51 protein-coding genes, 3 pseudogenes and 4 riboswitches (2 of these 58 cut by a window edge) are annotated in these 57,671 nt (G+C 29.5%); of the genes and pseudogenes, 20 read left to right on the plus strand and 34 right to left on the minus strand.

Going from position 1 to position 57,671, the window contains the following annotated elements:
- Window positions 1–303 carry the 3' end of a VanZ family protein gene (locus tag ABDZ93_RS06115; protein ID WP_343824659.1) on the plus strand. 324 nt of this gene lie to the left of the window's left edge, so only the last 303 of its 627 coding nucleotides appear in the window; its start codon lies off the left edge, out of view; its stop codon occupies window positions 301–303.
- Window positions 304–387: 84 nt separating this feature from the next.
- On the opposite strand, the gene ABDZ93_RS06120 is transcribed toward ABDZ93_RS06115, so the two are convergent.
- A complete protein-coding gene (locus ABDZ93_RS06120; protein ID WP_343824661.1) occupies window positions 388–1,281 on the minus strand; it encodes an AraC family transcriptional regulator in 894 nt (297 codons plus the stop codon).
- Window positions 1,282–1,749: 468 nt separating this feature from the next.
- Between ABDZ93_RS06120 and ABDZ93_RS06125 the strand changes: the two genes are divergently transcribed.
- Both ABDZ93_RS06125 and ABDZ93_RS06130 read left to right on the plus strand, forming a co-directional pair.
- Window positions 1,750–2,619 (plus strand): AraC family transcriptional regulator, encoded by an 870-nt coding sequence (locus ABDZ93_RS06125; protein WP_343824663.1) that lies wholly within the window; start codon window positions 1,750–1,752, stop codon window positions 2,617–2,619.
- Window positions 2,620–2,730: 111 nt separating this feature from the next.
- Window positions 2,731–3,657 carry a MerR family transcriptional regulator gene (locus ABDZ93_RS06130; protein ID WP_343824665.1) on the plus strand — a complete coding sequence of 309 codons (927 nt, stop codon included), beginning with the start codon at window positions 2,731–2,733 and terminating at the stop codon, window positions 3,655–3,657.
- A gap of 121 nt (window positions 3,658–3,778) precedes the next feature.
- Here the strand turns inward: ABDZ93_RS06130 and ABDZ93_RS06135 are convergent, their stop codons facing one another.
- Complete coding sequence (locus ABDZ93_RS06135; protein WP_343824667.1) at window positions 3,779–3,994, minus strand: DUF3955 domain-containing protein; 216 nt, start codon at window positions 3,992–3,994, stop codon at window positions 3,779–3,781.
- A gap of 226 nt (window positions 3,995–4,220) precedes the next feature.
- On the opposite strand from ABDZ93_RS06135, the gene ABDZ93_RS06140 reads away from it, so the two are divergent.
- The 5 genes from ABDZ93_RS06140 to ABDZ93_RS06160 all read left to right on the plus strand — a co-directional run bounded on the left by ABDZ93_RS06140 (window position 4,221) and on the right by ABDZ93_RS06160 (window position 7,238).
- Window positions 4,221–4,547 (plus strand): hypothetical protein, encoded by a 327-nt coding sequence (locus ABDZ93_RS06140; protein WP_343824669.1) that lies wholly within the window; start codon window positions 4,221–4,223, stop codon window positions 4,545–4,547.
- Between the two features lie 146 nt (window positions 4,548–4,693).
- Window positions 4,694–5,020, plus strand: coding sequence for a hypothetical protein (locus tag ABDZ93_RS06145; RefSeq protein ID WP_343824671.1), 327 nt, complete (start codon window positions 4,694–4,696; stop codon window positions 5,018–5,020).
- A 198-nt stretch (window positions 5,021–5,218) separates the two neighbouring features.
- Window positions 5,219–5,683: a hypothetical protein gene (locus ABDZ93_RS06150; RefSeq protein WP_343824673.1), complete on the plus strand. Its 465-nt coding sequence runs from the start codon at window positions 5,219–5,221 to the stop codon at window positions 5,681–5,683.
- A 78-nt stretch (window positions 5,684–5,761) separates the two neighbouring features.
- Window positions 5,762–6,022, plus strand: a complete 261-nt coding sequence (locus ABDZ93_RS06155) for a hypothetical protein (RefSeq protein WP_343824675.1) — start codon at window positions 5,762–5,764, stop codon at window positions 6,020–6,022.
- 289 nt (window positions 6,023–6,311) lie between these two features.
- Window positions 6,312–7,238: a DUF2935 domain-containing protein gene (locus tag ABDZ93_RS06160; RefSeq protein WP_343824677.1), complete on the plus strand. Its 927-nt coding sequence runs from the start codon at window positions 6,312–6,314 to the stop codon at window positions 7,236–7,238.
- 312 nt (window positions 7,239–7,550) lie between these two features.
- Here ABDZ93_RS06160 and ABDZ93_RS06165 read toward each other — a convergent pair whose 3' ends face one another.
- From ABDZ93_RS06165 to ABDZ93_RS06200, 8 genes are all read right to left on the minus strand, one after another.
- A complete protein-coding gene (locus tag ABDZ93_RS06165; RefSeq protein WP_343824679.1) occupies window positions 7,551–7,697 on the minus strand; it encodes a hypothetical protein in 147 nt (48 codons plus the stop codon).
- Between the two features lie 7 nt (window positions 7,698–7,704).
- Window positions 7,705–8,274 (minus strand): hypothetical protein, encoded by a 570-nt coding sequence (locus ABDZ93_RS06170; protein ID WP_343824682.1) that lies wholly within the window; start codon window positions 8,272–8,274, stop codon window positions 7,705–7,707.
- A gap of 527 nt (window positions 8,275–8,801) precedes the next feature.
- Window positions 8,802–9,332, minus strand: a complete 531-nt coding sequence (locus ABDZ93_RS06175; RefSeq protein ID WP_343824684.1) for a signal peptidase II — start codon at window positions 9,330–9,332, stop codon at window positions 8,802–8,804.
- A 41-nt stretch (window positions 9,333–9,373) separates the two neighbouring features.
- Window positions 9,374–10,618, minus strand: coding sequence for an MFS transporter (locus ABDZ93_RS06180; protein WP_343824687.1), 1,245 nt, complete (start codon window positions 10,616–10,618; stop codon window positions 9,374–9,376).
- A gap of 323 nt (window positions 10,619–10,941) precedes the next feature.
- The gene (locus ABDZ93_RS06185; protein ID WP_343824688.1) at window positions 10,942–12,516 is read right to left on the minus strand and encodes an alanine/glycine:cation symporter family protein; all 1,575 of its coding nucleotides are present in this window, start codon (window positions 12,514–12,516) and stop codon (window positions 10,942–10,944) included.
- A 70-nt stretch (window positions 12,517–12,586) separates the two neighbouring features.
- Window positions 12,587–13,876, minus strand: coding sequence for a diaminopimelate decarboxylase (gene lysA / locus ABDZ93_RS06190; protein WP_343824689.1), 1,290 nt, complete (start codon window positions 13,874–13,876; stop codon window positions 12,587–12,589).
- A 262-nt stretch (window positions 13,877–14,138) separates the two neighbouring features.
- Window positions 14,139–15,989: a sigma 54-interacting transcriptional regulator gene (locus ABDZ93_RS06195; RefSeq protein WP_343824691.1), complete on the minus strand. Its 1,851-nt coding sequence runs from the start codon at window positions 15,987–15,989 to the stop codon at window positions 14,139–14,141.
- A 157-nt stretch (window positions 15,990–16,146) separates the two neighbouring features.
- Window positions 16,147–16,524: a CoA-binding protein gene (locus ABDZ93_RS06200; RefSeq protein ID WP_343824692.1), complete on the minus strand. Its 378-nt coding sequence runs from the start codon at window positions 16,522–16,524 to the stop codon at window positions 16,147–16,149.
- Between the two features lie 360 nt (window positions 16,525–16,884).
- Here ABDZ93_RS06200 and ABDZ93_RS06205 point away from each other — a divergent pair, with 360 nt between their 5' ends.
- On the plus strand, window positions 16,885–17,997 hold the full coding sequence (locus ABDZ93_RS06205; protein WP_343824693.1) for an ABC transporter ATP-binding protein: 1,113 nt from the start codon (window positions 16,885–16,887) through the stop codon (window positions 17,995–17,997).
- 115 nt (window positions 17,998–18,112) lie between these two features.
- Here the strand turns inward: ABDZ93_RS06205 and ABDZ93_RS06210 are convergent, their stop codons facing one another.
- Complete coding sequence (locus tag ABDZ93_RS06210) at window positions 18,113–18,304, minus strand: hypothetical protein (protein ID WP_343824694.1); 192 nt, start codon at window positions 18,302–18,304, stop codon at window positions 18,113–18,115.
- 376 nt (window positions 18,305–18,680) lie between these two features.
- Between ABDZ93_RS06210 and ABDZ93_RS06215 the strand changes: the two genes are divergently transcribed.
- Entirely contained in the window at window positions 18,681–20,669 is a 1,989-nt protein-coding gene (locus ABDZ93_RS06215; RefSeq protein WP_343824695.1) for a fructose-1,6-bisphosphatase, read from the plus strand.
- A 267-nt stretch (window positions 20,670–20,936) separates the two neighbouring features.
- Here ABDZ93_RS06215 and ABDZ93_RS06220 read toward each other — a convergent pair whose 3' ends face one another.
- The 3 genes from ABDZ93_RS06220 to ABDZ93_RS06230 all read right to left on the minus strand — a co-directional run bounded on the left by ABDZ93_RS06220 (window position 20,937) and on the right by ABDZ93_RS06230 (window position 22,502).
- The gene (locus tag ABDZ93_RS06220) at window positions 20,937–21,272 is read right to left on the minus strand and encodes a hypothetical protein (RefSeq protein WP_343824697.1); all 336 of its coding nucleotides are present in this window, start codon (window positions 21,270–21,272) and stop codon (window positions 20,937–20,939) included.
- Window positions 21,273–21,789: 517 nt separating this feature from the next.
- On the minus strand, window positions 21,790–22,194 hold the full coding sequence (locus ABDZ93_RS06225; RefSeq protein ID WP_343824700.1) for a GNAT family N-acetyltransferase: 405 nt from the start codon (window positions 22,192–22,194) through the stop codon (window positions 21,790–21,792).
- Between the two features lie 134 nt (window positions 22,195–22,328).
- A complete protein-coding gene (locus ABDZ93_RS06230) occupies window positions 22,329–22,502 on the minus strand; it encodes a hypothetical protein (protein WP_343824701.1) in 174 nt (57 codons plus the stop codon).
- Between the two features lie 702 nt (window positions 22,503–23,204).
- Here ABDZ93_RS06230 and ABDZ93_RS06235 point away from each other — a divergent pair.
- The 3 genes and pseudogenes from ABDZ93_RS06235 to ABDZ93_RS06245 all read left to right on the plus strand — a co-directional run.
- Entirely contained in the window at window positions 23,205–23,867 is a 663-nt protein-coding gene (locus ABDZ93_RS06235) for a hypothetical protein (RefSeq protein ID WP_343824703.1), read from the plus strand.
- A gap of 131 nt (window positions 23,868–23,998) precedes the next feature.
- A pseudogene (locus ABDZ93_RS20060) lies at window positions 23,999–24,364 on the plus strand (transposase); the annotation flags it as partial.
- Window positions 24,365–24,489: 125 nt separating this feature from the next.
- A pseudogene (locus ABDZ93_RS06245) lies at window positions 24,490–24,685 on the plus strand (IS3 family transposase); the annotation flags it as partial.
- A gap of 81 nt (window positions 24,686–24,766) precedes the next feature.
- Here the strand turns inward: ABDZ93_RS06245 and ABDZ93_RS06250 are convergent.
- From ABDZ93_RS06250 to vanR, 8 genes are all read right to left on the minus strand, one after another.
- A complete protein-coding gene (locus ABDZ93_RS06250) occupies window positions 24,767–25,363 on the minus strand; it encodes a hypothetical protein (RefSeq protein WP_343824704.1) in 597 nt (198 codons plus the stop codon).
- 87 nt (window positions 25,364–25,450) lie between these two features.
- Complete coding sequence (gene vanT / locus ABDZ93_RS06255) at window positions 25,451–26,563, minus strand: serine racemase VanT catalytic subunit (protein ID WP_343824707.1); 1,113 nt, start codon at window positions 26,561–26,563, stop codon at window positions 25,451–25,453.
- Window positions 26,560–27,594 carry an acyltransferase gene (locus tag ABDZ93_RS06260; RefSeq protein ID WP_343824709.1) on the minus strand — a complete coding sequence of 345 codons (1,035 nt, stop codon included), beginning with the start codon at window positions 27,592–27,594 and terminating at the stop codon, window positions 26,560–26,562. The genes vanT and ABDZ93_RS06260 overlap by 4 nt, the downstream gene beginning before the upstream one ends.
- Window positions 27,584–28,348 (minus strand): M15 family metallopeptidase, encoded by a 765-nt coding sequence (locus ABDZ93_RS06265; protein ID WP_343824711.1) that lies wholly within the window; start codon window positions 28,346–28,348, stop codon window positions 27,584–27,586. The genes ABDZ93_RS06260 and ABDZ93_RS06265 overlap by 11 nt, the downstream gene beginning before the upstream one ends.
- Window positions 28,341–29,393: a D-alanine--D-serine ligase VanG gene (vanG, locus tag ABDZ93_RS06270; protein ID WP_343824713.1), complete on the minus strand. Its 1,053-nt coding sequence runs from the start codon at window positions 29,391–29,393 to the stop codon at window positions 28,341–28,343. Before vanG ends, ABDZ93_RS06265 begins: the two co-directional genes overlap by 8 nt.
- 125 nt (window positions 29,394–29,518) lie before the next feature.
- A complete protein-coding gene (locus ABDZ93_RS06275) occupies window positions 29,519–30,502 on the minus strand; it encodes a D-alanyl-D-alanine carboxypeptidase family protein (RefSeq protein WP_343824715.1) in 984 nt (327 codons plus the stop codon).
- A 206-nt stretch (window positions 30,503–30,708) separates the two neighbouring features.
- Window positions 30,709–31,866: a sensor histidine kinase gene (locus ABDZ93_RS06280; protein WP_425544758.1), complete on the minus strand. Its 1,158-nt coding sequence runs from the start codon at window positions 31,864–31,866 to the stop codon at window positions 30,709–30,711.
- A complete protein-coding gene (vanR, locus tag ABDZ93_RS06285; protein WP_343824719.1) occupies window positions 31,844–32,542 on the minus strand; it encodes a VanR-ABDEGLN family response regulator transcription factor in 699 nt (232 codons plus the stop codon). The genes ABDZ93_RS06280 and vanR overlap by 23 nt, the downstream gene beginning before the upstream one ends.
- Before the next feature lie 950 nt (window positions 32,543–33,492).
- Between vanR and ABDZ93_RS06290 the strand changes: the two genes are divergently transcribed.
- Entirely contained in the window at window positions 33,493–33,651 is a 159-nt protein-coding gene (locus ABDZ93_RS06290; RefSeq protein ID WP_343824721.1) for a hypothetical protein, read from the plus strand.
- Window positions 33,652–33,817: 166 nt separating this feature from the next.
- Window positions 33,818–33,892 (plus strand): annotated as a pseudogene (locus ABDZ93_RS20065) (hypothetical protein); the annotation flags it as partial.
- A gap of 107 nt (window positions 33,893–33,999) precedes the next feature.
- Here the strand turns inward: ABDZ93_RS20065 and ABDZ93_RS06295 are convergent.
- The 4 genes from ABDZ93_RS06295 to pepT all read right to left on the minus strand — a co-directional run bounded on the left by ABDZ93_RS06295 (window position 34,000) and on the right by pepT (window position 43,470).
- Window positions 34,000–38,736 (minus strand): SpaA isopeptide-forming pilin-related protein, encoded by a 4,737-nt coding sequence (locus ABDZ93_RS06295; RefSeq protein ID WP_343824723.1) that lies wholly within the window; start codon window positions 38,734–38,736, stop codon window positions 34,000–34,002.
- A 71-nt stretch (window positions 38,737–38,807) separates the two neighbouring features.
- Window positions 38,808–38,889, minus strand: a riboswitch (cyclic di-GMP riboswitch).
- A gap of 173 nt (window positions 38,890–39,062) precedes the next feature.
- Window positions 39,063–39,144, minus strand: a riboswitch (cyclic di-GMP riboswitch).
- A gap of 172 nt (window positions 39,145–39,316) precedes the next feature.
- Window positions 39,317–39,398, minus strand: a riboswitch (cyclic di-GMP riboswitch).
- A 352-nt stretch (window positions 39,399–39,750) separates the two neighbouring features.
- Window positions 39,751–39,837: riboswitch (cyclic di-GMP riboswitch) on the minus strand.
- A gap of 273 nt (window positions 39,838–40,110) precedes the next feature.
- On the minus strand, window positions 40,111–41,460 hold the full coding sequence (locus ABDZ93_RS06300) for a S1C family serine protease (protein WP_343824725.1): 1,350 nt from the start codon (window positions 41,458–41,460) through the stop codon (window positions 40,111–40,113).
- Window positions 41,461–41,753: 293 nt separating this feature from the next.
- A complete protein-coding gene (locus ABDZ93_RS06305) occupies window positions 41,754–42,059 on the minus strand; it encodes a hypothetical protein (protein ID WP_343824726.1) in 306 nt (101 codons plus the stop codon).
- Window positions 42,060–42,252: 193 nt separating this feature from the next.
- On the minus strand, window positions 42,253–43,470 hold the full coding sequence (gene pepT, locus ABDZ93_RS06310) for a peptidase T (RefSeq protein WP_343824728.1): 1,218 nt from the start codon (window positions 43,468–43,470) through the stop codon (window positions 42,253–42,255).
- Between the two features lie 419 nt (window positions 43,471–43,889).
- Here pepT and ABDZ93_RS06315 point away from each other — a divergent pair, with 419 nt between their 5' ends.
- Complete coding sequence (locus tag ABDZ93_RS06315) at window positions 43,890–44,378, plus strand: thioredoxin family protein (RefSeq protein ID WP_343824730.1); 489 nt, start codon at window positions 43,890–43,892, stop codon at window positions 44,376–44,378.
- A 96-nt stretch (window positions 44,379–44,474) separates the two neighbouring features.
- Window positions 44,475–45,092 carry a HutD family protein gene (locus tag ABDZ93_RS06320; protein WP_343824732.1) on the plus strand — a complete coding sequence of 206 codons (618 nt, stop codon included), beginning with the start codon at window positions 44,475–44,477 and terminating at the stop codon, window positions 45,090–45,092.
- A gap of 111 nt (window positions 45,093–45,203) precedes the next feature.
- On the opposite strand, the gene ABDZ93_RS06325 is transcribed toward ABDZ93_RS06320, so the two are convergent.
- Window positions 45,204–46,376 (minus strand): NAD(P)-dependent malic enzyme, encoded by a 1,173-nt coding sequence (locus ABDZ93_RS06325; RefSeq protein WP_343824734.1) that lies wholly within the window; start codon window positions 46,374–46,376, stop codon window positions 45,204–45,206.
- 85 nt (window positions 46,377–46,461) lie between these two features.
- Window positions 46,462–47,106, minus strand: a complete 645-nt coding sequence (gene nth / locus ABDZ93_RS06330) for an endonuclease III (RefSeq protein ID WP_343824737.1) — start codon at window positions 47,104–47,106, stop codon at window positions 46,462–46,464.
- A 185-nt stretch (window positions 47,107–47,291) separates the two neighbouring features.
- Here nth and hcp point away from each other — a divergent pair, with 185 nt between their 5' ends.
- Window positions 47,292–48,947, plus strand: coding sequence for a hydroxylamine reductase (gene hcp, locus ABDZ93_RS06335; protein WP_343824739.1), 1,656 nt, complete (start codon window positions 47,292–47,294; stop codon window positions 48,945–48,947).
- A gap of 68 nt (window positions 48,948–49,015) precedes the next feature.
- Here hcp and ABDZ93_RS06340 read toward each other — a convergent pair whose 3' ends face one another.
- Complete coding sequence (locus ABDZ93_RS06340) at window positions 49,016–49,408, minus strand: bacteriohemerythrin (RefSeq protein ID WP_343824742.1); 393 nt, start codon at window positions 49,406–49,408, stop codon at window positions 49,016–49,018.
- A gap of 160 nt (window positions 49,409–49,568) precedes the next feature.
- Entirely contained in the window at window positions 49,569–50,075 is a 507-nt protein-coding gene (locus ABDZ93_RS06345; RefSeq protein WP_343824744.1) for a FliG C-terminal domain-containing protein, read from the minus strand.
- 222 nt (window positions 50,076–50,297) lie between these two features.
- On the opposite strand from ABDZ93_RS06345, the gene ABDZ93_RS06350 reads away from it, so the two are divergent.
- Window positions 50,298–52,112 (plus strand): thioredoxin domain-containing protein, encoded by a 1,815-nt coding sequence (locus tag ABDZ93_RS06350; RefSeq protein ID WP_343824747.1) that lies wholly within the window; start codon window positions 50,298–50,300, stop codon window positions 52,110–52,112.
- A 144-nt stretch (window positions 52,113–52,256) separates the two neighbouring features.
- Here the strand turns inward: ABDZ93_RS06350 and ABDZ93_RS06355 are convergent, their stop codons facing one another.
- Window positions 52,257–53,507, minus strand: coding sequence for a serpin family protein (locus ABDZ93_RS06355; RefSeq protein ID WP_343824750.1), 1,251 nt, complete (start codon window positions 53,505–53,507; stop codon window positions 52,257–52,259).
- A 250-nt stretch (window positions 53,508–53,757) separates the two neighbouring features.
- Here ABDZ93_RS06355 and ABDZ93_RS06360 point away from each other — a divergent pair, with 250 nt between their 5' ends.
- Window positions 53,758–55,086 carry an MATE family efflux transporter gene (locus ABDZ93_RS06360; protein WP_343824753.1) on the plus strand — a complete coding sequence of 443 codons (1,329 nt, stop codon included), beginning with the start codon at window positions 53,758–53,760 and terminating at the stop codon, window positions 55,084–55,086.
- A 166-nt stretch (window positions 55,087–55,252) separates the two neighbouring features.
- On the opposite strand, the gene ABDZ93_RS06365 is transcribed toward ABDZ93_RS06360, so the two are convergent.
- From ABDZ93_RS06365 to ABDZ93_RS06375, 3 genes are all read right to left on the minus strand, one after another.
- Window positions 55,253–56,515: an MFS transporter gene (locus ABDZ93_RS06365; protein ID WP_343824754.1), complete on the minus strand. Its 1,263-nt coding sequence runs from the start codon at window positions 56,513–56,515 to the stop codon at window positions 55,253–55,255.
- Window positions 56,516–56,525: 10 nt separating this feature from the next.
- Window positions 56,526–57,314 (minus strand): zinc dependent phospholipase C family protein, encoded by a 789-nt coding sequence (locus tag ABDZ93_RS06370; RefSeq protein ID WP_343824757.1) that lies wholly within the window; start codon window positions 57,312–57,314, stop codon window positions 56,526–56,528.
- Between the two features lie 170 nt (window positions 57,315–57,484).
- Window positions 57,485–57,671, minus strand: the 3' end of a protein-coding gene (locus ABDZ93_RS06375; RefSeq protein ID WP_343824758.1) for a hypothetical protein. The gene runs 1,202 nt beyond the window's last position; only the last 187 of its 1,389 coding nucleotides appear in the window; the start codon falls outside the window, past its right edge — the gene reads right to left on this strand; the stop codon is at window positions 57,485–57,487.

Consider the following 57,671-nt stretch of genomic DNA (forward strand, 5'->3'; position numbering starts at 1 on the left):
ACTGTACTAATGGGCTTTGGATTATCATTAATAGTTGAACTCCTTCAATTGTTGAATATAAGAGCTACGGATATTGATGATTTAATAATGAATACATTAGGAACTATTATAGGTTATATAATTTATTCTTTATTATTTAAGAAATTTACTTCAAGTTTTAAATTAAAGAATAATACTAGTGATAATTTACTGATTAAATATAATGCTGAAATTTTTATCAGTTCAATACTTTTATTAAATTTCTTTATAGTACCTTTTCTTGATAGAATACTAATTAGGATTATAATTGGACTTAGTTACTAATGTACCAAATAGAGTAGACACTAAAAAAGTCTACCCTATTTGGTTTTTAATTTATAGTAGTATTATTCATTCTGTTAAGTTATTCTATTTCTTTACTACCGGATACCATAATTCAATATAACCATATTCATTATTTCCACCATAAATTTCAAATTCGGCACCTTCAATCTTTTCGTAATTTGAAGTCGGTAACCATTCAGTATAAAACCTTCTTTCCAGTGTGTTTAGAATTCTTGCTAAATCTTCATCCCATTTAAATCTTTTAGATGGAAAAATAGCATAGGTTTGTGCTGGAATATGAGCGATACTATAACCCTCTGTATTACTATTTTTACCTATAAAAGAACAAAGCATATAAGGAAATGTATTTTCTTCTGTTTTTCTATAGTTTACTACACCATGAATTTTACATAAATCCTGTGAAATAAATGATGGTAAATTACCTGAGTCCTTAAATAACTTTTCATACAGTCCATTTTTGTGACACTCTTGCCAAAGTTCAGCGGGACTTTGATATCTTTCATCTCCAATTGAAGATCCAATAGTTTCAATTCCAAAAATATCAAAAGCCTGTTTTGTTTCAATTCTGTATTCCATCTCACTCTCTCCTTTAATAGAAATTTGAAAGGATATTTGTGGATAGGCTTTAAGTACAACTCCACCATCCCGTACCAATGATGGTGCTATACCATGCAATGCCTGAAATGCTCTGGTAAATGAAATGGGTGATTCATAACCATACTTTAAGGCAACATCCATTATTTTTATATCACTATTTTGAATTTCAAAGGCTGCAAGGGTTAATCTCCTACGTCTTATATATTCAACAAGTGATATTTCAGTTATAAATGAAAACATTTTTTGAAAATCATATGGTGAGCATAATGCCATTTGAGACACGATATTCATGTCAATTTCATTTGTTAGATTGCCATCAACATAGTCCAATGCACGATTCATCCTCTTTAGCCAATCCATATAAAAATCTCCTTTCAAGAAAAAGTATATCTAAAATACAGGTTATTGTCGCAACTATTTTTATACAGAAAATGTTTGGTTTATATAATAATCTAAGTCAGCTTCATATTAATCCACATTACATTCAATCAATAGAACGAAGTCCCCTATGGGACTTAATAGTCTCTTTTTTTATCTTCATACCTAAATTTTACATCTTTATATCAAATTAATCCAATACAATGTGGTGTGTTAGCGTATATCTTCACCCTCGCATTTATTAAGATAGTATGCACTTTTTCTAATCCAAGAGAGAGTTACCTATGGTAAAATTATTTTGTTTTTACTTTTATTGGCGTATAATTAATCTATAAGCTAGTTTTTAATTATAAAAATAGTAAATTTATAATAATGTGGCTACAAAATACGGCATGAAATATCGAGTATGGATATTTGAAAGAAGATACTATTGAATTGGGAGTGAGAAGAATGGATTGGATTAAAAATTTAAATGAGTCGATAACCTATATAGAAGAAAACCTTGAGGGTGAAATATCCTATGAAACTATTTCAAAAATTGCTGAATGTTCTGTCTACAATTTCCAAAGAATGTTTTCGTATATAGCAGACAAGCCTTTATCAGAATATATAAGAAACAGGCGATTAACAATGGCAGCCTTTGATTTATTAAATAGCACTGAAAGAATAATTGATATTTCTTTAAAGTATGGATATGAATCTCAAGATTCATTTACTAGAGCATTTAAAAAGTTTCATGGAGTACTGCCTTCAAGTGTCAGGAATGAAACCGTGCAGTTAAAATCCTGTCCTAAGCTCTCCTTTCAAATTTCAATAAAAGGAGAAAATCATATGAATTATCAAATTGAACAGTGGCCTGAATTTAGAGTAATGGGAGTATCACATAAAGTAAAAACAGCCGAAGCCTTTGAAGTAATTCCTCAGATTTGGGAAAACTCATGGAAGGATGGAACTATGAAAATGTTCCTTGACAACTTTCCTGACTATAGACCGGCAGGTTTTTTAGGAATTGCTCAAGGAGGACAATGGGGCGAGTCAGAAGAAATGGAATACATCATAGCAGTGACAAATCATGTTGATGTACCAAACTGTAAACATGTTCCGGTACTTGAAGGAATGAAGGAGTTTACTTACCCTGCTACAACATGGGCAATTTTTGAAGCTAATGGAGAACTACCGGATGCAACTCAAAAGGTTTATAAACAGTTTTATAGTGAATGGCTTCCTAATTCAGGATATGAATTAGCCGATCTTCCTGTAATTGAATGCTATATGCAAGAAAATCATCAGGAAGTTTGGATTGCTATTATTAAAAAATAACGAAAATCATAATTATTGGAAAAACTTTTAAAACCTCTTGCAATTGACGTAGTGTCAAATGATATTATTTTCTTATGAGGAACCTCATATATTCAAAAAGGAGGTGGTTGAATGAGCCATTTTGAACCAATTCACCAGGTATCGGAACAACTTGGAGTGACGAGCCGTACCCTTCGTCATTGGGAAGACAAGGGACTTTTCTACAGTCAACGAGATCCCCAATCTGGTTGGCGTATGTACAACAATGAAGTACTACAGAGAATACGTCTTGTAATATTGCTGAGAGAGCTGGATATTCCTTTAAAATTAGTAAAAGTCATCCTTGACAGTGTAGACCCACAAATAGCTTCAAAAATTATTATGAATCAGATTAGCAAACTCAATGAAGAAAATATTGTGATTGTTAAGCGAAAAAATTTGCTAATTAAATATCTTGCAATTTTAAATTCCATGGAACCTCCATCTGATGCTTCCGAATATCTTGTGCATATGGAAGAAACGCTGGCACTTCAGATCATTTCTAAAAATAATATGATAGAACAATGGGAGGATATTATTATGACAAATAGTACAATTACTCCAGGAGCATTACGAATTGTTAGTTTACCTGATATGAGAGTGGCAGTATGTAATGTGATAAGCACTTCTCCAGAGGATGAGGCACTTAAAAAGGTATTAGATTGGGCAGAGTCAGAAAACTTAATGGGTACTGCTAGAATTTTTGGATTCAATACAACTGCATATAGTCCAGGATGTACAGAATATGGATGGGCAGCTTGTGTTACTGTACCAGAGCAGGTTGTTTTACCCGAATATCTTGAGGAAAAAAGACTACCCGGTGGTCTATATGCATCACTAAATAGCACAAATGAAGTATATGATTCATGGCAAACATTAATGCGATTATTAAAAGAAAATAACTCATATGTTGTTGATGAAAGTCGTTTATGTCTTGAGGAACACATCCCTAGTGGTGAAGATAAAGGCGAAGGAAATGATTTTTATTTAAATCTGCTAGAACCAATAACTAAAAAATAGCCTAATAATATATTTATTTAACTATAAATGAAAATACCCAATAGGGAGACCATTTAGTGTCTACTCTATTGGGTACATTTTAATTTCTGAATAGTACGGTATTTTTGTTCTATCAATTGAGTTATTGTACTTGTTTTGATTTATGAACGCAAGATATTGCAAAAACTATAAGTCCTGAGATAAGTGCAATAAACACAAATAGCCAAGCTATTGGTATTAAGAAAAATGGTTCTACTAAAGTTCCGTCTGCAAGGACTTCAGATCCTATAACATTGTAAGCAATTAGACATATAATACTTATAAAAATCGAAATTAAAGATACTAAATATTTTTTCATTTTTATTCAACCTACTTTCTTCATGTTCTTTAAATATATTATACAACAAATTATTTATAATATCAATAATATTTTATTGATATTCAATATATTTTTATCTTTAATATCTAATTTCTACTTGTTTCACATTAAAAAAGATGCTTATATCTAACCTTTTTTTCCTAAACTACAAATATGTATAGTCTTATTGTTATTACATAAAATAAGACTGAAAGGAGGTTGTTTTATGAAAAAATTTACTATAATATTATTAATTTTAGTAACTCTTATATTTAGTACATCTATTACAACTCCTGCATTTGCAGAAAATCTATTTAAGGAAGGTTTTTATAGAATATCAGATTTTAATCCTTCAAAAGATGGTTTTTATTATGTTGAAAATGTTTCATCAGATGGTGTTTATGTTATTATTTTTAATGAAAATCTCATTGCAACACAAGTATTATATCTAGAACCAAAATCACGAAAATATAACTTAGTTCCTCTTAAACCTGAACATAGAATTATAATAGTTGGTAATGGTCAAGTGTATATTGATACAGGGATACAATAATGTGTTCCTGTATTTTTTCATTTTTATTCTCAATATCTAATTTTACATTAAAAGAGATGCTTATATCTAACCTTTTTTTTCCTAAACCACAAATATGTATAGTCTTATTGTTATTACATAAAATAAGACTGAAAGGTGGTTATTCTATGAAAAGATTTACTATAATATTATTAATTTTGGTAACTCTTATATTTAGTACATCTATTACAACTCCTGCATTTGCAGAAAATCTATTTAAGGAAGGTTTTTATGAAATATCAGATTTTAATCCTTCAAAAAATGGTTTTTATCATGCTAAAAATATTTCAACAAATGATATTTATATTATTATTTTTAATGAAAAACTCATTGCAACACAAGTATTATATCTAGGACCGAAATCACTACAATATAATCTAGTTCCTCTTACCTCTGAACATACAGTTATAATAGTTGGTGATGGTCAAGTACATATTGACACAGGGACACGGTAATGTGTTCCTTTATTTTTGCAATCTCTATGGTAAAATTATTTTATTTTTACTTTTATTGGGGTATAATTGATTTGTATGTCGATGTTTAATGGTAGGATAAGATGAATTAAATATTACTTATATAGTAAGGGGATGGGAAATTGAAGTACACAAAAATAGTATTTGCGATTTTAGTTATTATTGTGAAGGAGAGTTTTAATGAGAGTTTTTGATATTATTATTCCAGTGCTTTTTATTTCAATTATTATAAAACATTTAAAATATATGAAAGTATTAATAATACCAACAAGAAAAAGGCCTATAGAAGTTATTACTGTATTGTTTGGTATTATGATTTTCATAGGTATTATGTTTTTTTATGCTAATACTTGGATTCATTATATAACAGGAGTATTAGGTATTTTAATGTTCATAAGCATTTGGATTAAACAAGGAATTAACTCAAAGGGTTTCATATCCATGTATACCTATAAAGAGCGTATAGTATGGAATGAAATTGAAAAAGTTGTAATAACTAATTCAAAGGATGTAAAAGTAAAACTATTTGGAGGTTTTATGGAGCAAACATTTCATTTTAAAAACAGTGACTACCATAAAGTTATTACTATTCTAAAAGAAAATTTGTCTGAACAAGCACAGTTACAAATAAACCTTAATAAATGATGAATTTGTGAAGAGCTGTTGTTTCTATGTGGATTAACATAGAGAAAAATATAATATTTTTTAAAAGGAGTTATGGTTATGGGCATTGATTATGGTGCAATTTTAATTTTCACTATTATAGGAATATATTTTATAGTTCAGTATATCAAAAATAAAAAGGCAGCTAATTTACTTATAATTTTTATGGCCATTACAGGAATATTTTATAAACGATCTTATAGTTTGTATGACAATGTAGGGGAATTAGCACAAATAATTATTAATATAATTTATTGGACTTCTATCCTAATTTTATTGGTAGTTGGTTTTATTAATAGAAAGAGTAAGAGAGAAAAATAATCTCTTAAACATAAGGAATATTTACCCTAATTAGATTGAGTATGAAATGCTAGATGCTGAGGAGCAAATATATGTTTCATAACATATATTCAAATACCAAAATGTACAACCTCAAAGCTTACGCACATAAGGGTGCTATCTTGGCAAGAGAAACATTGACATCATTGCAAATAACAAATAAGGACGAAACTAAACTTTACATTTATAACTTAACAATAAAAAGTAACATTATACACATACAATTAATATAATAATAGCGATAAGTATTTTATATTAAGAGAGGTAAGCTATGCTATCTACTAATGAATTTATACGACAATCATTGGAGTTGCATCTTTTTTTTGCTAGGATTATGAAGGAGCATTCATTTTTTTTGCAAATAGGTTTTACACCAAAGAACTCAAAACTTATGGAGCAAGCAGACATGTTTAGAATGGAGTTTGATAAATTTTTATACGATGTTATATCACTTTCAAACGGTGTTGTTAGCCCTAGTGTTTTAAGGTCTGGTGAGGTGGTAACACCATTTACATTAAATGCTGAAATGGCATCAGCATATTATACAGGAGTAGATATTCCTACCAGTTTGACTGAGGCTGAGGAGGAATTGATGGGAGCTCCGCCGATGAAATATGATCAAAGGCTAGAACAGAGGGTACGTAGACTTAACGAGATTGGAATGGAATTAGTTAGAGGTTTAATACGATTTAAAAAGAGATTGTTATCAGATGTTTTAGAGTGCAAAGTATTCACAGTTAACTATCCTTTACTTATTGATCATATTTTAAGAGAAGCAAATTTTTATTTAAAAACGATACAGAGATTGCAAAATGATGAAGAGATAGACTTAGAAAGAGAAGCTTATGAGCAAGAAACTTTTTGGAATAGAATTATGGCTGAGCATTCAAAATTTATTCGTGGATTGCTTGACCCAACTGAAGAGGAACTTATAAAGACAGCAAATAATTTTGCAAATGAATTTGATGAGTTACTAATGGAATCAAAGAATGCCATGAACAAGTCAATGGCAATTCCTGAAATTACAGACGAAAGCCTCGAGGCAACTATGGCAATCAGCAAATTCAAAGCACAAGGTACGCAAGGAATATTGGAATGTAAGGTTAAATCCATAATAATACCTTTGTTGGGAGATCATACTTTACGTGAGGCTAATCACTATTTGCGCTTACTGAAAATATTTAAAAAAAGTATGTAAAATTTAAGTAATAAATAGAAACTATACTTTTAATCTAAAGGTATTATTTTATAAATTATTGAGAGTGTGAAATCATTTCTGTAAATAGCTTTCTATGATAATTATTTTAAAGGCATGGAGGTCATGATATGGCTACCATGCCTTAATTTTAATGTAACAATAAATAATTTACATATAATGAAAACTCTTGAAACGTGTGTACTTTTTTATTAGTGTGTCAATCACATAGCCAAAAGTAAGGGCGTATCCACCGCGTAAACAATACTATATTCCAATAAGTGAAATTAAACCATTTGCTAAAGTTTCTTCCTATTATAAATAATCATGTCCACTATTAAAATATTCAAAGTCAACAGTATATCCTTTTGATATTAGTACATCTTTTAATTTTATATTTGTACCAATAATCCCTTCTTTATGTTCAAGAACACCTACATTTAAATAAAACTTAAGAGACAATATATATCTAAAAATTATATTTAAAATATTTCTTAACGAAATTAGCCATAGGATTTTTTTCATCTTCTTCTCCTATATAATCTTGGTCTCCATCATAAAAATACAAGTATGCTATACTTTTTTTCTCTTCAGATATTCCAATCATTCCAAAGGATTTAGGAAATTCCGTATTAGAAGTACCCTTTTCATCTATAACTCTAAAATCATAACTCTCTACTGAAAACTCATATTCAGGAATGTAATACTTACTTTCATTAAAATCAGACTTGATTTTTTTATCTAAAAAAGTATATTGTTCATCTAATTTCTTTTTTTCACCCTCAAATGTATTATCATCATAGCTCACAATAAGGGCAACGGAGTGAGATTCAAAAATTAACAGGGGAATATGTGTATATTTGTATTCGATATCCTCATATTCAGGTAACTCCTCTAGCTCTGGCATAATGTCTTTCGCCTTTGAATCAATTGATGTCCCACTATTAAGATAACTTTCAATATTTGAACTTGAATTACTGCAACTAGTAATACAAAGAATAAAAGTAATTACTATAACAGTTAAACATTTTTTTATCATTTTAAATTACCTCTCTAAAAATAAATTATACTTACTTCATAATACTTTATCATTATTCATAAGACTATATTTTAATTATACAGTAATAAAATGTAATTTTAAATAAATTTACCATTTTTGAATATATTATCTCTCTTATTTTAAAATCACTATTTACTGAAAATCCATTTGATCCAACGTTTATCTAAAAGGCTTCAAAAATGAGCCACATGTTGAATATTAATTCCAACATGTGGCCTTTCTTGTTTCTATTATTATTTTTAGTAGTTGCAAATAATTTTAGAACAATGTTACTTAACTACAACCGTTAATTCTTATTCTTTCGATGATAAAATTTATCCGATGACTACCGCTCTAATACTCCCATCTTCTTCAAAGTGGGAGTAAAGAGCGGCTACGACCCTGAATAACGATTTCTCCTAAAGGACAACAAGTTCTAAGTATCGAAAATACTGATACTTAGAACTCTGTTAGTAAGCTTCAGTGGGAGTAAAAACTCCCTCTGAAGCAAAGAACTCCGTTTATGTTTATAACTTTCGTAGAATATATTTAGTAAAATCTTTTACTATATCATCATCAATTTGGTTTAAAACTTTGTTTTTAAAGAGCAATGCTAAGATTAGCAACCCCATAAAAATATTTATATATACATCTTTTAAGTCAAAGGTAAAAAACCCATTTACTAATATATAATCTAAACTACCATTCCAAAAAATCTTGTCAATTAATGAACACATAGCACCAGAAAATATGAAAGCATACATAATATTAATAGTTTTGTTAGGTCCAAATTGCTTATTTAGATATTTATAAAACAGATATATTAATATACTCATAATTGCTACTATTGAAATATGAATCCATTTACTGATCCCTAATTGCAACATAGAATTAAACCATGAATAGTCCCTATTGAACATAGGCTTAAAATATAATAAAGGAGGCAATATAGGAAATTTTTTGTCAAGAAAATTGTTGTTAATTACTATTTTAATAGCCTGCTCTATTGTTACTAAAATAAGCACTGCTATACCTGTTTTTTTGTTTTGAATTTTCATATTTATTCTACACCACCTAATATAGACAATCTTAGCATAATTTACAAAACTTTGAAATGATTATTTTCTTTTAAAACTCCCCTACTCCCAAAGCTTATTATGAAAAGAATCACTGCAAGTACCATAAAAGCTACCTTTAATGAACTTAATTGTCCTATAAAACCTAGTAGTGGAAATATCATAATCATAAATATGCTAAAACATATACTTTGAACAGATATTAAGGTTGCTCTTTGGGCTGATGGAATAAGCTTATTTATATAGTTAGAGCTAACAGGATATAAAATATTTATGCTTATAGAAAACATAATAAATCCTATGATAGCAGTTATATTTTTACTGTTACTAAGAATTATAAGCCACACGCCTCCTAACATTGGGACTATATAAAGCATGGATTTCTTTAATTTCCTTTCTACTTTATAGGCGAGTTTTGCTCCTATGGCACAGCCTATACTTGATATTACATAGATTATTGCTATGAAACTTCTAGAGTATCCCATTTCACTAAAATACTGTTGAGTATAAAAATGAGTAGTTGTGCCGGTCATAAATATTAATTCAAAAAACATCATTATTAGTATAATTTTTTTATTAGATTTCATCACTTCATAACAGCTTTTAAAATGGCCTACTATAGTCACTCTTTCCTTTGCTTCTTCATGGAATTCTGGTTCTTTAAATCCAAAAGAAATTCCTAATGCACATATACTTATAATGGCTGATAATCCATAGCTATATGTAAAGGAGTAATCTGATAATATTCCTCCAACTAATACAGCTATTCCTTGAGCTACTTCAATTATAAAATTTAAATTTCCATTTATCTTTAAATATTTTTCCTCTTCTCCTATAACTTTTAAGGAGTCATAAACTAAGGCTTCCTCTGAACCTGAGTTTAAATTATAAGATATGGCGGATATTACAAAGGCGATGGCAAACCCTAAAAAACTATTACAAAACAGCATTAAGATTGCTCCAATTGAAGACATTATCCTTCCAAGTATTATAGTATTTTTTCTTCCCATAATATCAGCAAAAGCTCCTGTAGGAACTTCGCATATTAAACTAGTTATATGGTGAACTGATTCTAAAAGTCCTATTTCTATAAGAGACATGCCTTTATGAGCTAAATATAATACCCAAATGGCAGAGCTTATATCTATGGAAGATAAAAATTTATACATATAATCAATTTTTATATTTTTCTTTATCCTAGCTAAGTAATCTACTCTCTTCCCTTTATTAATCTTATTTATATTTAAACTTTCTTTTACGTTATTCATTGTAACTCCCCCTAATGATTTTTATGAGCATAATAAAAGACTCTATTATGAAGAATTTAATCTTTATAATAAAGCCTTGGAGTTACTTTTGAAACTGAAGGACTATTATTCCTGCAAAATCATCTTAAAAAAAGATAAAGTAACCCCTTGGTTGGCAATATTGCAGTTTTAAACATAGAACTGCTGCTCATTGGGGTATATCCTTTTTTTATATTAAGATATCTCACAGTTGTTTCCTCCATTTTTTCTAATATATTCTATTATATCATATGGGTAATATTTTAGTATACATTATTATCCTATTTTTTATACAATTTAAATATTTACATAGATATTTGTTTCTCTTCTTTATAATTATCAGTTCCATAGTTTCCCCAGCAAGGGGTTTCAATTCCTATATCTAGAGAGTTAAATTTTGCGCCCTTAGTACTGTTATAATTATCTAAAGTCTTAAATACAATTTTACATCCCAATAACAGTATAGGCACATTGGCATATACAACTAGTATATTTACTAAGTCAGATATGTACCATAAATTACCAAGTTCTAATCCTGATAAAACTGTTAAACAACCAAAAGGTACAAATATTAAAGCACCTAAACTTCTTATAGTATTAATACATTTCTTACTTTTTGATATAAAGTTCCCGGATATTTCTGCAAATAGAATCATTCCAAGTAGAGTTGTAAATGCAAATAATCCATAACATAAAGATATTATTACAGTAGCAATTGAATCAAAGGCCGTACCTGGAATTAAATATTGTACAGAAGTTAAATAAACTGTTAGTTTAGAACCTTTTATGCTCTCCCAAGCCACTCCTGAATCAGCTGCCCAAAGACTTGCCATAACTACTACTATTCCTGTCATTGTAGCAATTATCATAGTATCTAAAAATACTCCTAAGGCTTGTACTAAACCTTGCTCAACGGGATGATCATTATCTGCTGTAGCTGCAGCCATAGTTATAGTACCTTGTCCAGCTTCATTTGACATAAGGCCTCTTTTTATACCCTGAGCAAGTGCTACACCAAAGGCACCACCGAAGATAGCTTGAGGTTTAAAAGCCCCAGCAAATACGGCAGTAAAAAATAGAGGAACTTTATCTAAGTTAAATATAATTATTACTAATGTTATCCCTACATAGATTATAGCCATTATAGGAACTAATTTATCTGTAACCTTAGTAACTCCATTTATACCTTTAAATACAGTAACTACAACTGAAGCTATTAATAATATGGTAATTGCATAATATAGCAATGATTGCCTTTCATAGACAGTTCCAGTGATTGTTTCTACTATAGAACTTAAACTAGTTACAATATTGAAAGTCTGCGCTGGTATACAAAACATTGCATATACAATAAATAAAACTGCTAGTATTATTCCTATTGATCTTTTATTTCCTAAAATTTTCATTCCATAGAAAGGTAATCCACCAACAAACTCATCATCTTTTTTCTCTTTAAATATTTGAGCTAAAACTGCTTCTACAAAGGCTGTTGCCATTCCAAAGAAAGCAGAAACCCACATCCAAAAGATAGCTCCTGGACCTCCTACACTAATGGCTCCAGTAACACCTACTATGTTACCAGGTCCTATTCTCATAGCTGAACTTAATAGAAATGATGCTAAAGGACTAATTCCTGCTTCATGTGCTTTCTTCTCTGCAAGTATTTTAATCCCTTTTTTAAACTTAGTACATTGAACAAATCCCATTTTAAACGTAAAATATATGCCTGACCCTACTAAAAGTAAGATAGCTAAAGAAAACTTTCCTATTATAGGAATGTTAGAATACCATTGAAAATTAGTTGGAAAATCCCATAAAAAGTCTGCTACTGGTACTATAAACTCAAATATTTTATTTATCGAGTTAAAAAATCCTTCCATCGTTATATCCCCCCAAAATTTTATAATTCATACTTATTATCTCATATCACCCATATTTAAACTAGAATTATTAAATTACATCCATGGAAATTAAATCCTCGTAACTTTCACGTCTTACGATAATTCTCTCTTGTCCATCTTTTATCATCACTACAGCTGGCTTTGGAATTTTATTATAATTGCTAGCCATGGAGTAATTATATGCTCCAGTACTCATAACTGAAAGAATATCTCCTCTTTCTATAGAATTAGGTACCATCAAATCCCATATTAGTATATCGCCTGATTCACAACATTTCCCAGCTATTGTAACAGTTTTATTTCTTTCATTATCCATTTTATTTGCTAAATAAGCTTGATATTTTGCTGTATATAATGCGGTTCTTGGATTGTCCGGTAATCCTCCATCTATAGATACATAGGTTCTTACTCCTGGAATATCCTTAATGGTTCCCACAGTGTAAAGAGTTATTCCAGCTTCTCCAACCATCCATCTTCCAGGCTCAATGAAAACCTTAGGCATTTTAAGTCCATTTTTATAAGTATTTTTCTTAATTAATTCCATTATTGCATCAATAAAATAGCTTAGGGGTTTTGGTTCATCACTTTCTAGATATTTTATCCCAAAACCTCCTCCAACGTTTAATTCTTCTACATCTATATCTAAATCTAATTTAAGATTTTTCATTAATTCAACTGCATTTTCTACAGCCTTTAGATGAGATGAATTGTGAAAGAGTTGTGAACCTACATGAAAATGAATTCCTCTAAAATTTATATTTTTTGATGTTTTAGCTATAGTTATAGCTTCCTTTATAATCTCACCATCTAGTGGAATACCAAATTTAGAATCCTTTTGACCAGTACTTATATACTTATGAGTATTGCAATCTATATTCGGAGTTATCCTAAATAAAATATCTACAACTTTATTTGCTTCATAAGCAAGCTTCTCTAGTACCTGTAGTTCATCTACACTATCAACTACTATTCTTCCCACACTATACTCTATGGCCATTTTTAATTCTGCAGTTGTCTTATTATTACCATGAAACATGATATCTTTTGGATTAATTCCAGCTCTAATTGCTACAAAAAGTTCCCCTCCTGATACTACATCTATTCCCATGCCTTCTTCTTTCATTATCTTACACATTTCTAAAGTCAAAAATGCTTTACTAGCATAGAATACCTTAGTATTTGGATACTTTTCTGTAAAACTATCCTTTAATTCTTTACATTTGTTTCTTATGCAATCCTCAGATATTACATACAAAGGTGTACCGTACTTTTGTGCTAATTCTTCAACATTGCATCCATTAAAATATAATTTTCCATCTTTAATGCTATTTTGTAACATATATTATTGCCTCCTATTAAAATTCTTACTTTATAAGTAAAGCAATAACTATGCCATTTTTTTAAACGCAACTTACTAAATTAATTGCTTTAAAATAGCCATTTTTATATTTATCTTTAAGTATAGTTTATATGGTTTTCCATTTTTTCGAACTATTCTAAATATTTATTCCCAATGACTTGATTTTACTCAATATACATAGAATTTCAATGTTCACTTTTCCGAACTCCATTCCACATTTACGGAATATTTATATTTAATTTTATTTATAATCGTTTATATTAATATTATATTTTTTTATTTTATCGTAAAAGCTTGTTTTTCCAATTTCTAATGTGTTCAAGGACTCTTTTATATTTCCTTTATAAGCCCTTAAACAGTTAATTATTATTTTCTTTTCAGCTTCTTCTAAGCTAACTTTTAAACTTTCACTTACTTGTTTTGTTTCATTCTCTGTATTATATACTAATATGTCCTTAGAATATATTACATTAGAATCATTTAAACTTATTGTTCTTTCAAGAACATTTTCTAATTCCCTTATATTCCCTGACCAAGACAGGCACATTAATTTATTCATTGCTTCTCTAGTTATAGTAATGTGTTCTCGTTTTAATTTTTCAGATAAATTTATAATTAACTTGTCCACCAATATAGGTATATCTTCAATTCTATTTCTAAGTGGCTCAATATATATAGGTATAATATTGATTCTATAATATAAATCTTCTCTAAATTCCTTTTCTTTTATTGACTGTTCTAGATTTTTATTTGTAGCACATATAATTCTGGTATCTACCCTAATTTCTTCTATTCCTCCAATTCTATAAAAGGTTTTATTTTGTAAGAAATTAAGCAATTTACCTTGAATCTTTAATGGCATTTCTCCTATTTCATCTAAAAATACAGTTCCATTATTAGCTAATTCAAATAGTCCCGGTTTACCTGACTTTTTTGAATTAGTAAATGCTCCACCTTCATACCCAAAAAGCTCACTTTCTAAAAGACTTTCTGGTAAAGATGCACAATTTATATGGAGAAACTTACTATTTTTCCTATTACTGAGATTATGAATTTCTTCTGCTAAAGTACTTTTTCCCGTTCCACTTTCCCCTAGTATCAATACTGTCGAATCTGTTTTTGATGATTTGTAAGCTATTTTCTTAATATCATTTATATGAGTGCTTACCCCTTGAAACTTTTTAAAACTTCTTGCTATATTTTCATCTTCTAATAACTTTTCTGTTTTTTTAAGATTCTTTAATAAAATATTTCTTTCTTCTATTACTTCTTTCAGTTCCGTTATGTCTTCAACTCTTAATATAGCACCAATTTTATTTTCTTCTGAATATAGTGGTATAATTGATGATAATGTAGCTATACCATTAATATTCATAAATTCGTTTGTAACTATATTATCTTCTTTAGTAGCACACCTATAGAACTTGTCCATCTCATTATTTCTTTCATGCACATTAAAAATAAAATCTCCAATAGGATTTATAGCCTTTGCATTCTTCCCTTTTTCTCTAAAAACTCGCTCTGCTAATATGTATCTTAAACTTTCATTTCTAGCTGTATAACCTTTACTTTGATAAAATACCAATTCATTATTCCTAATTATCACCATATGACCAACAGCATATCTATAACCCATACTATATCTTGTCTCATTTATACATATCTCTAATATTTTTTTACTATAATCTATGCTCAGCTTATATTTTAAACCATTATATACTCCATCAAGATATACTTTCCCACTTTGATCACTAACATCTATAACTTTATAATTCACATCACCATTACTAGAACTTTTATATGTGCCAAAGGCTAAAATAGAATCTCTCTTTTTAATTTTCTTATCATAGATACCTATTTTTTCAAAGGATTTATAATCTAGTTCACCATCATCTTCACCAATTTTATTATCTACAATAAAAACTAAATCATCTTTTCTAAGTTTATCTGCCTTATGACTAATTTTTGAGGATTCAAATATTCCAAATATCTCCTTAGCCTTCTTATTATAAGTTGTTATTATTCCTTCTGTGTTAATAACAATAACACCTTGTGAAATATTATCTAGTATTTCATTTAAAACTTCACCCATAAGAACTTCCCCCATGTCTTATCCTATAAATAAACTCCAATCCAAATTTAAAAATGAGATTGGAGTTTTTTATTGTTTAATTTTATTTATTCATTAGCTCTGTATAAGCTACATACTTAGATAGTTTTTTTATAACATTTTCTCTATAGGATAAAGCCTATAGCTTCATTAATTCCACATGCATGCAATCTTCTACTTCTATGTTAAAGCCTAATTTTTTAGCTTCTTCTATAACTTCCTCATTAAAGGAACCTGGTTGGAACCATACATTTTTGATTCCCTTTGCTTTTATTTTAGGAAGAGATTCTAAAGCAATTTTAGGATTAACTATTATGTTTATTCCATCTATTACTTCTGGTAATTCTTCTATAGACTTATATAGCTTTATTCCATCTATTGATGCATATTTAGGATTAATTCCATACACAGTATATCCTTTATCCTCTAATTCTCTAAAAATTTTGTATCCAAATCTTGTAGTATCATTTGTAGCACCAAGTAAAGCCCAGCGTTTAAGGTTAAGCATTTTATTCATATTAATCACTCCTTATCTTATTTTATAAATAGTTTGTTTAATTCTTATAGTTATTATTCTTTAATCCTATCATGTAAAATACGCCTTTTCAATTACTTTAAATGTAATTTGTATCTTTATTGACATAGCAGTAAAGTGTACTATAATATATGTTAAATATAACTGAGTATTTAGGCATCTTCAAAAAATAAATAAGTCAAAATGCTAATCTATTTCGTGTTATACTACGTCAACAGAACCCTTAGATAGTTGCTAACCATCTGCGAAACCTATTTCCTTGTCTAACTCAAAATATACTTCCCACCTTTGACTTGTTATTTATTTTCAGATGCCTTATATATATTTGAGAGGAGCAATAAAATGGCCAAGATAACCTTTAATAACATTATGAAGAAATATGATGGAAATGTTGTTGCTGTCAAAGACCTTAACTTAGATATAAGGGATAAGGAATTTATTATTTTAGTTGGGCCATCAGGCTGTGGAAAATCCACCACTTTAAGAATGATTGCAGGCCTTGAAGATATTACAGAGGGTGAATTATTCATTGGTGATAATTTAGTAAACAATGTTGCTCCTAAGGATAGAGATATTGCCATGGTGTTTCAAAACTATGCCCTATATCCCCACATGACCGTATATAAGAACATGGCTTTTGGCCTTAAAATGAGAAAAGTACCAAAGGATGAAATTCATAGAAAAATTACTGAAGTTGCTAAAACTCTAGACATTGAAGATCTCCTTTACCGTAAACCTAAGCAGTTATCAGGAGGCCAACGTCAAAGAGTTGCCTTAGGCCGTGCTATTGTTCGTAATCCATCAGTATTCTTACTTGATGAGCCACTATCAAATTTAGATGCAAAGCTTAGGACACAAATGAGAACAGAGATAACTAAGCTACATAAAACTTTAGGTACGACCTTTGTATATGTTACCCATGATCAAACAGAAGCAATGACTATGGGTGATAGAATTGTAGTAATGAAGGATGGATTTATTCAACAGGTGGATACGCCTATGGGTCTATACACCAAGCCTTGTAACCTATTTGTAGGTGAATTCATGGGATCTCCTAAAATGAATACATTAGAAGTTTCTCTAGTAAATAAACCTGACGGTTTTTATGCTGAATTTCATGGAAATGTCCTTAAGTTACCTAATACTGAAGAAATTAAGGCGCTGTTTGATAAATACATAAATAAAGCTATTATCCTTGGTTTTAGACCTGAAGATGTATATGTTGAAAATAACTCTACTAAGGATAATCTAAGTAATGTGATATCAACTAAGGTTGACATCGTTGAACTAATGGGCTCAGAAGTATACTTATATCTAGACTGTAATGGTAAAAAGCTAATTGCAAAAGCTTCATTTCCTACAAGCATAAAATCAGAAGAAAAAATAAATGTAGCTGTTGACACAAGTAAGCTTCACTTCTTTAATAAAGATACAGAAAAAAGAATAATCTTTTAATATATTAGCATTCCCTAGGGTAATATATAATTTAAAGAAAACTTTGCATTAAATTAAATACTTATTTTGTGAAATAATTAATTTAGGACGTAGCAACTTTAATGTTTGTTACGTCCTAATCTAAATTTTGTAATATCTCAAATTGCATATTATCCTTTTGTTGAGCCCCCGTCATACCAGCTACTAGAAATTTCCTAAATATCAATGCTATCAGTTCAAGAGGAGCTATCGCAATCAACCCTGCTGTTTTAAAATGCTCTTTATTATAATGAGCAATTCTGTAATCATTGGCATATGGAGCTGCCAAAACTTTCCCATCAATTTAGAATGTTTCCAATATAGGGATGTCTGCTTTATCTTCATCAGAAAAATCAAGTGGTTCCAACCAATACCAAACTTAAAAGAGTACTTAATGGTTTCTTTTTCATAATCCTTTCCTCCTTAAACTCATATATTTCAACTAGTAGTATATATTATTCTACATTATCAATAAATAACCCCTCAATTTATACATAAATTTGGTGTTATTATAATATTTTGCAACAACTTTCCTAATTCAAACTTTCCGTCTATCCTATTAGAAAATTATATAAATTTAATGTATAATATCTGTATACAATAATTATAATATAGCATATTACATATAACTATATAGATAGTTATTTGCTAAGAAGGAGATTGTTATGGGCGGAACTTGTGAAATAAGTGCTGATATAATTGAAAAAGATTTGAAATACCTAGAACTTCTTTCTCATAATTTTCCTACAATATCAGATGCATGCACTGAAATAATAAATTTGGAGGCAATATTAAACTTGCCTAAAGGTACAGAACACTTTTTAACGGATCTTCATGGAGAACATGAAGCTTTTCAGCATGTGCTTAAAAATGCTTCAGGGGTTATAAAAAGAAAGGTTAATGACATCTTTGGTAATACCCTTAGAGAATCTGAAAAAAAAGCATTATGCACCCTTATATATTATCCTGAACAATATATAGATATTGCTCTTGCTAAAGAAGTTGATCATGATGATTGGTACAAAATTACCCTTAACCAATTAATTCAAGTATGTAGAAATGTATCTTCTAAATATACTCGTTCTAAGGTTAGAAAGGCTCTTCCTGCAGACTTCTCATATATCATAGAAGAGCTACTTCATGAATCTGAAGCAAGACCCAATAAACAAAATTACTTTAATGGAATACTAGATACAATCATTTCCATTGGTAGAGCTGGAGATTTTATAACTGCAATCTGCAATGTTATTCAAAGATTAACTATAGATTCTCTTCATATAGTAGGAGATATCTATGATAGAGGTCCTGGTGCTCACATAATTATGGATATTCTTTGTAATTATCATTCCTTTGATATTCAATGGGGTAATCATGATATTCTTTGGATGGGTGCTGCTGCTGGAAATGACAGCTGCATTTGTAATGTTATAAGAATATGTACTAGGTATGCTAATCTAGAGACCTTAGAAGATGGCTATGGTATAAATATTTTACCTTTAGCACGTTTTGCCATGGATGTATATTCTAATGATCAATGTAAATCATTTAAACCAAAAGTTAATGTTAATTATTATAAAGAAAAAGATTTAAAACTTATGGCTCAAATGCATAAGGCAATTTCTGTTATTCAATTTAAATTAGAAGGTGAAATTATTAAAAGACACCCTGAATTTGACATGGATGATAGAAGACTTCTTGATAAAGTTAATTATGAAAAAGGAACAATTCTTATAGATGGAAAAGAGTATCCACTAAATGATACTAACTTCCCAACTATAGATATTAACAATCCTTATAAATTAACAGATGAAGAAAAAGAATTAATATCTAAGCTTCATACCTCTTTTTTAAATAGTGAAAAGCTTGAGAAACATATTAGATGTCTTTACTCTAAGGGGAGCCTTTATTTAAAGAGTAATTCTAATCTTTTATATCATGCTTCTATTCCTTTAAATGAAGATGGTACCTTCAAGAAAGTTAAACTTGGAAATCAAGAGTTATGTGGCAAAGAATATTTAGATAAGGTAGATAGAATAGCTAGGGAAGCATATTTTAATGAATGTAATAGCAAAAATGATCATTATGCTTTAGATTACATGTGGTATCTATGGTGTGGTCCTGATTCGCCTCTCTTTGGTAAGGATAAAATGGCTACCTTTGAAAGATATTTTATAAGTGATAGGGTTACTCATAAAGAAAATAAATGCCCTTACTTCATCCTTAGAGATAATGAAGAAGTGTGTAATGAAATACTATTAGAATTTGGTCTTTCTCCTAAGTATTCTCATATAATTAATGGACATGTACCTGTTAAAACTATTAAAGGTGAAACTCCTATTAAAGCTAATGGAAAACTTTTAGTTATAGATGGAGGGTTCTCAAAGGCTTATCAACCTGAGACAGGCATTGCAGGCTATACTTTAATTTATAATTCCTATGGACTTCAATTAGTTCAGCATGAACCTTTTGAGTCAACTCAAACTGCCATTGATGAAGGTAAAGATATTATCTCTACTAACTTCATTCTAGAATATAACTCTAGAAGGCTAAAGATTAAAGATACTGATATAGGTAAGGAGCTTATAAGCCAAATTCATTACCTTCAAATGCTTTTAAATGCATATAGAAAAGGTATGATTAAGGAAAGAAAATAATTTAAGGCATCTGAAAATAAATAATAAGTCAAAGATGGAAAGTATATTTTGAGTTAGACAAGGAAACAGGTTCTGCAGATAGTAGAACTATCTAAGGGTTCTGTTGACGCAGTATAATACAAAATAGACGAGCATTCTGACTTATTTATTTTTTGAAGATGCCTAAATGCTTATAATATAAACTTAGGGAGCTTTTTTGAAATAAGCTCCCTTAAATATTTTTATAATCCATATAAGTATTTTATTAATTTTTAATCCCAAGCCCAGTCACATTTGACCATACATATTTCCCTGCGAACCACTAACTATTTGAGCAAATTCACCCGTAGATAGCTCTAACCTTACCTTTGTTGTATTTTCCTCATGCATATTATCTATAATACTCTCTAATTCCTTTTGAACAGAATCAAGAAATAATATTTCATTTTCAGAAATAACCTTATCTTCCCAGAATCCATAACAAATTCTTTCACCATCTAAAACTATCCCTTCCTCAACAGATTTTTTAATCGACCTAAAAGATTGAGAAAGATTATATAAAGTCTCTATCTGCACTACATCATCGAACATATAATAAGTTCCTTCATCACAGGCATTAATCATTGAACCAAGGTCTTCTAATACATGCTTAAAAGGACTAGCTTCATCTTTATTTTTATTTACATTGTCAATATTACCTTTTATTGTTTATATATGGTACATAGTCCCAACCATCTTATTATGTTATGCATTCCCCTTAGATAACATATCTTGTCCCAATTATATTTTTTCGTAGTACTATACTTCATCCCCAATTCAAATTAAGCAATCGATGACACAGTTACTATAATAATTATTATAATATATTTTTTTATCTTCATATTTATCCCCCACTACATTTTTATGTAGTTATATCGTAATATGTATTATAATATTTGAAATAATAGTAATTATAAATTTTTCCAACTAACTATTCAGTAATAGGTATGTCTAGACCAATAATATAAATCTACTCACTATTCTTAGTTAAGAGAGACTTTTGCAAAATAAACTAATCTAAATAAATATTGAATACTCACTTATATTGTTAATGCTCAGCCGTTTCGGAATATTGATAAAACGTACTATAAACTACTAAAAACTAAGCATTGAACCTGTAAAACCAATTGTTCTGATTATATGTAAAATCAAATTTTTTATAGAAATTATCCAGTTCATTCTTTGCAATCAAACCAACAATAGAACCATCTACACAGTTTTTATTAATATAATCCATTATTTTTTCCATAATTAGTGTACCAATCTTCTGTTTTTGATAGGAAGGTATAACTATTACATCTTGTATATAAAAAACCGTTCCACCATCTCCAACAATTCTTCCAAACCCAATTATCTTATCTTGGTCTTCTATACAAACGCAGTAGGTTGAACTATTCAATCCTTTTTCTATTTTGTCGTGTTGTAATACCCTCCAACCAACAGAATTTCTTAAATAAATATATTCTTCAATTGAAGGCTTCCTTTCGCTTACAATAATACTTTTCATATTTAAACCTTCCCTCCACATTAAATTTCAAAAAATGCTACTACATATTATACTAATAGAAACAACCTTCTTAAATTATAATATATATTTCTAACTCATGTTATAATTAAAAACGTTTTCTCTCGTTGCATTTGTCAAATAGAACATAAAAATAATGAAATCCCCCATACTAATATCAATGAAATGACGCACCACATTGTATTATAGCTAGTTGCTTCATCATTTTTTATCTTCTTTAATATTGATATAAAATTGTTTAGAAATACTATTATAGAAATAATCCCTATAAATAAAAGTAAAGCTATCATCCTTAATACCTCCTATAAAAATTATAATTATATTATGTGGTAATTTCTCAATAAGTTCAATGTAACCTTTTAGTATACCGTATTAAATAATCTTAACTTAATTAATATGTATCTTCTACTATTATAATTTTAACATATGATTTTTATAAAAATAAAAGAATAGCAAAGAATTAACCCCATTCCTCTTTAACTTATAAATATTTATATTAAAACATATTTTTATATAATACAATTTATATTTTTACATTTAATGTATAAATTAAAAATTAAGTGTCTATAATTTAATTAAATTTATTCTCCAAATTATGTGCTACAAAAGAGAAAGAAGCTAGTAAGGATTTTCCCTACTAGCTTTTAATTTTATTCTATTTTATCTTTTAAATATATACTATCTTTTTTAAAACATTTTGAAGTACTTGTGAACAGTTTACTTTCTTTTCCTTCATTAACTTATTAAGCCATGATGGTATAATTAAAGTTTTTATTGCTTTATTATAATATATTTTTAATATATTTTTAATATTTTTTATAGTTATATTATAAACTACAAAAATATATAAATATATAAATATGTATTTTAATAACCTTTATTGCAAAAATAATTGATATTTGGTAAATTTTATTATATCATATAATTGCTTTAAATAAGAATTATCTAAATAAAAACAATTTACAGATTTTAAAAACAAAGGGGAATTACATATGAAAAAATTTATAAAACCTAGTATTCTTTGTATCGTTATGTTATTAAGTCTTTCATCAATTTTTTTAGGATGCAGTAAAAAGACTATTCCTATTGAACAAACTGCAAAAGCTTTTTATGACTTAGTTATTTTACAAGATAGCGCCGAATTTGAAAAACTTGGTGTGACAAATGATGAAATTACATCTATGGCAGAAATTCAAAAAAAATCAATGAATGAAGCTACTAAAGCTGGTTTTGTACAAGCTGGTCTACCTATTACTGATGAGCAGTTAGATCAAATTTATAACGTTCAAATAGAAGCTTTAAAAAAATTAAAACCTACTGTAGAAGTTGTTTCTAGTGATAAAGAAATATCTCAAGTTAAAATATCAACTACATATGTTAATATGGTTGAAGCAAGTACTAAAGCTGGTAATGATACTATTTCTGAAGTACAAAGTAACCAAATTACTGATATGACTAAAATATCAGAAATTTTCATCAAAAAAATAATTGAAAATATTAATGCATTAACTCCTTCAACTGATGTTAAATCAAATACTTTTGAATTTGAAAAAGTAAAAATGAACTTTGGTAAGAAAACTGAAGAAGTTTGGGTTCCAAAAGATTCCATTTCATTTGGTAATGATTTAGCTAATATGTGTATAGGAAATAATTAATAAATTTAAATGGGCAATTTTTGTTTAAAGTAGAAAGAAGCTGTCGCACTAAAAAATTAGTGCGACAGTTTTTTACGTAAAAAATGAATCTCCCACTCAGAAGAGTGAGAGACTTATGGTAAAATTAACATATGACCAAATACATTAATTTAAATAAAAATTATACCTCAGATCGTGGAAATTATCAGTTAAAACTTCCACTAAATATTGAGTACGTGATTCCAGATAATGATTCGGTGCGTTTGCTAAGTCAGTTTGTAGCGGAGATGACTTTAACAGATTTATATTTGACTTATTCACGAATAAGGAAAAATCAGACCACACCTCGTCAGATGTTGAAGATTGTACTTTATTCTTACATGAATCATAGATATTCTTCTAGGGAAATGGAAACCTCCTGCAAAAGAGATGTAAATTTCATGTACCTTTTAGAAGGTTCACCAGTGCCAGATCATTCTACTTTTGCAAGATTTCGAAGTATCCATTTTGCTCCGTGTTGAGAAATAATAATGACTGAAGAATATATAGTATGGCTTACTATTGGCGATCAGCCTACAGATACAACAACATTAATCCCATTTATAAAAAGTATGGAGAATTTTTTGTACTTTAAATATTTTAAAATTGTTGGGACAACGCTCTACAGGAGTCATTTTTCTGGCATTTAAAAGATGAGACAAATCTAAAAGATTTGTGAAACCTTTGAAGATGTATTATGTGAAATTGAGTATTACATGGATTATCATAATAATTAAAGAGGCCAATGGAACTTAGAAAAGATGACTCATGTTCAATTCAGAAATCATCTTTTATCTTAGAACCTTTTTTAAAATTTCCTTCACTTAAGGTACATTTTAATGTTCAACTACCATTTAATTTATATAGATATTTTATTTTTATCAATTCTTAAGTCCTATACTATGAATATTGCTTGTACTATACCTTAATGTAAATCCTCTAGATATTTTATCAAACGCCTCCATAGATAACTCAGCCTCTACTGCATTTATTTTTTCATTACATATATTATATCTGATACTCTCCAACTCCTTCTGAAAAGAATCTAGAAATAACATTTCATTTTCAGAAACAACCTTATCATCCCAGAAACCATAACAAATTCTTTCATCATTTAAAACTATCCCAGATTCAATACCAATTTTAATCAATTCAAAAGAGTCGGAAAGAAAATCTAAAATATATATGTTATCTGTATCTAACATATAATAGTATCCTTCATCACAGGTATTCTTCATTAAATTAATTCTTTCTAATATATCTTTAAATGGATTAGCTGTATCTTTCTCTTGATTTATATCATTAATGGCATATTTCATTGATGTTATAGCTGATATAGTAAAATCTATTTCAAAATACATTTGATTTAAATAATACTCCTTATCCTTATTATACTTCTTCACAGTACTATACTTCATACCTAAGCCGAATGAAACAATTACTATAATAATTACTATAATACGCCTTTTAAACTTCATATTATCCCCCCAATTATTATATTACCCATATAATAATCACAAGTATTTGTATATAATTTTCTCTTTAGATTTACCTATACCAATAATTTAGTCATTGCAATATACCTTTTCAAGCCTTGTACCCAATCTGCTCAATAATTCATTTGTTATTGTGTTATCATGATATGCCATTTCTTCTGCTGAAACAGTAAGTCCTTTTTCCTGACCTATAAGTGTGACTATATCACCCTGCTTTACACTTTTTATATTAGTTATGTCAATCATAAGTTGATCCATGCAAATATTACCAATAATTTTTGCAAATTTTCCTTTAACAATAGTTTTTTGCCCAACTAAACTTCTTGGTATACCATCAGCATAACCAATAGTTACAGTAGCTACAGTTCTTTTATTTACAGCTCTAAATTTTCTTTCATATCCAACGCTTTCTCCTGCATCTATTTCATGAATAGATGCAATTCTAGCTTTAATGGAAAGTACGGCCTTTAAATCCAAAGAAACTTTTGTTTTAATGTTCATACTACTTTGAATACCATAAAGAATAATGCCTGGTCTTACATAATTGCAGTCAATCTCTTGATAGTTTAAAATTCCATAACTAGACTGTAAATGCGTCTTTATATTATGGTATCCATGTTCATTTAAAAATTCTCTTACCTGGCAAAAACACCTTATTTGTTGATTGGTAAAACTAATATCTGTGTCTGATAAACTGTCAGACACACATAAGTGAGAGTATATCCCTCTAATATCTAAATTTTCGAATTCTAAAAGTCCTTTTATTACATTCATATCTCGAAAATCTAAACCGAGGCGGTGCATTCCCGTATCTATCTTGATATGTACCATAACTTTTTCACCAAAAGTATTCAATTGTTTAGCATAATCAGCATCCACCACAGTTTGTATCAGATCATGATATACAATGTCATTAAAATATTCTATATGAGTATATCCTAATATTAATATATATCCTTTTATACCACTTTTTCTTAAACGTATGCCTTCATCTAACGTGGCAACCGCAAAAGTATCTATTCCCATCTGGTTTAAATATTCAGCAATTTGAATATCTCCATGTCCATAAGCATTTGCTTTTACAACTGCCATAATCCTACATTGTTCTGGTATCATGTTTTTAATGCTCTTTATGTTATGCTCTAAAGCCTTTAAATTTATTTCTATCCATGCCCTATTCATTTCTTTCCCCTTCTTTGTATGCTTATAATTTTTATAGATAAATATGAAAAAACTGTTGTTGAAACTAGAACCACTATGTAGTGCATGAAACTGTTATCAACAATTAGCCAAGTGAATTCTGTTATTTTTGCAAACCCTCTTACCAATATAATAAAGAGAGGATGAAAAATATAAATAAGAATTGCTACATTTTTAATACCTCGATTTCTTTTTCCTTCTACAAATAATAAAGTATTAAACAGATATAACATACAGGGAATTAAGAAAATATACATACTGTCATGCCGTTGTATATGATAAATGTACAGAAGTATTCCTTCTACATTGAGGAGAAGAAATGATAAGAAAAAGCCTTTTATAGAGGATATAAAATTTATACTTTGCTTTTTTAACTGCGTTTTAGTTATGTACGTACAATATCCTAATAAAATAAAAATAGGTGAAAAAAATATTCCATTCCTTGTATAGTCTGAAAAGAAAAATACACCTTGATAAAATAATTTAAAGAAACTTATTTTTTCTACGAAGCCATAATAACTATCTCCGAATAATCCGATAAGATATAAGATGATTGCAATGAAAAATGTCTTTTTATAGCTGAATTTTTTTAGTAAGAAATAAATAATCATCGTTCCTAGTATGGAAGCTGGAAGATACCAAAGATGATAAAATGTACCGTCAAAAATAATATCTTTTACAATATTAAGCAATAGATGAGATTGGTTGAAATATTTAGCATACGTGTTGATAGGTATATATAAAATAGTAGCAAGCACGTAAATTTTACTTATCTTTACGATATATTTTTTGAGCCTTATATCCTTATATTCTCCTTTTAAGCATTTAGGTAAAATAAAATATCCTGTTATCATGAAAAAAAATGGAACTGCCATCCGTGCCCATATTCGAGTGAAAATAAAATCTATGTTCCCATTAAAAGAAGCAAATGGTGACGTATGAATGGCTATTACTAGAAATGCTGATATTATTTTAAAGTAATTAATGCCTACATATTCTTTTCTATCTCTCATATTTCATTTTCCATACAGCTATGATAAAACCATCCACATTGTTCCCTGATATTTCATAAGATAAATCTTTTGTTAAACATAATTCTTTTAATCCATCTTCATATTTTTGATAAAATACTTCAATCCATCTGTAGGAATCTTCATAAATATATGGGTTCTTATACTCTGCTTCTCTCAAAAAATCTATGTATTCCTCCAATGTTTTTTCTTCTCTTTTCATGATAATTGAATGCGGGATTCCCACATATCGAAAATGCCAAGGCTCTGCTCCAATTCCAGTAATACTTTCTTTATGTATAGGATAACGTTCTATAAATCCATATTCATATGCTTTTTCTCGGAACCTTTGGCAAATACCATAATAGGGAAAATCCGGCCTGATAAAATCTATGTGTTCGCTATTTTGTCCTAAGTCTATTGCTAACCCTGTTTGATGTTCACTGCAATTTGGAAAGGCCACATATTTGCGGGTAAATGCTTCTCCATTTTCTTTTAAGGAATTAGTATAAATATTTTCTTGTTCTACATGATTTCTATATCCACTTACAGGTATGATCTCTCCATTTGCAAAAACTGCAGCAAGTAATTCTCGAAGCATTATCGATGAGTTTCGTTCAAGTAAAATGGTGGGTTTTGTTTCAGTGACAGGCATTAACGTTGCTTGGTCCACCTTCGACTTAATAGGATGATTTCTATTTACAAGAATTAGATTTCCTTTATAAATCTCTTCTTCTTGAATTGGCACTCTATTCATTATCTACCGCCGTCCTTATTAATTGTTCTATAATTTCCTCAAATTTCATTCCAATACCTTTTAGCATATTAGGGTATCTGCTATGAGAAGTGAAGCCTGGAATTGTATTGACTTCATTAAAGACAATTGTTCCATCTGCTTTTAAAAATACATCTACCCTTGCAAATCCTGAACATCCTAAAGCTCTATAGATAGTACAAGCTGTCTTCTTGACGCGTTTTGCCATATCATTTGGTATACGTGCAGGCATGTGTATTTTTGATGATTTCAAAGTATATTTTTCAGTGTAATCGAAAAACCCTTGTGATAATTCAATTTCATCAGTTTCACCTATAATTAGCTTGTGATTTCCTAATATTGCACAACCCATTTCAAAACCTTCAATATTCTCCTCAATAATGACTTCATTATCATGGGTAAAGGCTACTTCTACTGCTTGGAATAATTCTTCCTTTTGCTGTACCTTTGTTATGCCAAATGATGATCCAGATTTTACGGGCTTTACGAATAAAGGCATATTTAAATATCTTATTTTCTTATATAATAGTGCTTCATCTAGACGTTCTTTTAGGATAACTGACTTTGGAACTTCAATCCCTCTTGATTGTACAATTAAATGTGCTTTGTATTTATCCATGCATAATGCAGAACATAAGGTGTCGCAACCGATAATTGGTACCCCTGCAAGTTCACAAAGTCCTTGCACTGTACCATCTTCTCCATTTTTTCCATGTAGAACTGGAAAGATAGCATCTATCCTGATTTTTTCAATATGGTATGGGTGTAATACAAAAATTCCATGATCACATTTATTTGGCGAAATCATGACAGGTAGACATGATTTATCGTCCATCCATTTATTTTTTATAATCTTGTCCAGTACTCCTCCATATAGATACCATGTTCCTTCTTTTGTTATTCCAATCGGTATTATCTCATAAAAATCTTGGTTTATGTGCTCTATAATTGTATATGCAGACTTCAAAGAAACTTCATACTCTGTAGAACACCCACCAAATAAGATTACAACTTTTTTTCTATTCATTTTTTTATTTCTCCTTTATAAATATCTGTATCGGTAACAATTATAGTTTATATAATTCGATGAAAAACTTTGTATATATTTACTTATTAACTTCTTAAGAATTACTTATGAAATACTTAATATTTTTAATAAGCATTATTTTGAAAAACTTGATTATAGATATTAAATGCATCTAAAATATTGAACTGCTCCGTTTCAGGATTTCCGTTTGCATTAGCGGTCACTAAAATATATTCCTTGCCATTTATTTTTGCCAAACTTGCAAGGCACAATTTAGCTTCTTCCGTATACCCAGTTTTTCCACCTTCAATACTCCCTTTATTTACATATTCTGTATCCATGTGTTTGAACATTGTACTTTGAAAAGTTATTCCATCTGGATTAATATTCGTTGATTTTGTCGTATAACTTTTTGAAGTATATGCTTCTCGGAATGTATCATTTTGTAATGCATATTGTAGTAGTTTTGCAATATCATTTACAGTACTGTAATGCTTCCTGTGATGTAGTCCTGTAGAATTTGTAAAGTGAGTATCATTCATTCCTAGTTTTTTAGCTTTTTCATTCATTAACTTTACATAATTTTCTTCTGAGCCTGCTATTTCATTGGCTAATCCAATACAACTTTCTGCACCAGAAGGTAATAGTACCCCATAAATTAAATCAATTGCTTCTACCCTTTCATTTGGTGAAAATCCAGCCATAGAAGCATCTTCAGAATACAATTCCTTAAACATCTCCTCCGATAGATAAACCTTTTCGTGTAAATCTGGCAAATTTTCAATTGCTAATATTGCGGTCATAATTTTTGTGAGGGAAGCTGGATAGATCCTTTCATCACCTGATCTATTTAGTAAGATCTGATTATCACCTAAGGAAATGAGAATAGCATTTGAACTGTATAAATTATTAGCTGTAATCCCATTAACCTCATAGCTGGTTCTTGCTTCTTGAGTTTTAAAAGTTGATTCTATTTTGAAGTTATTTTTACTTATTAGATGATTTGACAAAAATAAAGCTATGATACATACCCCACATACACATGGTATTGAAAGAACATATTTTATCTTTCTCTTTTTTCTTTTACAATTTTGTCTATATGCTGTCATTTCAATATTCCTCCTTAAATATAAATTACAATGTTGTCTTACAATATAATTCTAATAAAATTGAATATGTTTTGTATAAACAGCGGCTTATAAACTTATTAAGATTTTCTTAAGGACTGCTTAATATTTTAAGTATTTTAAAATATAACAAAAATAAAAAACACTATTCCTCTATGAATTTTCATATCATAAAGGAATAGTGTTTCTTAATTATTGATTACTCCAGGCATTTTTATATGGAATACTGTATAATCATTATTGCTTTCAGCATAAATTTCACCTTCATGCAAAATTACAATTTCCTTAGCTATAGCAAGACCTAACCCTGCATTACCTGTCTCAGTTCCTCTGGATTCATCCAGTCTATAAAATTTTTCAAATATACTATTTAGCTTTTGCTTTGGAATATTTTTTCCATAGTTTTTGAAAGATATAATGGCATCTTGTGATTGTCTATGGACATCTATTGTAATTTTGCTATTTTTATCACCATATGCAATTGCATTTTTAAATACATTATTGAAGACTCGTGCAAGTTTATTTGAATCACCATAAAACATAATATTATCTTCTGCATTTACCATAACCTCTTGGTTTTTTTCAGAAAGCATTGGATAAAATTCATCTGCCATTTGAAATAACATATAGGATAGATTAAAACTTCCTTTCTCTAATATAATAGTTTGAAGATTATATCTGGTAATTTCAAAAAATTCATTGATAAGTTTTTCAAGTCGATTTGCTTTTTCTAAAGTAATATCCATATATTTTGCCCTTTGTTCAATAGGCATATCTGGTATCTCTGACATTAAGTCTAAGTATCCTATAACCGAAGTAAGAGGGGTCTTTATATCATGTGCCAGATAAACAACCAAATCATTTTTCCTTTGTTCTGCCTGTTTTGCATCTCTTTCTCTTTTCTCCAAAATATGTTTACACATATTTAATTTAGTTTCCATAAATCTCATTTCTGGAGATAGCTCAATTTCCTTATCTGAACCCTTCATTAAATCGTCCATACCACCACTAATTTCATCAAAATATTCTGTAACCCAGTACATAGCTAATCGAAAAATAATTAAGAAAAAAATAGCACTTGAAACTAACATAATTTTATCAATGTTATTACGGAATATATAATGGTGAATAATCGCTGCATCTGAATTAGACAAATAAAATGTATCTTGTAGGAAATCCACAATCCAATCACCAAAGTGCCCTCTTAACGCCAAGCTTAATAACATTAAAAATCCACCGCTTGCTAAAATAAGTATTAATACTTTTAAAAATACTTTTCGTTTAAATGCTAAATAATCATTTTCCCTAGTTTTATTATTTTTGTTAGTTTTCAATTCTATAACCAACTCCCCATACTGTTTTAATATATTTTGGATTTTCAGCGGAATCATTCATCTTTTCTCTCAAATGTCTAATATGAACCATAATGGTGTTATTACTGTTGCTAAAGTATTTATCCCCCCAAACTTCATGGAATAACTTGTCGGAGCTTATGACCTGCCCTTTGTTTTCACACAGAACCCATAGAATAGAAAATTCTGTAGGGGTCAAAGATAATGGTCTTTCATTTAAAAAGCATTCATGATTCTTTTTATCTACTACAAGCCCTCCTATAGAAATCAGGTTTTCTTTTTGAGATTTATTTAGTTGATTGTACTTTGTGAATCTTCTCAATTGTGCCTTTACTCGCGCCACTAGCTCTAAGGGTCGAAATGGTTTTGTAATATAATCATCTGCACCTAATGTTAAACCTGTAATTTTATCCATTTCTTCATCTTTTGCCGTCAACATAATGATTGGGAAATTATAAGAATCTCGTATTTTTTGGCAAATAGTAAATCCATCTATATCTGGAAGCATAATATCTAAAATAGCCATATCTAGTTTTTCCGTTTCTATAACTTTCATCGCTTCTGTTCCTGTATAACATTTGAACACTATAAAATTTTCATTTTTTAGATACAATTCGATTAAATTAGCGATTGTTTTTTCATCTTCAACCACTAAAATTTTAGTATCCATATATTCACCTTCCTTTTATATTTGATGATGAGGATCTTTCCCACCTTACACTGACTTATTTTCATTTTGAATACATAGCTTTATAAGAGTATAGCCTATCTCTTAATACATCTAATTATTCTTTAAGTTCCTTATTTTTATTTTCTAATTCTATAATCTTTTTATTTTTTACCATAATCAAAACTACCACAATTCAAACAACGCATCATTTGTTATTTATAATGAGTTTTAGAAGATTTGAAAGGTACTCTTGCAACATCTAGTTTCTTATTAGTGTTTTCTACCTCCTTGTTCTACATATTCTTTAACCCTTGTGTGTCTTAATAGATAAACTATGAAAATAATATATCTCACAATTATCATTAGTTATTTTCGGGCGATCACATCTTGTACATATACTAGATTTAAAGAGTTCACTTATCTATCTAAATTTAATTATTTAATTCTTAATCTTGTATATGAAAATTCAATAATTAAATATCCTTTAATAGTAATTTATATCATTATAGTAAATTAACTCTATTTTGAACATCTGTAGTTTTCTTATCCATAATATCCAACTCTTTATTTTAATATAAATAACATATAAAGGCTATTCTGAAAAAACTAAATTCTTATTAAGCGAAATGTGTAAGATTGTAGGTATTGCCCGTTCAGCTTACTATAAATGGCTTAATCGCTCCGAAAGTCAACATGATAAGGAAAATACAATAATTCTCGATACAATTAGTTAAACTTTATACAGAAGTTGATGGTATTTATGGTTATCGCCGTATGCAATTAAATATAATACTAGAAAAAATATAAACATATTCATCGTGTAATGAAATCTACAAATATAAAGTCTGTTATTCCCAAAAATAAAAAACTATATTCCAAGCATACCACAAGTTACTGCTGAAAATATACCCAATAGGCGACTCTATGCTAGTAAGCCTAACCAAAAATGGTTGACAGATGTAACAAAGACTTATCTGAGTACCATACTAGATCTACATGATAATAGTGTTATTTCTTATGTACTTAGACGTTCAAATAATAATCCGCTTGTATTTGAAACCTTTGAAAAAGCAATTGCTGCTAACCCTAATGTAATCCCTCTTTTTTAATAGTGACAGAGACTTTCAATATACAAGTAAACTATTTAAAAAGAAACTAGATGATATAGGTGCAACACAAAACATGTCCCGTGTTAGCAGGTGTATTGACAATTGTCCAATGGAAGAATTTTGGGAAATCATTAAATCAGATATGTATTAATTGTGAAAGTTTCATGATTTTGATGAACTGAAGCAAGGGATTAATGCATACATAGATTTTTATAATGCAATAAGGTTGCAGGTAAATTAAAATGTCTGACTCCTATAGACTATAGGAGTCAGACATTTTAATTTTTATTATTTTGCCTGTCTACTTGACATAGAGCAGTTCTATATCCTACTAACCTTTACTTTTAGCTATTTTGACTTATTCTTTTTTACCAGTAAACCTATGCCGCCTAAAATTATTAATCCTCCAATGGTGAATGCAATTCTAGTTCCAAATGAACCACCAGTTTTAGGGAGAACTTTTGTTACTTTATTAACAACATTTTTAACTTTCTCTTTAACTTTGTCTTTAATAACAATTTCTTCTGCTTCATTTTTAAAGGTAAACTTTTGAATTTCTACAGAATTAACCTTAACTTGTAATTCTTCTTTACTTAAAATATATCCCTTAGGCGCTTTAGTTTCTTTAATAGTATAACTACCATAATCCACATCATTAAAAGCTGCAATACCATCCTTATCAGAAACTGCAGTCGCTACTTCTTTGCCGTCTCTGTCATATAAGGTAAACTCTGCACCTTTAAGTAGCTTTCCATTCATATCAGTTTTAGTAATTATAATACTACCCTTAATTCTGTTATTTACTACCTCATAAGTATATAGCTCACTATCTTTATCCACAAATACCTTTATTGTACCTTCTGAAGCTAAATATCCTTCAGGAACTTTTGTTTCTTTTATTGTATATTCTCCATAAAGAATATCCTTAAACAACACAGTACCATCTTCTCCTGATACAGAAGTTTCAATTTCTTTACCCTCTGAATCGTATAATGTAAATTCTGCTCCTTTTAAAGGCTTTTTATCTTGATCTAATTTTTTAACTTGAATCGAAGCTCTAATTCTTGTGTTAGAAATACTTTCAGGATTTGCTTTTACAGTACTACCATTTTCAGTTATATTAGCAGTTAGCACTTCCTGTGAAATAACATATCCCTCTGGAGCTTTTGTTTCTTTTATAGTGTACTTACCATACTCTACATTTTCAAATTGTACCTTCCCATTTTCGTCACTTATAGCTGTTGCTATAGTATTTTCAAACTTCGTATCAACTTCTTTATAAAGCTTGAATTCTGCTCCTTGTAATGGGTTTTTATCTTCATCTAGTTTAGTAAACTCTATGCTTCCTCTAATTTTTGTGTTAGAAATACTTTCAGGATTTGCTTTTATAGTGCCACCATTTTCAGTTATATTAGCAGTTAGCACTTCTTCTGAAATAACATATCCTTCCGGAGCTTTTGTTTCTTTTATAGTGTACTTACCATACTCTACATTTTCAAATTGCACCTTCCCATTTTCGTCACTTATAGCTGTTGCTATAGGATTTTCAAACTTCGTATCAATTTCTTTATAAAGCTTGAATTCTGATCCTTGTAATGGGTTTTTATCTTCTCCTAGTTTAGTAAACTCTATGCTTCCTCTGATTTTTGTATTTGAAATACTTTCAGGGTTTGCTTTTACTACTTTTCCATTTTCAATTACATTAGCAGTTATCAATTCCTCTGAAATAACATATCCTTCTGGAGCTTTTGTTTCTTTTATAATGTACTTGCCATATTCTACATTTTCAAATTGTACTTTTCCACTTTCATCACTTATAGCTGTTGCTATAGGATTTTCAAACTTTGTATCAATTTCTTTATAAAGCTTGAATTCTGCTCCTTGTAATGGATTTTTATCTTCATCTAGTTTAGTAAACTCTATGCTTCCTCTAATTTTTGTATTTGAAATACTTTCAGGATTTGCTTTTATAGTTTTACCATTTTCAATTATATCAGCAGTTAGCACCTCATCTGAAATAACATATCCTTCTGGAGCTTTTGTTTCTTTTATAGTGTACTTACCATACTCTACATTTTTAAATTGCACTTTTCCATTTTCATCACTTATAGCTGTTGCTATAGGATTTGTATAAGCTGTATCTGAAAAGTCATAAAGTGTAAACTCTGCTCCTTTAAGAGGATTATTATTTTCCCCATTTTTAAAGAATTCAATTTCACCTTTAATCTTTTCATCTTTATAATTATAGACTATATTCTTTTCATCTTGGGTATTTTTAATTTGAAATTTATATGATTCACTACTTAGTGTATATCCTGTTGGAGCAAGCTTTTCTCTAACATAGTAGTCTATATCAAATCTCAATTTATTAAATACAACCTCTCCATTTGCTCCCGTTGGTTCTGAAGTTCTTATAATATTTTGATACTTATCAAGAAGTTCAAATACTGCCCCTTCTAGTTTTATACTTTCGTTATTTTTATCTACCTTTGTGACTTTGATGCTACCAGTTTCACCAACGCCACCACCGCCAGCACCTTGGAATATAACATCAACACTTCCAGAAGTAGATGTTCCATCTATTCCTGTACCTTTAAAAGATATAGAGTTAGTAAATGGTGACTTACTCTTATCTACTACATTAGTTCTAAAGGTTAAAATATATGCTTCTTCTGTTAAAGAAGGCAATGTAAACGTAAACTCTCTTGTTGAATTATTATATTTTACATTTCTTTGATCTAAAATAACCTCTTCACCTTTTTCAAGGCTTCCATTAGACTTCAAAATCTGCTTATACAGTTTTACAGAAGTAGTATCAAGTTCAAGACCTTCTTGAAGTATATCTGTTAATACAGCATCTTTAATTAATATTTTGTTAGAATTAACGGTTACATTCCAGTCAATATAAGAATTGCCTTTTGTATAGTCAGCTTTCTTATCTATTAAAGTGCTTTTTATAGTCCCTTTGCCTGTGCTTTCTACCCCACCAGATAATAAATCAGTTATTAGTTTTGCAGTATTCTTAAATTCCTTTTGTCCATTAGTATTAAATATAGAAGTATCTGTTACTTTAGTTTTAAAAGTTATTTCCTGCTCATCTTTAATTTCACTAGGGAAATTATATCTTAGAGTTTTAGTGGCTTCATCATAAACATAATCTGACTCTTTTGCTTGATTTCCATTAATCATAACGGATTTAGGAACAAATTCTTGTCCTTCCTTTATAACATCTGTAACATAGGCATTGGGAAGGGTCATTTTGTTTTTATTAACTACTATCTTCCATGTAATTTCTCTAGCAACATAGTTATAGTCTTTACTAGATTTATTTATAACTTGGCTCTGTACTTTCTGTGTGCCTTGGTAGGTGGAAGGTTTTATATTATCGCCAGTTAATTCAGCAACATTATAATAGGTCTCATTCCTATTTCCTGCATAAACCTTAGGGTCTGTTACTTTTGTTTTAAATCTTATTATATAGGTTTCATTAATATCTTTACCAAAGGTATAGGTTAGTGTTCCAGTTTTTTCTGCATCGTTTACTTCTGGTACATAGTTAAAGCTTCCTCCTGGAACATCTTTATCTATAGTAGCAGAACCATCTACATACTCTTGTCCTAATTTTATTTTATCAGTGAAAATTGGATTTTTTATGGTTCCGCTGTTCCAGTTAATCATAACTTCCCAAGTTATTTCTCCTGTAGCTGGGTTATATCCTACTCCTTGCTTAGAAATAACGTTACTAGGTACGTCAACTCCCTTTTCATCTAAAGCGTTACCTGGAACCCCTTCTCCTGTAATAGTTGCCTTATTATTATAGGTTTTCCATTCATTAGAATTAAATATATCATCAGATACATCTGTTGAAAATTCAATTTTATGAGGTTCATTAATAGCTGTTGGAAAAGTGTAGGTGAATTTTTGTCCATTTATAGTATAATTGTCGTTAGTTGGATTTCCATCTATTTTTACGCTACCTTGTGTAACAGTTAATCCACTAGGTATATCATCTGTAACTACAGCATTGGGAATGCTTAGAGCATTGTTATTTACATAAATAACCCAATTTATTCTCTTTGTTGCTGCATCATAGTTTCCATCTTTTCTAATGAAGTCTGTAAAAATACTAACTGATGCCTCATTAGAATCTACACTAGTTCCATCATGATTAAAGATTGCTTTATTATATTCATATATTGTAGCTCCTTCACTTTCAAAAACTTTTGGATTTACTACCTTAGTTTTGAAGGTAATTACTTGATATGTGTCTATAACACTTGGAAAGCTATAAGTTAATTTTTTATTGCTATAATCATAGTTATAATTTGCTTCATCTGCATTAGCTCCATTTATGGTAACAGAACCTGGTATAAATTCTTGTCCCTCTGGAATGTTGTCCACAATTTCAGCATTATTAACCTTAACTCCTTCTGAATTAGCAATTACCTCCCAGGTAATCTCATTTTTAGAAGGGTCATAACTTCCTTCCTTCATAACAGAAGCATCAGGAATTTCAGGTTGCTCAAAATTCACATTAACTATAACTGGTGAAGAATTTCCTCCAATTTCAAATTTAATAGGGACTGGATTATCTCCTCCTATTTGATCAGGATCAAATTGAGTATCAATATAAAAGAATCCTGAAACATTGGAATTATTCTCAGCAAATTCAGTAAAAGTAATGGTAACATTGCCATTGGTTTCTATTTTAACATTTGCAATTGTATCACCATTATCAAGTGTAATAGGGAAATTTAGTGTACTTATTATTTGTATTTCCTTAGGTATTTTAATTGTATAAATATCACCTTTTTTTACTGTACCCTGATTTGGTACAGTAAATTTATAAGTTAGTTTAACTTCTTCATTCTTACTTATTGGATTTGATGACTCATTTATAGGTTTACCATCGCCATCAGTTAAAGTTACTTCAGTTATAAATGGAAAATTACTTGTAATATCCATAGCATCAGCTTGTGCTATAGGAATAATATTAAAAATTTGGCAAACTGCAATAGCTAAAGCCATAAAAACAGATAATCTCTTCTTTAGTTTAGACCTAAGTTTAAATTTCATTTTCTTCATAATCTTCCTCCTTAATAAATTTTTACAAACAAAAAACCGACCCCATGCCAATCTTATATAAATATAAGATTGGTTATAAAGGTCGGTTGCACCACTAACTCCGTATATACAAAGTGCCCAAATTAGTATATACTTCAATGTTTCCTTATAACTTTTAGTAAATTATATTCAATATTTTGTGGAATAAAATTAAATCAATATATGCTTCTCTTCATTTTAGTATAAAAATAGATAGTTTCTTCTTTGGCTTAGGGGTAGGTTTAAATTTTATTTTCTTCATAATCTTCCTCCTTAATGAATTTTTACAAACAAAAAACCGACCTTAAATTAATAACGGTCGGTTGCACTACTAACTCTGTATATACAAAGTGCCCAAATTAGTATATACTTCAATGTTTCCTTATAACTTTTAGTAAATTGTATTCAATATTTTGTGGAACAAAATTAAATCAATCTATGCTTCTCTTCATTTTAGTATAAAAATAGATAGTTTCTCCTTTAGCTTAGGGTAGGTTTAAATTTTATTTTCTTCATAATCTTCCTCCTTAATGAATTTTTACAAACAAAAAACCGACCTTAAATTAATAACGGTCGGTTGCACTACTAACTCTGTATATACAAAGTGCCCAAATTAGTATATACTTCAATGTTTCCTTATAACTTTTAGTAAATTGTATTCAAAAATTTATAAACAAATCCAAATCATTTAATATCTATTATTATTTAACATACTTTATTAATTAAGTATAACTTTATATTTAGTATTTGTCTATACATTTTTTACTTTTATACTAATATTTCCTATACTCAGTTTTTAAATTTTAAATATAATATATAAATATAATGCAATTATTTTTAGGTTGAGCGCTACTCTAATTCCTTATTCTATCCATTTATTAAATACAGCCCCATATAACCTATTTAATTTATATTGCTTTACAAGAAAATCTCTATTAAATTTTTCAACTTATATAACAAAAACCGACCCTACTAATCTTATACCTATCTACGTTTGATTATAAAGGTCGGTTACACTACTAACTCCATATATATATATTATGCGCCCAAATTAATATATACTTCAATGTTTCCTTAAAACTCTTACTAAATTATATATGCTATTTCATATGAGAATATAGCATATATAATTGTATCAGTCAATAAATTAATTACATAAAATACATAATTATCTATAAATATTATCAAAAGTAATATATGTTTGTTTATTGTTTTAACGTATAATATCTTATATATTAACAATGTTATGATTCATATCTAAAAAATAATAGGCATGAAACATTGATAACTCAAGCTTCATGCCTATTGAAATTTTATAATATTATAATTAGGGGATAATTATAATTATTAACTTAATTATTCTACTACTAAAGTAGCTTGCATTGTTTGACCTTTTCTTATAAATTCTATAGGAATACTATCTCCTTCTTTAAAGGACTCTTTTTCCTTATTTAACTCTTCAACTGTCTTAACAGTTTTCTTACCAATTTTAGTAATTACATCTCCAGGTTGTAGTCCACCCTTTTGGGCAATACTAAAGTCTTCTACAGATTGAATATACACACCTACTGGTAAGTTAAATTGTTTTGATAAATCTTCAGTTATATCTCTAACTGCTATACCTAGTTTTACTTTTTGTTTTACTAGAGTATCTAATTTTTCAGTGGCATCGTTAATCGGAATTGCAAAACCTATTCCTTCTACTCCACTAGCATCTATCTTAGCTGTATTTATACCTACAACTTGACCTTGAGAATTTATTAATGGCCCTCCACTATTCCCTGGATTTATAGCAGTATCTGTTTGGATAAGATTCATTTTCTCTCCACCTTCAGTTAAAGCTACTCCTCTATTAACAGCGCTTATGATTCCTGTCGTTACAGATCCTAAATATTCTTTTCCAAGGGGATTTCCTATAGCTATAACTTGTTCTCCTGCTTGAAGGCTATCAGAATCACCTAGTTCTACTACCCCTGGCATTTCAACATTATCAGTAATCTTAACAACTGCTAAATCTGCATCTTCCTGATAGTTTACAACCTTAGCATTTACTTCTTTACCTGTGCTAAAAATAACTTTAACTTGACTAGCATTTTTAACTACATGATAGTTGGTAAGTACATAACCATCTTTCGAGAATATAAATCCTGATCCAATGCCTTCTTGTTTACCCATATCAAATCCAAATACATTAGTTGAAACTGAGGTAGTTGATACGCCAACTACAGCTGGAGAAACCTTTGCTACAACTTCTGGTATGTTCATACTACTTATAGGATTAACATTTGCTGTAGAGCCACCGGTATTTGTATTATTTTTACCCTGTTTAACTGCTGACTGTATAGTACTTCTCATAGCACCATAAGTAACACCTGTACCTATTGCTCCTCCTAATATAGAGCAAATTAGAGCTATGGCAATATAAGATTTGGCTGACCCCTTCCCTTTGCTCTTTTTATCTTTTTTCTTATTTTTCTTTTCCTCTTCTTCTTGCCATGATGAAGTATTAGCTTCATTCATATTCAAGTTATCATTTGTTGTATATTCTACATCTTGAATTACAGTATAGTTTAAATTCTCATTAGTATTATTGTCATTGTTATTGCTATTGATACTAGTATTTTCATTTAAGTTATTATCCCTATTAACTTCATTATTATTTAATTCATTATTGTTTAGTTCATTATTATTTATATCTTTATTCATATTAAATCTTCCCCCTTATTAAAAACTGATTTATTTATTTTTCTTATCTCTATGTATATTATTATCAACACTTATGTGTCAATTCAGTGACTAAAATATGAAAGAATTCTTAATTGTCCCTTGAAGAAATAAATTTTCTAAAACTTTATATGTAAACTTAATATTCTAAAAAACTACTAAAACCTTATAGCTTCAGTAGTTCCCTATATAAAAGCAATTCTCTATTTTAAATTATGTCCAAAATAAGTCCTAAATTAACTTAGAGGAAGAATAAATTCTTCCTCTAAGAAATATTAAAATAATTTTTTCTTAGCATAATCTCCATAATCATTACCATGATCACTCATGTCTACCTCATCTATAATGGAATCAAAGTCAACTTCACTTTCGCTTTTTATGTCTTCACTTAAATTCTCAAAAGCAATTTCTTCACTAGTCTCCATATCGTAAGTTCTTCGATTTCTTGCTTTTGCAGCTTCTATCTCAGCTTCTCTTACATTCTCCCAAACTGTATCAGCCATAGGTGTCATACTTCTAAAATCACCAAAATAGTTATGCGTATCTGGTGGATATATTGGTTTTGATTTATCGTTACTCATAGTATACCTCCTCAGTTACTTTACTATAGTGTGTATTAAGGAAGCACTTTTTATGTATATTTATAATATAAATTATGAAGTTTTTATTTGTAAACTTTTCTGCTAAAATATACCGCTTCCTAAGAAGAAAAACTTCCTAAAAAGCGGTTAATAATCTTACTATAAAACAAACTTTTATCTAAAAAAGCTTTATTTATTTTTCTGCATAAAGAGTTATTATCTTAACTATAGTTTCTACAGCCTTTTCCATTGACTCTACAGGAATGAACTCAAATTTTCCGTGGAAGTTGTGTCCACCTGTGAATATATTTGGTGTTGGAAGCCCCATGAATGATAATCTTGCTCCATCTGTACCTCCTCTGATAGGAACTATGATTGGCTCGATATCAAGAGCATTCATTGCTTCAACAGCTGTATCTACTACATGTATTACTGGTTCTACTTTTTCTTTCATGTTGTAGTACTGATCTTCCATTGAAATTTCTACAGTACCTTCACCATATTTTTTATTAAGAAGTTCTACTATTTCATTAATCAAAACTTTCTTTTCTTCAAAAGTATCTCTAAAGAAATCTCTTATAATATAAGACATAGTTGTCTTTTCTACAGTTCCTACCATATCGCAAAGCATGAAGAAACCTTCATATCCTTCTGTATACTCTGGTCTTGCATTAACAGGTAATAATCCGTTTAATTCCATAGCTATTTGTTGAGTATTCACCATTTTATTTTTAGCACTTCCTGGGTGAACATTTCTTCCATTGATAACTATCTCAGCACCAGCAGCATTGAAGTTTTCATATTCAATTTCACCAACTGCTCCACCGTCTACTGTGTAAGCGAAATCTGCAGCAAATTTTTCTACATCAAAGTGATCTGCCCCTTCTCCAATTTCTTCATCTGGAGTAAATCCAACTTTAATTGTACCGTGTTTTATATCTGGATTTGCAATTAAATACTCCATAGCAGTAACGATTTCTGATATACCAGCTTTGTCATCTGCTCCTAATAAGGTAGTTCCATCTGTTGTAATAAGAGTTTTACCTATATAGTTATTAAGTTCTGGGAAATCTACTGGAGATAACACTGTGTTCTCATTTAATTTAATATCTCCACCTTTATAATCCACCATTTGAGGTTTAACCTCTTTACCTGAATAGTCTGGAGCAGTATCCATATGAGATACAAAACCTATAGTTGGTATTTTTTTATCTGTATTAGCAGGCAATGTAGCCATTACGTAATTGTTTTCATCAATAGTAACATCACTCATACCTATTCTTTTTAATTCTTCAAATATAGCTTCACCTAGAACTCTTTGGCTAGCTGTACTTGGAGTTGTTCCTGTAGAAGTACTTGATTGTGTGTCATACTTCACATATCCTAAAAATCTTTCTATAACTTTTGACATAATATCGCCGCCTTTTTTAAAATTTTATAATTATATTATATTGTTTATATTTTATTATGTTTATTTTGTCTTATAATCATAGTATATAAAACTCTAATTTTTTTTACAAGTTAATAAATTGTATATATCTACTATTTATCATCTTTATTTGTTATAATAATCATGAACAAGCTATGTCTATACAGTAATATTTATCCGATGACTACCCGCTCTAATACTCCATATCTTTTTAAGGTGGGAGTAAAGAGCGGCTACGTCCCTGGATAACGATTTCTAAGCTTCAGCGGCCTCTGAAGCTTAGAACTCTGTTAATGCTTTACTAACATAATGTATTATATTAAATAAATTTAATTTAATACAATACATTCTAATTTATAAAAGCCAAAATTTAATTAGAAGTAATTGGAGGGTAAGATAATATGTTAGATTTTAATAAAGCCTTAAGCTTTGAGGAGTATGTAGAAAAACAACATGACAAATATGGGAATATCCAAGATAAGACCTATGAAGACACTGAGCTTTCTAACGATACCAAGGAACAAATTAAAAAATTAGACAAAGTTGTTCACGCTGCAATATTTACAGAAGGTTTTTGCCCTGATTGTATCGTAACTATTCCTTTTGTACAAAAACTTTCAGAACAAAACCAAAATTTAAAGGTTCATTTATTTCCTAGAACCGGTTACGAAGGTTTTCTTGAAGAAGCAGTAGGGTGCAAAAATATTCCTGCAGTAATCACTTTTACTGAAGAAATGGATCCTAAAGGTGCATATGTAGAGATGCCTAAGGAATTATTTAAAAAACTTCCTATAATCTCTAATGATGAGAGAAAAGTTCTTGTAGCAGAATATAGATCTGGAAAATATAATGATTTAATAGAAAAAAACCTTTTAGATATAATACTGTAATTTTTATTACATTTTAAAACTCATTCCTATATTTATTCATATATGGATGAGTTTTTTGTATTAATATTTATTATAAATTATTAATGAGGTGATATTATGGGTTATAAAATAGAAATAATAACAAAGGATAAAATTAAAACCTCCAATTGGAGTGGCGGCACTACTAATGAAATATATATTTATCCTAAAGACTCTCATTATAAATCTTTAAACTTTAGCTGGAGAATTAGTTCTGCTACTGTAGAGCTAGAACACTCTATCTTCACTAATTTACCAAAAATTTACAGATATATAACAACCTTAAAAGGTTCCATGGATCTTTGCCACGATAAAGGTCCTTTAATTCATTTAGATCCTTTTGAAGTTCATGGATTTTCCGGTGAAGTAAACACTGAAAGCTTTGGAAAGGTTACAGACTTTAACTTAATGATAGGACCTGAATGTGATGGTATAATGAACAACTTAAAATTAACTGATGGCTCTTCATTGAAGCTAAAACTAAATAGTAGAAAAAATAAATATTCATACCATAATTATATATTCTTCTCACCTAATTCAGACTTAAGCTTCACACTAGATGGGGATAATATTTTTCTTCCTAAAAATGACACCTTAATCATTGAAGACTGTGAGGAAGATAGCCTTTCTTCCATAAAAATTGCCTCCCAACAACCTTGTGATGTTATTAGTATAGAAGTTGGTTGTATAAAGTAATTTATCTAAACTTATAAAGGGGCTTTCACAAAATATATCACTAATCTTATATAAAATGTTGAGCATTTACTTAGATTAGTTTATTTTGCGAAAGCCCGTATATTTTAGTTTCTAAAGACTTGCTACTCCCATTTCTCTAGCTATTCTCATAACCTCTTCTGCTACCTTATCTGCTACTCTTTTATCTAGGGCATTTGGAATTATATTTTCATCATTCAATTCTTCCTCTGGGATTAAGTTCGCTAAAGCTCTTGCTGCAGCTAATTTCATCTCATCATTTATTTCTCTTGCTCTAACTGTAAGGGCTCCTTTAAATATACCTGGAAATACTAAAACATTATTAATTTGATTAGCAAAATCTGAACGGCCTGTTGCTACTACTCTAGCTCCCCCTAACTTGGCTTCATCTGGCATGATTTCTGGAGTTGGGTTAGCCATAGCAAAGATAATTGCATCTGAATTCATAGTTTTTACATCTTCTGAATTTATCATATTAGGTCCAGATACTCCTATAAATACATCAGCTCCTACTAAAACTTCTTTTAATGAACCTGATTCTTTATTTTTATTAGTAACCTTTGCTATTTGCTCATGAGACTCAAATAAACAGTTGCCACCATCATAAATAGCACCATTCCTATCACACATAATTATATTTTGTGCTCCAGCTTTTAAAAGCAGTTTGCATATAGCAATTCCAGCAGAACCTGCACCATTTATTATGATTTTAATATCTTTAATATTTTTCTTAGTTAATTTTAATGCATTATATAACCCTGATAATACAACTACTGCAGTTCCATGTTGGTCATCATGAAATACAGGAATATTTAGCTCTCTCTTTAAAGTTTCTTCTATGTAAAAACACTCAGGAGCCTTTATATCTTCAAGATTTATTCCTCCAAATACAGGAGATATTAACTCTACAGTTTTAATTACCTCTTCTGGATCTTCACTATCAATACATATTGGGAAAGCATCTACTCCAGCAAATTCTTTAAATAATAATGCCTTTCCTTCCATTACTGGAATTGAAGCTTCTGCACCTATATTTCCAAGGCCTAATACTGCTGTTCCATTAGAAACTATAGCTACAGTGTTTGCTTTTATTGTATAATCATAAACTTTATCCTTATCCTTAGATATTTCAACACAAGGCTCAGCAACTCCAGGAGTATAGGCTATAGATAAATCCTCTCTTGTATTAACAGGAATTTTACTTATAACCTCTAGTTTCCCCTTCTTTTCCTTGTGCATCTTTAAAGATTGCTCACCATATGACATAATTAAATCCTCCCATTTAAAATAATCTATTTGCTTTTAGGCATATGAAAATAAATAATAACTCAAAATATACGAGCATTCTAACTTATTTATTTTTCGAAGATGCCTTATTTAAGTAATCACAATAAGGTGCTATAGGACATTCATGACACTTTGGTTTTCTAGCATCACATATTTTTCTTCCATGCCAAATTATATAGTGATGTGCATCACTCCACATACTTTTAGGTATGTGTTTCATAAGCTTCTCTTCAACAATTTCTACATTATCTCCAGGTGCAAAACCTGTTCTATTAGAAATTCTAAATACATGGGTATCTACAGCTATAGCTGGCACACCAAAAGCATTAGATAAAACCACATTGGCTGTTTTCCTACCTACACCTGGAAGGGCTATAAGTTCTTCCATAGTTTTTGGCACCTGACCATTATGTTTTTCCACAATAGCTTTACATGCTCCTAATATATTTTTACTTTTATTTTTATAGAATCCACAACTATGAATTTTTTCACCTAACTCTTCCTCACTCAAGGTTAATATAGCTTCTGGAGTATTGTACTCCTTATATAATTCCTTTGTAACCTTGTTAACCCTTTCATCTGTACACTGAGCAGAAAGTATAGTAGATATTAAAAGCTCAAAGGGGCTGTTAAAGTCTAATCCACATGAAGCACCTCTATAAGTTTCCTCTAATATTTCTAAAATCTTCTTTCGTTTTTCTTTATTCATAAAATCACCTCAATTAATTTCAATGATTGTAGTATTCCTATTTAGTTCACTTCTATTATATCAGATTTTCAATATTTTACTTCATTAAACAAAGGTTTAATTGTTATAACTTCTCTTATAGGTGAATAATATTATTCTATACACAAATACTATAAAAAACTTAATACAATGAGGAGGATTATTAAATGGATAATTCTATGTTCTGCTATCAATGTGAACAAACCGTGGGGGGAAAGGGCTGTACTAAGCTTGGCGTTTGTGGTAAAACTCCTGAAATAGCCAATTTGCAAGACTTGTTAATCTATCAGCTAAAAGGAATTAGTTGTTATGCTAAAGACTTACTTGATAAAGATCAAGTTATAGATAAATCAGTAGTTAGTTTTGTAGAAAATGCTCTATTTACAACTTTAACAAATGTTAACTTTGATGCTGCAAGTCATATCAATCTACTTAAAGAGTCACAAAAGATAAAAGAGAACCTAAGAAGCAAGGCATCTACTGATAAGGAGTACCCTGAACAAGCTACCTATAACTTAAGTAAAACTAAAGAAGAAATGCTTAAGGATGCTGTTAAAGCCGGTATTATGTACGATGGAGATTTAGATGCTGATATGCGTTCTTTAAGACAAACTATTATTTATGGTCTAAAGGGTATAAGTGCCTATGGACACCAAGCTAGATTTTTAGACTATTATGATGGCCAAGTTGATAATTTTTATTTTCTAGGATTAGAATGTACAACTAATGATAACTTATCAATAGAAGAATTAATAAGAATGACTATGAGAACTGGTGATATGAGTGTAGCTGTCATGAAAAAACTTGATGAAGCTAATACTGAAACTTATGAAAACCCAACTCCTCATTTAGTTAATATTAAAGTAGAAAAAGGACCTTTTATAATTGTTTCTGGCCATGATTTAAAGGATTTAGAAATGCTATTAAAGCAAACTGAAGGTATGGGCATAAATATATATACACATGGTGAAATGCTTCCTGCTCATGGTTATCCAGAACTAAAAAAATATCCTCACCTTGTAGGAAATTATGGTAGCGCATGGCAAAATCAACAAACTGAATTTGATAACATTCCTGGATGTATATTAATGACTACTAACTGTCTTATGAGACCTAGAGAAACCTATAAGGATAGAATATTTACAACTAACGTTGTTGGATGGGATGGAGTTAAACATATTCGTATTAAAGAAGATGGAACAAAGGACTTCTCTGAAATTATAAATAAAGCTTTAGAGTTAGGTGGTTTTACTGCTTCCGAGGACGCAAAAGAAATTCTTGTAGGCTTTGGTCATAAAGCTACTTTAAGTAATGCAGGTAAAATTGTTGATGCAGTTAAAAAAGGTGAAGTACGCCATTTCTTCTTAATTGGTGGCTGTGATGGTGCAAGGCCTGGAAGAAACTACTATACAGATTTTGCAAAATTAGTTCCTAATGATTGTATTATCCTTACCTTAGCTTGTGGAAAATATAGATTTAACAAACTTGAATTTGGTGAAGTAGCTGGACTTCCAAGACTTCTTGATGTAGGTCAGTGTAATGATGCTTATTCTGCAGTAAGAATTGCTACTGCTTTAGCTGATGCCTTTGAAACTGATGTGAATGGCTTACCATTATCTATGGTATTATCTTGGTATGAACAAAAGGCTGTGGCTGATTTGCTAGCTTTATTGTCCTTAGGAGTTAAAAACATATTCCTTGGACCTTCCCTTCCTGCATTTATAAGTCCAAATGTACTACAATACTTAGTAGATACTTTCCAATTAACACCTATAAGTACACCAGAAGAAGATTTAAAAACTTGTCTTAAACAAAGAGTTTAACTAAAATATTAAATGGTAGTCCATAGGACTACCATTTAATATTTATAGCTTTATATAATGCACAAAACTTACCCTTGTGCAATCAGCTTGTCTTTTTCAAGAATATGACTTACTAACCACTGATTTATAAATTCTAATAAATCAATAATATATTTATGTTGATTTTCATCTATTTCATTTAAATCTATTTCATTTAACTTTTTTATAAAATTATCATGATCTATTTTTTGCGTAAACATTTTTTTATAATTTATACTTTCCATGTATGCTTCTTCATCTCTAAAGTGAAGAGCTGCATACCCTTTTAATTCTTGAATCAGATTTACTATTCTATCATATTTATCAATAATAAACTCATTATTCAATAACTCATAAATTTTATCAGCTATTTCAAAAAGCATTTTATGTTCATTATCAATAATTTCTATACCCGTTTTAAATTCTTCCTTCATTTCATACATTTAAATTATCCTCCAGTTCCTATCAATAGTACTAGTAAAAATACGTTCAATATCACTTTTCTTAAATATTTTGTTTTAGACCTATATAATACCATATAAAGAAATATTTTTCTATGACTTCAAGTAATATATTACTATACGCTATTATAAACTTAAACCTCTAATACTTATTATTTATTTCATCTATAATTTTATCTTGAGCCCTAAATATTTCATCTACCTGAATATTTCCGATTTTTTTTCTTTCCTCTAAAAAATCAATGTCTGGAAATATGTTTTGTATGTAATCTATCACCCTTGATGAAGCCCCTATGATAGCTTTACATATAGTATCAATATCCAAAGTTAATAGAATTGTTTTAACCCTATACTTATCCATATTAATAATATCCTCAAAACTAAACAATTTTGTGGACATTTTGTTAAATAAATATATGTCATTTTCTTGTATCGTCATCATTAATCTAGATTTTTCAACATCTTCAAGATTCCTTAGAAGCTCTGTTATATGTTCCTCAACATTAAAGATAGCTCTATATCTTTTCTCTAAATATTCAGATACTTCCTTCCAAAACCCTTCCTCTACTTGTCCATTTTTAATTATTTCTTCATAATACTTAGTCCTTAGCTCCTCTGATAGCAAGGACACAAAAAAAGTTAGATTCATAAAAATTCCCCCATAAAACCCAATTCATATAAAAAATATATACATTTATACATTCGTATCATTTACCTACATATGAAATAGTATCCTGTAATTGTTTAAAAAAATTAACATTTCCATAATAATTAATAAAGTAAGCTTTGTATAGTAAATTATAACTACTAAATGATATACGTTAACTCTTTTGGGCATACTAGAGTAAAATCATGAAAGGAGAATGATATTGTGCTAAATGAAAATACTCATAAAAAAGCCAATAGATTAATTAATGAAAAGTCCCCCTACCTTCTTCAGCATGCCCATAATCCCGTAAATTGGTATCCTTGGTGCGAGGAAGCTTTTGAAAAGGCTGAAAAAGAGGATAAACCAATATTTTTAAGTATAGGTTACTCTACTTGCCATTGGTGCCACGTTATGGAAAGAGAAAGCTTTGAAGATGACGAAGTAGCTAGGGTTCTCAATGAAAACTTTGTTTCTATAAAGGTTGATAGAGAAGAACGTCCCGATATAGATACTATATATATGGATACTTGTCAGCTCTTAACAGGTCACGGTGGATGGCCTTTAACTATTTTTGCACTACCAAATAAAAAACCATTCTATTCAGGAACCTATTTCCCAAAGGAAGATTCTCAGTATATGGATGGTTTAATTACTCTTCTTAATAAAATAATTAGTGCTTGGAAAGATAGCAAAGACAAAATTTTAGAGTCTTCTGATGAAATAGTAAAGTCTCTTCACAATATGACAGACTTTGGAGAAGCAAGAGCTGATACTCCTAAAAAAACTTATGATAAAAACGAGTTTTTAAAAGAGAGTTTTTATAACCTTAAAAGTAGCTTTGATAGCAAATATGGTGGCTTTGGAAGTAAGCCTAAATTCCCAACTCCTCACAATTTATGGTTTCTTTTAGAGTATTATAAAACTAATAATGATAGAGATGCTCTTAATATGGTAGAAACCACCTTAGATGCTATGTATGCTGGAGGGATATACGATCATATTGGCTTTGGATTTAGTAGGTATTCCACAGATAGACTTTGGCTTGTTCCACATTTTGAAAAGATGCTATATGACAACGCATTATTAGCTATATTATATTCAAAGGCTTATGAAACCACCAAGAAAGAAAAATATAAATCTGTAGCAAATGAAATTTTTACCTACCTTCTAAGAGATATGAAAGATGAAAAGGGTGGCTTTTATTCTGCAGAGGATGCAGATTCTGAAGGTGTAGAAGGAAAATTTTATGTTTGGTCTTTAGATGAAATTTATCAGGTTCTAGGTAAGGATGATGGTGAAAAGTTTGCATCCTACTTTAATATTACTGAAAAAAGTAATTTTGAAGGTTTTAATATTCCTAATTTAATTAATAAAACCTTACCTGAAAACACTGAGTTTATAAATAGATGTAGGCAAGAATTATTTAATTATAGAGATAAAAGAATTCATCCATATAAGGATAATAAAATTCTTACCTCTTGGAATGGCCTCGCCATTGCAGCCTTTGCCTTGGGCGGTAGACTTCTTAGCAATAATGAATACACCTTTGCTGCTGAATCAGCTTTAGAATTTATATATAAATACTTATTTACTGAAGATGGAAAACTATTAGCTAGATATCGTGAAGGTGAATCTAAAATATATGGTTATGTAGATGATTATGCCTTTTTAACATGGGCACTTCTTGAATTATATGAAAGTACTAATCAAGAAAATTTCTTACAGCAAGCTATTAATTTAACTTCTGACTTTGTTAAATTCTTTTGGGATAATGAAAAAGATGGCTTCTTCCTCTATGGTAGCCATGGTGAACAATTAATAACTAGACCTAAGAAAATATATGATGGTGCTATTCCTTCTGGTAACTCAGTAGCATCTTTAAACTTCTTAAGACTATATAAACTTACCTCTAACAAAGAATATCTAAATAAAGCTACTGCTATTTTTAATATCTTTAGTAGTGAAGTAAGTCAACATCCATCGGCATACTGCTTCTTATTACTAGCTATGATTTTCTATGAATCTTTAGAGAAATAAAAAATCACTGTCTCAAAAGTATTTGATAATCTTTAATAAATGCTTTAAAACCACTGAAGTTAATACTATGAATGCATGCTTAGCATTAATTTTAGATTTTATTTATTTTGAGACAGTTCTTTCAATTTTATAAATGTATTTAAGTTAATTTTTCACTTCTTCTAGTTTACCCATAAATAGTATGATTCCACTTTCTTCATCTTCTATAATAAATACAAAAGGTCTATCAGCTATAAACTCTTTAGGGTCATTAATTATTGGCATTGCAGTTTCCCTAACTTCAACTATAGTAACTGCAGCTGCTTCACTTCCCTTTTCATTTACTTCTATTTTCCCTTGATGTAAAACGCTACTAACATATATATTTTCCCTTATTCCACTAAGATTAGCTCTATCACTAAAAATATCCTTCATTCCTAGGGCCACTAGAGGTCCTTTTAATTCTTTAGTTCCATATTCCATTTCAAACTTAGGAAAGCTTACATTAACAGCTTCCTTCTCTTTTCCAATGGATTTTTTTATAGAATTCCACTTATTCATATCTAAATTATTTATAAAATTATCTATACTTGAATCTTCCTTTGGTAGTACTGCATACATAGATACTTTTCCACTATCATAAGGCATTTTTATAGCTTTAAAATCATCCTTTTCTCCATAAAAGGTTTTATCATCAGCCGCAATCTTCCTCATAAAGTCTATCTCTATTTTATCTCCCTTTGAATTTGTAAACTCACCTATAATATTATTGTTTGTATCAAAAGGTTCTTGCCATTGTCCCTTGAAATATATAGCATTAATTAAATACATAATAACATTACCATCAATAGGCCCTTTTAGCATATCCTTAATCATTTTACTAGTAGATTTTTCAATCCAATTATTAATTTTATCCACAGATGAGGATTTAGAGAAGTCCAAGTTATCCACTTTTGCACCAAAGATATCCTTATTAATGTTTATAAATTCTTTATTTATATTCTGACCCTCTCTTATCCATATAGAATTACTTATATTTAGCTTTATATTTTCATCTATATTCTCCAAGTAACTATGAAGAATTTTGTAACTATTATTTATCTTATCATCAGTCATTCCTTCATAGCCTAGTACCTTATTCATCTCTGTTTTTGTATTCTCTTTAGCTCCATTATAGGTCATAGTAAGTGCCATGGAAATGCTCAAAGGAGATATAAATACATTCTTATTATTTTCATCCTTTGAAATTTCTTTGAATATATTAAATGCAAATTTATTATTGCCCTCAACCACTTCTTTATCCACCTCTTTAGCTGAAATTTCTTCCTTATTTTTACTAGGAAGTTTCTCACATCCAATTAAAGAAGTAGCTATTATAGCTATAAGCATTAAAGAAATTATCTTTTTTAATTTCATAACCTCACCTCTAAATTTAGTTTCACTTTATATACGCTGTTAAAGTGTTATAGTGCTATTTTTTATATTATTATAAATCTAATAATCAATTGATTAAATTATTTTCTATTGTATAATGGACATGTAATGCCTTAATAATTACCTATATTTTGAAAGCATTTTACTAAATTTAAATATAGGTATTACTAAATTATGATATAAAAAATGTTAATGTAGAATAAAAATATTGAATTAATAAAGTGAGGTTTTTATGACTAAGGATTTAACTAAAGGAAATGAAACCAAAGCTATAATAAGCTTTGCCATTCCCCTTATTATAGGAAATATATTTCAACAATTATATAATATAGCCGACTCCATAATCGTTGGTAAATATATCGGTGCATCTGCTTTAGCATCAGTTGGATCTTCTTTTACTATTATAGTATTTTTGACATCTATTATTCTGGGACTTTGTATGGGCGCATCCGTTGTATTTTCTCAATGCTTTGGAGCTAAAGATAATGCGAAATTTAAAAGTAGTATTTTTACTGCCTTTATTTTTATTGGTTTTATAACTATCATAATTAATTTATGTGCTATTTTCTTTACTGACAATATTTTAATTTTTATGAATACCCCACAGAGTTTATTTAATGATGTTAAACAATATATAGTTATAATCTTTTACGGAATAAGCTTTACCTTTATCTATAATTATTTTTGCTGTTTACTTCGTTCTGTTGGAAATTCCTTTATACCTCTTGTATTCTTAATAATAGCAGCCATAATTAATATAGTTCTTGATATTGTTTTTATAACTGTGTTTAATCTTGGTATTGCAGGTGCAGCTTATGCCACCATAATAGCTCAAGGCATCTCTGGAATTTCAACAGCCATATATTGTTTTGTTAAACTACCTGAAATCAGATTTAAAAAATGTGACCTTAAAATAGATATAAAGATTTTAAAGTTAGTAGCAAATTATAGCCTTCTAACAAGTATCCAACAATCTATAATGAATTTCGGGATTTTATTAATTCAAGGCCTAGTAAACTCCTTTGGAGTATCAATAATGGCAGCCTTTGCCGCAGCTGTTAAAATAGACGCCTTTGCTTATATGCCTGTTCAGGATTTTGGTAATGCATTTTCCACCTATATTGCTCAAAATAAAGGTGCCGGTGAAGCTTTAAGAATAAAAAAAGGAGTAAAATCTTCTTTCAAGATTATTACCTTATTTTGTATCATAATCTCAGCAATTGTAGTAATATTTTCAAAACAATTAATGACTATATTTATATCTCCATCAGAAGTTGAAATTATAGCTTACGGCTCTCAATATCTATGTATAGTAAGTGTATTTTACTTTCTCATTGGATATCTTTTCATGTTCTATGGTTTTTATAGAGGTATAGGTTCCACTAATATATCTATTTTACTTACTATTATCTCCTTAGGACTTCGTGTAGGAATTGCTTATTGGCTAGCTCCTACTTTGGGTGTAACTGCAATTTGGTGGTCTATCCCTATAGGTTGGCTCATTGCGGATATAGTAGGTATATCCTTTATAAAAAAATTTGTAAGAAATATAAATAAGTAAATAATAAAAACCGCTTATAGATTACTAGTTTTAAGTATCTATAAGCGGTTTTAATATGATATTTTAAATTTACACTTTAGGAATCTTCAAAAATAAATAAGTCAGAATGCTCGTCTATCTCAAAATATACTTTCCACCTTTGACTTATTATTTATTTTCAGATGCTTTATAAACTAACAGTAGTTTCTTTTTCCGTAGATATATTTACTTTATTGGCTGATTTAAATATTATAAGTCCAAAAATAAACATTACCACAATTCCTGCTACCCCAGCCTTAGAGCTTCCTGTTATATGGGTTGCTATACTCATAAGCATGGTTCCCATGAAGGCAGCCCCTTTGCCAAATATATCATATAGTCCAAAGTATTCACTAGATTTCTCCTTAGGAATAATTTTTGAGAAATAAGATCTTGATAGTGCTTGAATTGCCCCTTGAAATACTGCAACACATACTGCAAGAATCCAGAATTCCCATGCTTTATCTAGCTGTAATGCAAATATGGTTATTGCTATATAACCCATAATTGAAGTTGCTATTAACTTATCACTTTTAAATTTTTTAGATAATCTTCCAAATAAAATAGCACAAGGAAAGGCAACTACCTGAGTTAAAAGTAATGCTAATAGTAAATTACTATCTGTAATTCCAACATCTTTTCCATAGGATGTGGACATGCTTATAATTGTATGAACTCCATCTATATAGAAGAAAAATGCAAGGAGGAATAAGAAAATCTTCTTGTTTTTTCTAATGTTTAAAAGAACCTTACCTAGCCTCTTAAAACTTTCTGCCACTGGCTTATTTCCTTTTTCAACATAATACTTTTGTTTATAGTTCTTTAGTAGGGGCATTGTTATTAGTAACCACCATAAAGCAGTTAATATAAAAGCTGTCCCCGTTGCCATGGCAGTTGTAAGTCCAATTTTATCTGCAAAAAGTACAAGGAGTAAACTTACTGTAAAAGGAATACAACTTCCGATATACCCCCAAGCAAATCCATGAGATGATATCTCATCCATTCTATCATCAGTAGTTATGTCATTGAGCATGGCATCATAAAAAATAAGACTTCCTGAAAAACCAACCTTTCCTATGACAAATATAGCTAGGAATACAATCCATGGTACTGGAAGAGCTAAAGCTGCACAACCTAACACTCCAAACATCATGAATAATGAAAATAGTGGTTTTTTATAACCTTTAGTGTCCGCTACGGTTCCAAGAATAGGTCCAAGTATTGCTACAATAATTGTAGATAAGGATACAGCATAACCCCAGTAAGCTGTTGAATCTGCTGGTGAAATTCCTGATAAACTTGCAACATTTTTAAAGTAAATAGGAATTATAGTAGACACCAACATGGTGAAAGCTGAGTTTCCTACATCATATAGAATCCACTGCTTTTCTAACTTAGTAAATTTACTCATTTTACCCCTCCTATAGAAAATTTCTATTGAAGAATTCCCCCAGGTTGTCATTACTTTTTATAGCACTATAGTACTCTTCAACTCTATGTACTGCCTCATCTATAGCCTCTTCATAAAGATTTAAAAGCTTTTTATTTATTTCTATACACTTTATATTTGGCTCTACATTAATTATCATACGGCTAAAGCCTTCTCCACCTTTAATTAAGCCTAATAAGCCTTTTATAATCTTTCTTTTCAAATTGTTTTCACATAATAGTAGTTTATTATAAAACCTTACAGACTTAAGGCATTTATATATTTCTTTTCCACTAACATTATCATAAATGCTAGCAATATGTGCTGCTATAACCTTATTAGGAATAATATGAGCTCCTGCACTATGCCTTTGTGGACTTAAATTATTTCTCCTCATTAATGCTCCATCTAACTCTGCTTCTATTTCAGCATGGGATATATTACTTTCCTTCATAGCTTCTGCAATGAAAGGATGACAACTACTATCAAGGACAAAGTGGCATACAAATCCTAAAATATAAGAGAGACAAATCTCATCCTTACTTTCTTTAATATACTTTTTCGACCTTTCTAAAAATCCATAGGCCTTTTCATCATGTAATCTATGTCCATACTTATTTATTTCATTTTTAAATAGTGGCTTGTAATAGAAAAGTATATCTGGACCATTAAGCCCTATATAATATGCTTCTTTATTTTGTATTATAATATCTTTTATCCCATGGGGCAGTTTTTCTAAGACAGTATGTCCAAAACTATAGTGAGTATAACTTGCGGGCATATAAATCCACCTTTCAAATTTCATAAATATTCTGACTTCTATTATAATTATATATTTTTTATGTTTTCAGTGAGTTATATTAAGGTAAAATTCTTGTAAATCCTTATACTATTAATATTCCTAATTTAATTATAAAAGCACCAACTAATTAAAGCTAGTGCTTTTATAATTTATTCCACTATGAACTGCCAATTACCCTCTTGATGAACTAAAATATTATTTACATCTATATATATTTTTCTTAAAAATCTCTCTGTAATACTTAAATCTTCATTATCTAGGTATACCTCACCTTGCTGATTTTCCATATCACCCATGGCACCACCAGTTCTAAAATTTTCTCTTACCATAAATATT

The sequence above is a fragment of the Clostridium subterminale genome, assembly GCF_039521425.1.
Taxonomy (GTDB): Bacteria; Bacillota; Clostridia; order Clostridiales; family Clostridiaceae; genus Clostridium_J; species Clostridium_J subterminale.

Excerpts from the sequence above, each read along its gene's own strand:
- ABDZ93_RS06195 (WP_343824691.1), bottom strand. The coding sequence starts at position 15,989 with ATGGGTGAAGTTTTAAATGAAATACTAGATAATATTTCACAAGGTGTT.
- ABDZ93_RS06125 (WP_343824663.1), top strand. The coding sequence starts at position 1,750 with ATGGATTGGATTAAAAATTTAAATGAGTCGATAACCTATATAGAAGAA.
- ABDZ93_RS06340 (WP_343824742.1), bottom strand. The coding sequence starts at position 49,408 with ATGTATGAAATGAAGGAAGAATTTAAAACGGGTATAGAAATTATTGAT.
- ABDZ93_RS06175 (WP_343824684.1), bottom strand. The coding sequence starts at position 9,332 with ATGAAAATTCAAAACAAAAAAACAGGTATAGCAGTGCTTATTTTAGTA.
- ABDZ93_RS06135 (WP_343824667.1), bottom strand. The coding sequence starts at position 3,994 with ATGAAAAAATATTTAGTATCTTTAATTTCGATTTTTATAAGTATTATA.
- ABDZ93_RS06260 (WP_343824709.1), bottom strand. The coding sequence starts at position 27,594 with ATGAGAGATAGAAAAGAATATGTAGGCATTAATTACTTTAAAATAATA.
- vanG (WP_343824713.1), bottom strand. The coding sequence starts at position 29,393 with ATGAATAGAAAAAAAGTTGTAATCTTATTTGGTGGGTGTTCTACAGAG.
- ABDZ93_RS06275 (WP_343824715.1), bottom strand. The coding sequence starts at position 30,502 with ATGACAGCATATAGACAAAATTGTAAAAGAAAAAAGAGAAAGATAAAA.
- ABDZ93_RS06180 (WP_343824687.1), bottom strand. The coding sequence starts at position 10,618 with ATGAATAACGTAAAAGAAAGTTTAAATATAAATAAGATTAATAAAGGG.
- ABDZ93_RS06235 (WP_343824703.1), top strand. The coding sequence starts at position 23,205 with ATGAAAAAATTTATAAAACCTAGTATTCTTTGTATCGTTATGTTATTA.
- pepT (WP_343824728.1), bottom strand. The coding sequence starts at position 43,470 with ATGTCAAAAGTTATAGAAAGATTTTTAGGATATGTGAAGTATGACACA.
- ABDZ93_RS06325 (WP_343824734.1), bottom strand. The coding sequence starts at position 46,376 with ATGTCATATGGTGAGCAATCTTTAAAGATGCACAAGGAAAAGAAGGGG.
- hcp (WP_343824739.1), top strand. The coding sequence starts at position 47,292 with ATGGATAATTCTATGTTCTGCTATCAATGTGAACAAACCGTGGGGGGA.
- ABDZ93_RS06320 (WP_343824732.1), top strand. The coding sequence starts at position 44,475 with ATGGGTTATAAAATAGAAATAATAACAAAGGATAAAATTAAAACCTCC.
- ABDZ93_RS06295 (WP_343824723.1), bottom strand. The coding sequence starts at position 38,736 with ATGAAGAAAATGAAATTTAAACTTAGGTCTAAACTAAAGAAGAGATTA.
- ABDZ93_RS06345 (WP_343824744.1), bottom strand. The coding sequence starts at position 50,075 with ATGAATCTAACTTTTTTTGTGTCCTTGCTATCAGAGGAGCTAAGGACT.
- ABDZ93_RS06355 (WP_343824750.1), bottom strand. The coding sequence starts at position 53,507 with ATGAAATTAAAAAAGATAATTTCTTTAATGCTTATAGCTATAATAGCT.
- ABDZ93_RS06220 (WP_343824697.1), bottom strand. The coding sequence starts at position 21,272 with ATGATTAATGCCTGTGATGAAGGAACTTATTATATGTTCGATGATGTA.
- lysA (WP_343824689.1), bottom strand. The coding sequence starts at position 13,876 with ATGTTACAAAATAGCATTAAAGATGGAAAATTATATTTTAATGGATGC.
- ABDZ93_RS06365 (WP_343824754.1), bottom strand. The coding sequence starts at position 56,515 with ATGAGTAAATTTACTAAGTTAGAAAAGCAGTGGATTCTATATGATGTA.
- ABDZ93_RS06315 (WP_343824730.1), top strand. The coding sequence starts at position 43,890 with ATGTTAGATTTTAATAAAGCCTTAAGCTTTGAGGAGTATGTAGAAAAA.
- ABDZ93_RS06305 (WP_343824726.1), bottom strand. The coding sequence starts at position 42,059 with ATGAGTAACGATAAATCAAAACCAATATATCCACCAGATACGCATAAC.
- ABDZ93_RS06140 (WP_343824669.1), top strand. The coding sequence starts at position 4,221 with ATGAAAAAATTTACTATAATATTATTAATTTTAGTAACTCTTATATTT.
- ABDZ93_RS06145 (WP_343824671.1), top strand. The coding sequence starts at position 4,694 with ATGAAAAGATTTACTATAATATTATTAATTTTGGTAACTCTTATATTT.
- vanR (WP_343824719.1), bottom strand. The coding sequence starts at position 32,542 with ATGGATACTAAAATTTTAGTGGTTGAAGATGAAAAAACAATCGCTAAT.
- ABDZ93_RS06250 (WP_343824704.1), bottom strand. The coding sequence starts at position 25,363 with ATGAAGTTTAAAAGGCGTATTATAGTAATTATTATAGTAATTGTTTCA.
- ABDZ93_RS06120 (WP_343824661.1), bottom strand. The coding sequence starts at position 1,281 with ATGGATTGGCTAAAGAGGATGAATCGTGCATTGGACTATGTTGATGGC.
- nth (WP_343824737.1), bottom strand. The coding sequence starts at position 47,106 with ATGAATAAAGAAAAACGAAAGAAGATTTTAGAAATATTAGAGGAAACT.
- ABDZ93_RS06230 (WP_343824701.1), bottom strand. The coding sequence starts at position 22,502 with ATGATAGCTTTACTTTTATTTATAGGGATTATTTCTATAATAGTATTT.
- ABDZ93_RS06205 (WP_343824693.1), top strand. The coding sequence starts at position 16,885 with ATGGCCAAGATAACCTTTAATAACATTATGAAGAAATATGATGGAAAT.
- ABDZ93_RS06155 (WP_343824675.1), top strand. The coding sequence starts at position 5,762 with ATGGGCATTGATTATGGTGCAATTTTAATTTTCACTATTATAGGAATA.
- ABDZ93_RS06360 (WP_343824753.1), top strand. The coding sequence starts at position 53,758 with ATGACTAAGGATTTAACTAAAGGAAATGAAACCAAAGCTATAATAAGC.
- vanT (WP_343824707.1), bottom strand. The coding sequence starts at position 26,563 with ATGAATAGGGCATGGATAGAAATAAATTTAAAGGCTTTAGAGCATAAC.
- ABDZ93_RS06215 (WP_343824695.1), top strand. The coding sequence starts at position 18,681 with ATGGGCGGAACTTGTGAAATAAGTGCTGATATAATTGAAAAAGATTTG.
- ABDZ93_RS06300 (WP_343824725.1), bottom strand. The coding sequence starts at position 41,460 with ATGAATAAAGATATAAATAATAATGAACTAAACAATAATGAATTAAAT.
- ABDZ93_RS06150 (WP_343824673.1), top strand. The coding sequence starts at position 5,219 with ATGAGAGTTTTTGATATTATTATTCCAGTGCTTTTTATTTCAATTATT.
- ABDZ93_RS06200 (WP_343824692.1), bottom strand. The coding sequence starts at position 16,524 with ATGAATAAAATGCTTAACCTTAAACGCTGGGCTTTACTTGGTGCTACA.
- ABDZ93_RS06170 (WP_343824682.1), bottom strand. The coding sequence starts at position 8,274 with ATGATAAAAAAATGTTTAACTGTTATAGTAATTACTTTTATTCTTTGT.
- ABDZ93_RS06185 (WP_343824688.1), bottom strand. The coding sequence starts at position 12,516 with ATGGAAGGATTTTTTAACTCGATAAATAAAATATTTGAGTTTATAGTA.
- ABDZ93_RS06225 (WP_343824700.1), bottom strand. The coding sequence starts at position 22,194 with ATGAAAAGTATTATTGTAAGCGAAAGGAAGCCTTCAATTGAAGAATAT.
- ABDZ93_RS06370 (WP_343824757.1), bottom strand. The coding sequence starts at position 57,314 with ATGCCCGCAAGTTATACTCACTATAGTTTTGGACATACTGTCTTAGAA.
- ABDZ93_RS06265 (WP_343824711.1), bottom strand. The coding sequence starts at position 28,348 with ATGAATAGAGTGCCAATTCAAGAAGAAGAGATTTATAAAGGAAATCTA.
- ABDZ93_RS06160 (WP_343824677.1), top strand. The coding sequence starts at position 6,312 with ATGCTATCTACTAATGAATTTATACGACAATCATTGGAGTTGCATCTT.
- ABDZ93_RS06130 (WP_343824665.1), top strand. The coding sequence starts at position 2,731 with ATGAGCCATTTTGAACCAATTCACCAGGTATCGGAACAACTTGGAGTG.